At 66.3% G+C, this 55,251-nt stretch carries 61 protein-coding genes, 1 pseudogene and 1 riboswitch (2 of these 63 running past the window's edge); of the genes and pseudogenes, 31 read left to right on the top strand and 31 right to left on the bottom strand.

The annotated features are described in order from the left end of the window. Positions 1-375: the 5' portion of a TetR/AcrR family transcriptional regulator gene (locus Q0316_RS04990; RefSeq protein WP_298670410.1), read on the bottom strand. 258 nt of this gene lie to the left of the window's left edge; 375 of the gene's 633 nt are visible here — the first part of the coding sequence; its start codon is at positions 373-375; the stop codon falls past the left edge of the window. 103 nt (positions 376-478) lie between these two features. Here Q0316_RS04990 and Q0316_RS04995 point away from each other — a divergent pair, with 103 nt between their 5' ends. Beyond that, a complete protein-coding gene (locus Q0316_RS04995; RefSeq protein ID WP_298670412.1) occupies positions 479-1,429 on the top strand; it encodes a Coq4 family protein in 951 nt (316 codons plus the stop codon). A 12-nt stretch (positions 1,430-1,441) separates the two neighbouring features. On the opposite strand, the gene Q0316_RS05000 is transcribed toward Q0316_RS04995, so the two are convergent. Then, positions 1,442-2,785, bottom strand: a complete 1,344-nt coding sequence (locus Q0316_RS05000) for an oxygenase MpaB family protein (protein ID WP_298670414.1) — start codon at positions 2,783-2,785, stop codon at positions 1,442-1,444. A gap of 74 nt (positions 2,786-2,859) precedes the next feature. Between Q0316_RS05000 and Q0316_RS05005 the strand changes: the two genes are divergently transcribed. Then, positions 2,860-3,570 carry a CerR family C-terminal domain-containing protein gene (locus tag Q0316_RS05005; protein ID WP_298670416.1) on the top strand — a complete coding sequence of 237 codons (711 nt, stop codon included), beginning with the start codon at positions 2,860-2,862 and terminating at the stop codon, positions 3,568-3,570. 43 nt (positions 3,571-3,613) lie between these two features. Here Q0316_RS05005 and Q0316_RS05010 read toward each other — a convergent pair whose 3' ends face one another. The 4 genes from Q0316_RS05010 to coxB form a co-directional block, all read right to left on the bottom strand. Further along, positions 3,614-4,594, bottom strand: coding sequence for a phosphoribosylaminoimidazolesuccinocarboxamide synthase (locus Q0316_RS05010; protein WP_298670418.1), 981 nt, complete (start codon positions 4,592-4,594; stop codon positions 3,614-3,616). A gap of 94 nt (positions 4,595-4,688) precedes the next feature. Next, positions 4,689-5,651: an alpha/beta fold hydrolase gene (locus Q0316_RS05015; protein ID WP_298670421.1), complete on the bottom strand. Its 963-nt coding sequence runs from the start codon at positions 5,649-5,651 to the stop codon at positions 4,689-4,691. Positions 5,652-5,781: 130 nt separating this feature from the next. Continuing rightward, positions 5,782-7,461 carry a cytochrome c oxidase subunit I gene (gene ctaD, locus Q0316_RS05020; protein WP_298670423.1) on the bottom strand — a complete coding sequence of 560 codons (1,680 nt, stop codon included), beginning with the start codon at positions 7,459-7,461 and terminating at the stop codon, positions 5,782-5,784. Positions 7,462-7,465: 4 nt separating this feature from the next. Next, complete coding sequence (coxB, locus tag Q0316_RS05025) at positions 7,466-8,566, bottom strand: cytochrome c oxidase subunit II (RefSeq protein ID WP_298670425.1); 1,101 nt, start codon at positions 8,564-8,566, stop codon at positions 7,466-7,468. Positions 8,567-8,753: 187 nt separating this feature from the next. On the opposite strand from coxB, the gene pyrE reads away from it, so the two are divergent. From pyrE to maiA, 6 genes are read left to right on the top strand one after another with little or no spacing between them, the layout of a single operon-like run. Continuing rightward, the gene (gene pyrE, locus Q0316_RS05030) at positions 8,754-9,338 is read left to right on the top strand and encodes an orotate phosphoribosyltransferase (protein ID WP_298670428.1); all 585 of its coding nucleotides are present in this window, start codon (positions 8,754-8,756) and stop codon (positions 9,336-9,338) included. Further along, positions 9,335-10,063, top strand: a complete 729-nt coding sequence (locus Q0316_RS05035; RefSeq protein WP_298670430.1) for a pyridoxine 5'-phosphate synthase — start codon at positions 9,335-9,337, stop codon at positions 10,061-10,063. Before pyrE ends, Q0316_RS05035 begins: the two co-directional genes overlap by 4 nt. After that, complete coding sequence (gene acpS / locus Q0316_RS05040; protein WP_298670432.1) at positions 10,060-10,464, top strand: holo-ACP synthase; 405 nt, start codon at positions 10,060-10,062, stop codon at positions 10,462-10,464. The genes Q0316_RS05035 and acpS overlap by 4 nt, the downstream gene beginning before the upstream one ends. 4 nt (positions 10,465-10,468) lie before the next feature. After that, positions 10,469-11,428: a signal peptidase I gene (gene lepB, locus Q0316_RS05045; protein WP_298670434.1), complete on the top strand. Its 960-nt coding sequence runs from the start codon at positions 10,469-10,471 to the stop codon at positions 11,426-11,428. Continuing rightward, positions 11,425-12,501 carry an AI-2E family transporter gene (locus Q0316_RS05050; RefSeq protein ID WP_298670436.1) on the top strand — a complete coding sequence of 359 codons (1,077 nt, stop codon included), beginning with the start codon at positions 11,425-11,427 and terminating at the stop codon, positions 12,499-12,501. The genes lepB and Q0316_RS05050 overlap by 4 nt, the downstream gene beginning before the upstream one ends. Then, positions 12,498-13,127, top strand: a complete 630-nt coding sequence (maiA, locus tag Q0316_RS05055) for a maleylacetoacetate isomerase (RefSeq protein WP_298670438.1) — start codon at positions 12,498-12,500, stop codon at positions 13,125-13,127. The genes Q0316_RS05050 and maiA overlap by 4 nt, the downstream gene beginning before the upstream one ends. On the opposite strand, the gene Q0316_RS05060 is transcribed toward maiA, so the two are convergent. After that, positions 13,021-14,187, bottom strand: a complete 1,167-nt coding sequence (locus Q0316_RS05060) for a glycosyltransferase (protein ID WP_298670440.1) — start codon at positions 14,185-14,187, stop codon at positions 13,021-13,023. The genes maiA and Q0316_RS05060 overlap by 107 nt on opposite strands. A gap of 111 nt (positions 14,188-14,298) precedes the next feature. On the opposite strand from Q0316_RS05060, the gene Q0316_RS05065 reads away from it, so the two are divergent. From Q0316_RS05065 to Q0316_RS05075, 3 genes are read left to right on the top strand one after another with little or no spacing between them, the layout of a single operon-like run. Next, a complete protein-coding gene (locus Q0316_RS05065; RefSeq protein WP_298670442.1) occupies positions 14,299-15,237 on the top strand; it encodes a hypothetical protein in 939 nt (312 codons plus the stop codon). Further along, positions 15,219-15,746, top strand: coding sequence for a DUF2141 domain-containing protein (locus Q0316_RS05070; protein ID WP_298670444.1), 528 nt, complete (start codon positions 15,219-15,221; stop codon positions 15,744-15,746). Before Q0316_RS05065 ends, Q0316_RS05070 begins: the two co-directional genes overlap by 19 nt. A gap of 1 nt (position 15,747) precedes the next feature. Then, on the top strand, positions 15,748-16,938 hold the full coding sequence (locus Q0316_RS05075) for a glycosyltransferase (protein WP_298670445.1): 1,191 nt from the start codon (positions 15,748-15,750) through the stop codon (positions 16,936-16,938). On the opposite strand, the gene Q0316_RS05080 is transcribed toward Q0316_RS05075, so the two are convergent. From Q0316_RS05080 to crtY, 8 genes are all read right to left on the bottom strand, one after another. Next, positions 16,917-17,651, bottom strand: coding sequence for a polysaccharide deacetylase family protein (locus tag Q0316_RS05080; protein WP_298670447.1), 735 nt, complete (start codon positions 17,649-17,651; stop codon positions 16,917-16,919). The genes Q0316_RS05075 and Q0316_RS05080 overlap by 22 nt on opposite strands. Further along, a complete protein-coding gene (locus tag Q0316_RS05085; protein WP_298670449.1) occupies positions 17,648-19,111 on the bottom strand; it encodes a hypothetical protein in 1,464 nt (487 codons plus the stop codon). Before Q0316_RS05085 ends, Q0316_RS05080 begins: the two co-directional genes overlap by 4 nt. Before the next feature lie 56 nt (positions 19,112-19,167). Then, positions 19,168-19,608 (bottom strand): GNAT family N-acetyltransferase, encoded by a 441-nt coding sequence (locus Q0316_RS05090; protein ID WP_298670451.1) that lies wholly within the window; start codon positions 19,606-19,608, stop codon positions 19,168-19,170. A gap of 45 nt (positions 19,609-19,653) precedes the next feature. Further along, positions 19,654-19,848, bottom strand: coding sequence for a hypothetical protein (locus Q0316_RS05095; RefSeq protein ID WP_298670452.1), 195 nt, complete (start codon positions 19,846-19,848; stop codon positions 19,654-19,656). Positions 19,849-19,908: 60 nt separating this feature from the next. After that, the gene (locus tag Q0316_RS05100) at positions 19,909-20,835 is read right to left on the bottom strand and encodes a phytoene/squalene synthase family protein (protein WP_298670453.1); all 927 of its coding nucleotides are present in this window, start codon (positions 20,833-20,835) and stop codon (positions 19,909-19,911) included. An 82-nt stretch (positions 20,836-20,917) separates the two neighbouring features. Then, positions 20,918-21,499: a TIGR00730 family Rossman fold protein gene (locus tag Q0316_RS05105; protein WP_298670454.1), complete on the bottom strand. Its 582-nt coding sequence runs from the start codon at positions 21,497-21,499 to the stop codon at positions 20,918-20,920. Positions 21,500-21,566: 67 nt separating this feature from the next. Further along, a complete protein-coding gene (locus tag Q0316_RS05110) occupies positions 21,567-23,042 on the bottom strand; it encodes a phytoene desaturase (RefSeq protein ID WP_298670455.1) in 1,476 nt (491 codons plus the stop codon). Continuing rightward, positions 23,039-24,199 carry a lycopene beta-cyclase CrtY gene (gene crtY, locus Q0316_RS05115; protein WP_298670456.1) on the bottom strand — a complete coding sequence of 387 codons (1,161 nt, stop codon included), beginning with the start codon at positions 24,197-24,199 and terminating at the stop codon, positions 23,039-23,041. Before crtY ends, Q0316_RS05110 begins: the two co-directional genes overlap by 4 nt. Positions 24,200-24,321: 122 nt before the next feature. Here crtY and Q0316_RS05120 point away from each other — a divergent pair, with 122 nt between their 5' ends. From Q0316_RS05120 to thiC, 6 genes are all read left to right on the top strand, one after another. Further along, positions 24,322-25,116, top strand: a complete 795-nt coding sequence (locus Q0316_RS05120; protein ID WP_298670457.1) for a sterol desaturase family protein — start codon at positions 24,322-24,324, stop codon at positions 25,114-25,116. Then, entirely contained in the window at positions 25,067-25,471 is a 405-nt protein-coding gene (locus Q0316_RS05125; RefSeq protein WP_298670458.1) for a DUF2141 domain-containing protein, read from the top strand. Before Q0316_RS05120 ends, Q0316_RS05125 begins: the two co-directional genes overlap by 50 nt. A gap of 67 nt (positions 25,472-25,538) precedes the next feature. Beyond that, positions 25,539-26,387: a MipA/OmpV family protein gene (locus Q0316_RS05130; protein ID WP_298670459.1), complete on the top strand. Its 849-nt coding sequence runs from the start codon at positions 25,539-25,541 to the stop codon at positions 26,385-26,387. 140 nt (positions 26,388-26,527) lie between these two features. Further along, a complete protein-coding gene (locus Q0316_RS05135; RefSeq protein ID WP_298670460.1) occupies positions 26,528-27,478 on the top strand; it encodes a ferritin-like domain-containing protein in 951 nt (316 codons plus the stop codon). Positions 27,479-27,525: 47 nt separating this feature from the next. After that, positions 27,526-28,512 carry a ferritin-like domain-containing protein gene (locus tag Q0316_RS05140; protein WP_298670461.1) on the top strand — a complete coding sequence of 329 codons (987 nt, stop codon included), beginning with the start codon at positions 27,526-27,528 and terminating at the stop codon, positions 28,510-28,512. A 49-nt stretch (positions 28,513-28,561) separates the two neighbouring features. Beyond that, a riboswitch (TPP riboswitch) is annotated at positions 28,562-28,673 on the top strand. A 42-nt stretch (positions 28,674-28,715) separates the two neighbouring features. Continuing rightward, positions 28,716-30,572, top strand: a complete 1,857-nt coding sequence (gene thiC / locus Q0316_RS05145; RefSeq protein ID WP_298670462.1) for a phosphomethylpyrimidine synthase ThiC — start codon at positions 28,716-28,718, stop codon at positions 30,570-30,572. Positions 30,573-30,622: 50 nt separating this feature from the next. Here the strand turns inward: thiC and Q0316_RS05150 are convergent, their stop codons facing one another. From Q0316_RS05150 to Q0316_RS05170, 5 genes are all read right to left on the bottom strand, one after another. After that, positions 30,623-30,904: a DUF3892 domain-containing protein gene (locus tag Q0316_RS05150; protein ID WP_298670463.1), complete on the bottom strand. Its 282-nt coding sequence runs from the start codon at positions 30,902-30,904 to the stop codon at positions 30,623-30,625. Positions 30,905-31,324: 420 nt separating this feature from the next. Then, positions 31,325-32,023, bottom strand: coding sequence for a uracil-DNA glycosylase (ung, locus tag Q0316_RS05155; RefSeq protein WP_298670464.1), 699 nt, complete (start codon positions 32,021-32,023; stop codon positions 31,325-31,327). A gap of 18 nt (positions 32,024-32,041) precedes the next feature. Beyond that, on the bottom strand, positions 32,042-32,350 hold the full coding sequence (locus tag Q0316_RS05160; protein WP_298670465.1) for an alkylphosphonate utilization protein: 309 nt from the start codon (positions 32,348-32,350) through the stop codon (positions 32,042-32,044). Continuing rightward, positions 32,347-33,492, bottom strand: coding sequence for an acyltransferase family protein (locus tag Q0316_RS05165; RefSeq protein WP_298670466.1), 1,146 nt, complete (start codon positions 33,490-33,492; stop codon positions 32,347-32,349). The genes Q0316_RS05160 and Q0316_RS05165 overlap by 4 nt, the downstream gene beginning before the upstream one ends. A gap of 179 nt (positions 33,493-33,671) precedes the next feature. Then, complete coding sequence (locus tag Q0316_RS05170; protein WP_298670467.1) at positions 33,672-34,193, bottom strand: DUF1993 family protein; 522 nt, start codon at positions 34,191-34,193, stop codon at positions 33,672-33,674. A gap of 85 nt (positions 34,194-34,278) precedes the next feature. On the opposite strand from Q0316_RS05170, the gene ispG reads away from it, so the two are divergent. Genes ispG through Q0316_RS05200 form a run of 6 tightly spaced genes read left to right on the top strand, consistent with a single transcriptional unit; the run spans position 34,279 to position 38,028 of the window. Further along, positions 34,279-35,394, top strand: coding sequence for a flavodoxin-dependent (E)-4-hydroxy-3-methylbut-2-enyl-diphosphate synthase (gene ispG, locus Q0316_RS05175; protein WP_298670468.1), 1,116 nt, complete (start codon positions 34,279-34,281; stop codon positions 35,392-35,394). Positions 35,395-35,430: 36 nt separating this feature from the next. Continuing rightward, a complete protein-coding gene (locus Q0316_RS05180; protein ID WP_298670469.1) occupies positions 35,431-35,934 on the top strand; it encodes a TIGR02281 family clan AA aspartic protease in 504 nt (167 codons plus the stop codon). A gap of 33 nt (positions 35,935-35,967) precedes the next feature. Then, positions 35,968-36,867: a DMT family transporter gene (locus Q0316_RS05185; protein WP_298670470.1), complete on the top strand. Its 900-nt coding sequence runs from the start codon at positions 35,968-35,970 to the stop codon at positions 36,865-36,867. Next, the gene (locus Q0316_RS05190) at positions 36,864-37,346 is read left to right on the top strand and encodes a GNAT family N-acetyltransferase (RefSeq protein WP_298670471.1); all 483 of its coding nucleotides are present in this window, start codon (positions 36,864-36,866) and stop codon (positions 37,344-37,346) included. The genes Q0316_RS05185 and Q0316_RS05190 overlap by 4 nt, the downstream gene beginning before the upstream one ends. Then, on the top strand, positions 37,346-37,660 hold the full coding sequence (locus tag Q0316_RS05195; protein ID WP_298670472.1) for a multidrug efflux SMR transporter: 315 nt from the start codon (positions 37,346-37,348) through the stop codon (positions 37,658-37,660). Before Q0316_RS05190 ends, Q0316_RS05195 begins: the two co-directional genes overlap by 1 nt. After that, positions 37,657-38,028, top strand: a complete 372-nt coding sequence (locus tag Q0316_RS05200; protein WP_298670473.1) for a TfoX/Sxy family protein — start codon at positions 37,657-37,659, stop codon at positions 38,026-38,028. Before Q0316_RS05195 ends, Q0316_RS05200 begins: the two co-directional genes overlap by 4 nt. Before the next feature lie 26 nt (positions 38,029-38,054). Here the strand turns inward: Q0316_RS05200 and ppa are convergent, their stop codons facing one another. The 3 genes from ppa to Q0316_RS05215 all read right to left on the bottom strand — a co-directional run bounded on the left by ppa (position 38,055) and on the right by Q0316_RS05215 (position 41,343). Further along, positions 38,055-38,594, bottom strand: a complete 540-nt coding sequence (gene ppa / locus Q0316_RS05205; RefSeq protein ID WP_298670515.1) for an inorganic diphosphatase — start codon at positions 38,592-38,594, stop codon at positions 38,055-38,057. A gap of 81 nt (positions 38,595-38,675) precedes the next feature. Further along, complete coding sequence (locus Q0316_RS05210) at positions 38,676-40,616, bottom strand: peptidase M61 (RefSeq protein ID WP_298670474.1); 1,941 nt, start codon at positions 40,614-40,616, stop codon at positions 38,676-38,678. Between the two features lie 67 nt (positions 40,617-40,683). Beyond that, entirely contained in the window at positions 40,684-41,343 is a 660-nt protein-coding gene (locus Q0316_RS05215; RefSeq protein ID WP_298670475.1) for a DUF1345 domain-containing protein, read from the bottom strand. Between the two features lie 73 nt (positions 41,344-41,416). Between Q0316_RS05215 and hisS the strand changes: the two genes are divergently transcribed. The 5 genes and pseudogenes from hisS (at position 41,417) to Q0316_RS19690 (ending at position 45,659) form a co-directional block, all read left to right on the top strand. Continuing rightward, a complete protein-coding gene (gene hisS, locus Q0316_RS05220; protein ID WP_298670476.1) occupies positions 41,417-42,664 on the top strand; it encodes a histidine--tRNA ligase in 1,248 nt (415 codons plus the stop codon). Beyond that, complete coding sequence (prfA, locus tag Q0316_RS05225) at positions 42,661-43,737, top strand: peptide chain release factor 1 (RefSeq protein ID WP_298670477.1); 1,077 nt, start codon at positions 42,661-42,663, stop codon at positions 43,735-43,737. Before hisS ends, prfA begins: the two co-directional genes overlap by 4 nt. A gap of 54 nt (positions 43,738-43,791) precedes the next feature. Continuing rightward, complete coding sequence (gene prmC, locus Q0316_RS05230) at positions 43,792-44,637, top strand: peptide chain release factor N(5)-glutamine methyltransferase (RefSeq protein ID WP_298670478.1); 846 nt, start codon at positions 43,792-43,794, stop codon at positions 44,635-44,637. Between the two features lie 269 nt (positions 44,638-44,906). After that, positions 44,907-45,098, top strand: a pseudogene (locus Q0316_RS19685) (DUF4167 domain-containing protein); the annotation flags it as partial. 141 nt (positions 45,099-45,239) lie between these two features. Then, the gene (locus Q0316_RS19690; RefSeq protein ID WP_367179634.1) at positions 45,240-45,659 is read left to right on the top strand and encodes a hypothetical protein; all 420 of its coding nucleotides are present in this window, start codon (positions 45,240-45,242) and stop codon (positions 45,657-45,659) included. Between the two features lie 111 nt (positions 45,660-45,770). Here Q0316_RS19690 and Q0316_RS05240 read toward each other — a convergent pair whose 3' ends face one another. Beyond that, positions 45,771-46,061 (bottom strand): hypothetical protein, encoded by a 291-nt coding sequence (locus Q0316_RS05240; RefSeq protein WP_298670480.1) that lies wholly within the window; start codon positions 46,059-46,061, stop codon positions 45,771-45,773. Between the two features lie 59 nt (positions 46,062-46,120). Between Q0316_RS05240 and Q0316_RS05245 the strand changes: the two genes are divergently transcribed. Then, on the top strand, positions 46,121-46,549 hold the full coding sequence (locus Q0316_RS05245; RefSeq protein ID WP_298670481.1) for a CBS domain-containing protein: 429 nt from the start codon (positions 46,121-46,123) through the stop codon (positions 46,547-46,549). A gap of 5 nt (positions 46,550-46,554) precedes the next feature. Here Q0316_RS05245 and Q0316_RS05250 read toward each other — a convergent pair whose 3' ends face one another. From Q0316_RS05250 to Q0316_RS05280, 7 genes are read right to left on the bottom strand one after another with little or no spacing between them, the layout of a single operon-like run. Next, a complete protein-coding gene (locus Q0316_RS05250; protein WP_298670482.1) occupies positions 46,555-47,238 on the bottom strand; it encodes a Fe2+-dependent dioxygenase in 684 nt (227 codons plus the stop codon). Further along, complete coding sequence (locus tag Q0316_RS05255; protein ID WP_298670483.1) at positions 47,232-47,966, bottom strand: sel1 repeat family protein; 735 nt, start codon at positions 47,964-47,966, stop codon at positions 47,232-47,234. Before Q0316_RS05255 ends, Q0316_RS05250 begins: the two co-directional genes overlap by 7 nt. 3 nt (positions 47,967-47,969) lie before the next feature. After that, positions 47,970-50,432, bottom strand: a complete 2,463-nt coding sequence (locus Q0316_RS05260; protein ID WP_298670484.1) for a TonB-dependent siderophore receptor — start codon at positions 50,430-50,432, stop codon at positions 47,970-47,972. Between the two features lie 51 nt (positions 50,433-50,483). After that, complete coding sequence (locus Q0316_RS05265) at positions 50,484-50,750, bottom strand: ribbon-helix-helix domain-containing protein (RefSeq protein ID WP_298670485.1); 267 nt, start codon at positions 50,748-50,750, stop codon at positions 50,484-50,486. Then, the gene (gene cobT, locus Q0316_RS05270) at positions 50,747-52,573 is read right to left on the bottom strand and encodes a cobaltochelatase subunit CobT (protein ID WP_298670486.1); all 1,827 of its coding nucleotides are present in this window, start codon (positions 52,571-52,573) and stop codon (positions 50,747-50,749) included. The genes Q0316_RS05265 and cobT overlap by 4 nt, the downstream gene beginning before the upstream one ends. Before the next feature lie 3 nt (positions 52,574-52,576). Beyond that, positions 52,577-53,581, bottom strand: a complete 1,005-nt coding sequence (gene cobS, locus Q0316_RS05275; protein ID WP_298670487.1) for a cobaltochelatase subunit CobS — start codon at positions 53,579-53,581, stop codon at positions 52,577-52,579. Between the two features lie 47 nt (positions 53,582-53,628). Beyond that, entirely contained in the window at positions 53,629-54,312 is a 684-nt protein-coding gene (locus Q0316_RS05280; RefSeq protein ID WP_298670488.1) for a winged helix-turn-helix transcriptional regulator, read from the bottom strand. Positions 54,313-54,395: 83 nt separating this feature from the next. Here Q0316_RS05280 and Q0316_RS05285 point away from each other — a divergent pair, with 83 nt between their 5' ends. Then, positions 54,396-54,821, top strand: a complete 426-nt coding sequence (locus Q0316_RS05285; protein WP_298670489.1) for a lactoylglutathione lyase — start codon at positions 54,396-54,398, stop codon at positions 54,819-54,821. A 32-nt stretch (positions 54,822-54,853) separates the two neighbouring features. Beyond that, positions 54,854-55,251 carry the 5' portion of a glutathione S-transferase family protein gene (locus Q0316_RS05290; protein ID WP_298670490.1) on the top strand. It continues 256 nt past the right edge of the window, so 398 of the gene's 654 nt are visible here — the first part of the coding sequence; it begins with the start codon at positions 54,854-54,856; its stop codon lies off the right edge, out of view.

Below are 55,251 nucleotides of genomic sequence, written 5' to 3' on the forward strand. Positions count from 1 at the left end.
CTCGGGCTCACCCGCCAGCGCGCGCGCCAGATTGATCTGCCCATCGCCGTCACGCTCATAAGCATGGGCGATCCGGGTGACCTGGTTTCGCCAGAAGATCAGCACCGGCACGCCCTGTTCGCGCTGGGTCGCCACCACATTCTCGAACCGCGTCCGCGCACGTTCCGCGATTGCCGCGATCAGATCGCGCTTGGACGCGAAATGGGTGAACAGCGTTGTGATGTGGATATCCGCCGCATCCGCGATCGCCGCCATCGTCGCATCGGCATAGCCGAGCGTCACGAACAGATGCCGCGCGGCATCCTCGATACGTTGCCGCGTGCGCGCTTTCGCCGCTGTCCGGCGCGGGAAGCTGACTTTGCTCGTTTCGCCCATGCGCCGCTTATAGCCGATGGCGCCGCCAGTACTAGCTATGAAACTTGATTATTCTATAAACATAGTGTAACCATCGAGCGAGAGATTTTGAAGGCGAATGGCGATGACTGACCTGTCCATACGGCACGAATTCGAACGCTGGGTGGAGGAGCGCCGCCCCCCGCTTCGCGAGCAGCCCGCGCTCGGCATCGCCGCGCTGATGACGATCGCCGCCTTTGTCGATCCGATCGCGCAGGTGCCGATTTTCGACGCCATCGCCGCCGCGATGGCCGGCAGCAGCGATGACGAGGAGCGCGCGGCGAGCATCGCCACCGCGCTGCCATGGGTGACGCAAGGCAAGGCGCGGGTGGCGCTCCCCCCGGCCTTGTGGGACGCGTTCTGGACGATCGTGGCCAAGCCGCCATCGCGTGACGAAGGCGAGCTTGATCTGACCACCGCCGTCGTCGCGCTGGGGCATCATTATGACACGCGGCTCATCGACGCGTGCGAGGCGGCATTGCTCGAATTCGCCAGCGTCCACGATCTCATCGCCCAGAGCGAGGTGCGGCTGAAGACCACCGATCTGGAAGGCCATGCGCGTGACAGCCTGGCCAGCGATCTGCTGTCGATGCTCACCGAAAACGGCTATGATCTTGAGGTGATAGACGCCGATACGGTGGTGCTGCCCGGCGATTATCCCGCGCAGAACCGCACCAACCGCCGCATTCTCCAGTTGCACGATGTCTGGCATCTCGTCGCCGGATATGGCTTCACCGGGGCGGGCGAGGTTGCGATTTCCGGCTTCCAGCTCGCGCAATTCGGCCAGAATTATTCCGCACGCTTCCTCGCCACAGTCGCCACCAAGGCGGTGGTGCACACGCCGACGCTGGCGGAACTGCTGCTCAACGTGGCCTTCGACGGCTGGCGCCACGGGCGCGCCACGCAGGAGTTGATCGCGGTGCCGTGGCACAAGCGCATCGCCGATCCGATCAGCCGGATCCGCCGCGATCTCGGGATTCAGCCGATCGACAGCGATGCGGTGCGGACGATGGAAGCGTTGATGCAGATGGCGTGACGGCGGGGCGCCTTACTCCGCCGGCACCGGCGTGTTCGCGGGCCGGTAATGCGCCGAATTGGTCGTGAATTCGGCGTGGCCGTAGCTGGCGAGTTGCGCCTTCAGCTTCCCGACCAACCGGCGGTCCGCGATCTCGCGCACGCCGGGGATATGCGCCGCCAGCGCATAAAGCCGCATCCGCGCATAAATGAACACGCCCGCGATCGCCGCCAGCGCCACGTCGCCGGCGGTGAGGTCCACGCCGATCGACGCCGCTTTCGCCTTGTCGCCGCCCATGAAGCTTTTGACGAAGAACAATTTTGCGAAGGCGCGTTCGAACACTTCATGGGTCCGCGCGCGCAGCGAGTCATCCGGTCGCAGGTCCGCCGCCATCGTCGCGCGCAGCAATACGCCGCACGTGTTGTCGTCGTAGCCGCTGCGCAGCGTGCCGCTGCGCGCGTTCATCAGATCGACGATCCCCTGCGGCGTATCCGCCAGCAATTCTTCAGGCAGCCCGAGCAGGAAACAGCGATAACGCGCCAGTTCGACCATCGCGCGCTCCTTGCGCGTGAACTGATCGCGCCCCTGCTCGATCATCTTGTACGATAGCAGGAATACCGAGATCAGCCCGGCGGGCATCTGATCCACCTGAGGGATGGGCACGCCGTAAACGCCGAGATCCCAATCCCCCGGTCGCCGCAGCACGTTCGCGCGCACCATCGAATGCATCAGCCGCACCATTGCCGCCGATTTGAAGCCGGGGCCATAGCGTTCGAGCGCGCCCGGCAGCAGCGAGGTGGTGAAGAAGGTCGCGGTATCCTTGACGCGCCTTGCCGCCGTCTCGCTCGACAGCGTATTGGTGATCGCCATCGGCAGTGCGGCATATTTGTTCATGAAGGTGGCGATGAAGGCGCCGCGGATGATGAACGGGCCGAAATTGGCGGCGGAATTGCGATCGTTCCGCGCACCTTCCTCAACCAGCTCCATATCGAGCCAATCGGGTATCCGCTCCATATCGGCGATGAAGTCGATCAATTCGCGCGGCGCATCCTCCACACTGTGCACGCCATGATCGCAGGCGCGCGTCAGCATGTCGATCAACTTGCGGAAGCCGTATTCGCGCATCAACCCGGCATAGGCATCCGCCACCGCGTCGCCCATCATCGTATAGGCGCGGATGAACTCCACCCGTTCGGCATCGGCCAGCAGCGCCTCGCGTGCCGGCGCGTATTTGCCCGAGAGCGCGGTCACGTCACCCGCCGTCGCAGCGAAACGCTCGGGTAGGGCATGGAAGTCGATCTTGCCATAGATGGCCGGCGCACGATCGCGCTGCGCCTCCACCTTGCGCCAAAGCTCGTCGAGCGCCGCACGCGTCATCGGGATCATCCTCTCTCGACCTGTTGTCCGCGATCATATATATCGCTTGATATATTTTCAAGCTGGACGAACGAATGCCCCGCGCCTCACCCCCCGTCGCCCCGCTCCGCGGCGCCGTCAGCGGCTATCGCAAGGGCGAGGAGACGCGCACGCGCATCCTCGATGTGGCGCTCGGCGCGTTCGGCGGCAGCGGCTTCGCGACGGTGACGACGCGGCAGATCGCGCGCGAAGCCGGGGTGAACCTGCCCGCGCTCACTTATTATTTCGGGAACAAGCGCGGACTTTATCTTGCCTGCGCCCACGAAATCGTCGCCCGTTATCGCGAGGGGATGGGCGCGGTGGCGGAAACGTCTTTCGTGGCGCTGCACGGGCCGCTGGCGCCCGGCGACGCCCGCGCGCTACTCAAGCGCGTGTTCGCCGCGCTGGCGGATTTCCTGCTTTCCGCGCGGAGCACCCGCAATCATTCGCTTTTCGTCCAGCGCGAAATCGCCAGCCCCGGCCCGGCCTTTGAAATCCTCTACGCCGAATTGTGGCGACCGGGCATCGAACTCGCCACCGATCTGATCGTGCGCACCACCGGCGGGCGGCTCTGCGAAACCGAGGCCCAGGTGCGCGCGGTGCTGATGATATCGAGCCTGACGGGGTTTCTCTCCGGCCTGCCGGTTATCGCGCGCACGGCGGGCAAGGGCGATTACGCGGCGCTCGTCCTCGCCGCGTTGGACGAGCAGATCGATTCGCTCGCGATGCCGGGCGACAACGGGCTGAAGCAGGGCGCGACCGGATAGCGATCACGCGCAGGCGCCGCCGATCCGTCGATCGGCCCCAGGCTCACCCCGCCTGAAACATCGGCGCCAATCGCGCGCGGATTCGTTCGAGCACGGTCGCGCCGTCGAGATCGGGCACGAACGTGCGCCCGGTGATCGTCTCGAATGCCTCCACATAGGTCGCCGTAGTGCCGAGGATCAGGTCTTGCGGGATCGCGGGAATCGCATCCTTATATGGATCGCAGCGCGCGGCCACCCAGGAACGGATGAAATCCTTGTCGAAACTGTCGGGGCGCTCGCCCGCCTCGAAGCGCGCCTCATAGCTGGCCTGCCGCCAGTAACGGCTGCTGTCCGGCGTATGGATTTCATCCGCGAGCACGATCCTGCCGTCGCGATCGACGCCGAATTCATATTTGGTATCGGCAAGGATCAGGCCGCGCTCCTCGGCGAGCTTCTGGCCGCGCGCGAACAGCGCGAGCGCGGTTGCGCTCAGTTCGTCCCATTGCGCCGCGGTGAGCAGGCCGCGTTCGAGAATCTCCGCCGGGGTGAGCGGCTCGTCATGCCCGCCGTCGAATTCCTTGCTCGTCGGCGTGAGGACCGGCGCGGCCAGCCGCTGATGGTCACGCATACCGTCCGGCAGCGTCATGCCATACATCGTGCGCTGCCCGGCCTTGTAGCGTTTCAGGATCGAGGTGTCCGTCGTCCCCGCCAGATAGGCGCGGACCACGATCTCGACCGGCAGGATATCCAGCCGCCGGCACACCAGAACATTGGGATCGGGATAATCCAGCACATGATTGGCGCAGATATCCGCCGTTTCCTCAAACCAGAAGCGCGCCGTCTGTGTCAGGAGTTGCCCCTTGAACGGCACGACGCACAGAATCCGATCGAACGCGCTCAGCCGGTCGGAGGCGATGATGATGCGCCGGCCATCGGGCAGATCGTAATTGTCGCGGACCTTGCCGCGATAATGGCTGGGCAGTTCCGGAATGGTCGCATCGTCCAGCGTCCGTGAGGCGAAGGCGGAATAGTCACGAACGGGCATGTGCACTTCCTCAGATCGGGCGATTGAGCGCCTCGTAGCGCGCGCGCCGCCGCCTGTCAGGGGCGAATTCCGGCTTTGCCCGCCCAGCGCGCCACTAAAGACGCGCCAGCCAGTCGAGCAGCAGGTGATTGACCTCCTCGGGTCGCTCCTGCTGGGTCCAGTGCCCGCAGCCCGCCAGCACATGCCCTTCGAGCCGGGGGACGAGCGGGCGCATCAGCGCGACCGGATCGGCCACCGCGCCGAACAGCGTCGTCGCTGGATCCTTGCCGCCGCCGATGAACAGCGCGGGCTGCTCGATCCGCCGGTCCCGGTAACGCTGCAGCCACGCGAAATCGCGCTCGTGATTGCGATAGCGGTTGATCGGCCCGCGAAACCCCGACGCCTCGAACGCGGCGACATAATAATCGAGATCATCGGGCGTCAGCCAGGCCGGGAAGCGATCGGGATCGACCATCCCCTCAAGCAGGGTCGCCCCGGCGGCCTTCTCCGGCCAGGTGCCGGGCGGCGCATCACCGGAGATGGCGTAATAGAATTTGCGCAGGAAATCGCGCACGTCGCGCTCCGCCTCGGCCTCCGGCGGCCCCTCCGCCTGAAACCATTCCTGATAGAAGAAGCGCCCTTTCGCGGTGAAGGCGGCGCGGAACACATCGGTGAACGGGCGGGTCGGCACGCCGGCATAGGGCACCGACAGCGCCGTGACCGCGCGGAAGCGATCGGGATGCGCGAGCGCGCTGTTCCACACCATCGGCGCGCCCCAGTCATGCCCGACGAGGATCGCCGGCGCGTCCGGCTGCAGCGCGCGCGCCACCGCGACGATATCCGCCACCATATGCTCCATCGCATAGGCCTCGACCGCATCCGGCCTGTCCGAGCCGCCATAGCCGCGCACGTCAATCGCCGCCGCCGTGAACCCCGCGCGCGCCACCGGCCCGATCTGATGCCGCCACGAATACCAGCTTTCCGGGAAGCCATGGACCATCAGCACCAATGGCCCCTGCCCCTCCACGGCCACGCGCAACCGCAACTCGCCCGTGTCGATCATGCGAAAATCGGTCATGGCGCGCTCCCTTCAGTCGGCAAGGCGCCGATCTTGCCACAACGCAGCGCGCTGCCAAGCCCCACGCCTCCAACAGCAAAACGCCCCGCGGTTTCCCGCGAGGCGCTTTCCTTGCCCATCGGGCGCGCGATCAATGATGCTGATCGTCGTCGATGATCGGCAGCGTCTCGAACTGGTGATACGGCGGCGGGGAAGACAGCGTCCACTCCAGCGTCGTCGCGCCTTCGCCCCACGGATTGTCGCCCGCCTTCCGGCCCGCGATCAGCGAGATGATGACGTTGACGAAGAAGATCGCCATGCCCGCGGCCATAATCATATAGCCGACCGTGGCGATCGTGTTCCAGTGCGCGAAGCCATCCGGGTAATCGGGATAGCGGCGCGGCATACCCTGAAGCCCGAGGAAGTGCATCGGGAAGAACATGATGTTCACGCCCGCGAAGAACACCCAGAAATGCAGGTGGCCGAGGAACTCGTTGAGCATCTTCCCCGACATCTTCGGGAACCAGTAATAGAAGCCGGCGAACAGCGAGAACACCGCGCCAAGGCTCAGCACGTAGTGGAAGTGCGCCACCACGTAATAAGTGTCCTGCATGTAATCGTCGACGCCGCCGTTGGCGAGCACCACGCCGGTCACGCCGCCGACGGTGAACATGAAGATGAAGCCGATCGCCCACACCATCGGGGTGCGGAAAGTGAGGCTGCCGCCCCACATCGTGGCGATCCACGAGAAGATCTTGATGCCGGTCGGCACCGCGATCACCATCGTGGCGGCGGTGAAATACATCTTGGTGTTCACGGAAAGGCCGGTGGTGAACATGTGGTGCGCCCACACGACGAACCCGACCACGCCGATCGCGACCATGGCATAGGCCATGCCGAGATAGCCGAACACCGGCTTGCGGCTGAAGGTGGAGATGATCTGGCTGACGATGCCGAAGCCCGGCAGGATCATGATATACACTTCGGGGTGTCCGAAGAACCAGAACAGATGCTGGTACAGGATCGGATCGCCGCCACCGGCCGGATCGAAGAAGGTGGTGCCGAAGTTACGATCGGTCAGCAGCATCGTGATCGCGGCGGCGAGCACCGGGAGCGCGAGCAGCAGCAGGAACGCGGTGACCAGCACCGACCATACGAACAGCGGCATCTTGTGCAGGGTCATGCCCGGCGCGCGCATGTTGAAGATGGTGGTGATGAAGTTGATCGCGCCCAGGATCGACGACGCGCCCGCGAGATGGAGCGAGAGGATCGCCATGTCGGTCGACGGCCCCGGTTCCCCATAAGTGGAAAGCGGCGCGTAGAGCGTCCAGCCATTGCCCGCGCCGCCGAAGAACGGGGAGGCGAGCAGCAGCGTGAACGCCGGGATCAGCAGCCAGAACGAGATGTTGTTCATGCGCGGGAACGCCATGTCCGGCGCGCCGATCATCAGCGGCACGAACCAGTTGCCGAACGCGCCGACCATGGCCGGCATCACCATGAAGAACACCATGATAAGGCCGTGCGCGGTGACCATCACGTTCCACAGGTGGAGCGATTCGTCGAGGCTCGCCTCGCCGCCATGCAGCAAGCTCGCCCAGCCCTGAAGATACTGGATGCCCGGATGCATCAGTTCCGCGCGCATCAGGCCGGAGATCGCGCCGCCGATGATGCCGGCGCAGATCGCGAAGATCAGATAGAGAGTGCCGATGTCCTTGTGGTTCGTCGACATGAACCAGCGGGCGAAAAAGCCCGGCTTGTGATCGGCATCATGATGGTGATCGTGCGCGTGATGCGCCTCGAACGCCGAAGGTTGAATCGCGGTATCGGTCATGTTTTCAGCGTCCCGTCGCGCCGGCGGCGGTCGCGTTCGCGGTCGCTGCCTCGGCGGTGGTGGTGGGGGCAGCGGCGTTCGCGGCTGGCGCGACGGCGGCATCGGCCGGCGCGGCGGCGGGTGCCGCTGCCTCGGCCGGCTTCGCGGCGCCCGGCATCGAGCCGCCCTTGGCCTTCACCCATGCGGCGAACTCGGCGGGCGACACCGCCTCGACCGCGATCGGCATGAAGGCGTGGCGCGCGCCGCACAATTCCGAACATTGCCCGAAATAGAGCCCCGGCTTGTCGATCGTGAAGCTCGTCTCGTTCAAACGACCCGGCACCGCATCGAGCTTGATCCAGAAAGCGGGCACCGCCCAGCTATGGATCACGTCGTTCGCGGTGGTGATGAGGCGGATCGGCACGCCGACCGGCAGCACGATGCGATTATCGGTGGCGAGCAGGCGCGGGCCGTCCGCATCGGTGCGATAACGCTCGCCCGCGCCGACCTGATCCTTTTCCTTCAGCATGTTGGCGGTGATCTCGATCCCGCCATTGTCCGGATATTGATAGGTCCAATACCATTGGTTGCCGATCGCCTTCAGCGTGATCGCATTGGCGGGCGCCGGCTTGTACTGCGCGGAAAGCAGCCCGATCGACGGCACGGCGACCGCCACCAGGATCAGCACCGGCAGCAGCGTCCAGATGATTTCGATCGTGGTGTTGTGGCTGGTCTTCGACGGCACCGGGTTCTTCGCGCGGCGATAGCGGATGCCGACCCAGATCAGCAGCGCGAGCACCAGCAGGCAGATCGCGGAGATCAGCGGCATCAGGATGTAATTGTGAAAATCATGCGCGCGCTGGCCAACCTTCGTCACCTGCGGCTGAAGGTGCATCAGCCCGTCGGTCGGCTGGCCGATCAACGGCTTGACCGTCATCGCCGGCGCGCCATCCATCGCCAGTTCCGGCGAGGCCGGCGTCGTCGCGACGGCTGGTGTTGCGGTGGTCGGCGCCGCCGCGGTGGCGGCTGGTGCCTCGTTTTGCGCGGGTGCCTGCGCGACGGCGGGCGCTAGCCCCGCCAGCGCGAGGCTGGCCGCGAGAGCCAATCCTTTGAACGCGATTCTCATCGTCTTGTTGTCACCCCTGCCTGTCCCGGCCCCCCGCCTGCGCGGCGCAGATTCCGTCCATTCGGCCTGCGCTATACGCAAGCCCCCCCCATGCCTCAAGCGCCTAAGGGCATTTTTGGGCAACGGCGTTGCGCGCGCCCTTCGCCGACCGTATCTGCAAGGCGCAGCGAAACGCGAAAGGATATCCATGAACGACGACGAAGTGCTGGCCGAGTTTCGCGCGGCGCACGCGCTGCTCGAAGGGCATTTCATCCTTTCATCGGGGCTGCGCAGTTCACGTTATCTGCAATGCGCGCGCGTGCTGATGGATCCGCGGCGCGGCGCGCGGCTGGCGGAGGCGCTCGCCGCGCGCATCCCCGCGGAGTTCCGCGCGCGGATCAGCGCGGTCGTCTCGCCGGCGATGGGCGGGGTGATCGCGGGCCATGAAATGGCGCGCGCGCTCGGCGTGGAGGCGATGTTCGTCGAGCGCCCGGAAGGCACGTTCGAGTTGCGGCGCGGCTTCCGCCTGTCACCGGGGCAAGAGGTGCTGATGATGGAGGATGTCGTCACCACCGGGCTTTCCAGCCGCGAGGCGATAAAGGCGATCGAGGCGGCGGGCGGCAGGGTGATCGCGGGCGCGGCGCTGGTCGATCGTTCGAACGGCGTGGCCGATCTCGGCGTCCCCTTCTTTCCGCTGATCCGGCTCGACGTGCCGACCTATGCGGCGGACGCCTTGCCGCCCGAACTGGCCGCGATTCCCGCGATCAAGCCGGGCAGCAGGGCGGCGGCGTGAGCGACGCGCTGCGCCTGGGCGTAAACATCGACCATGTCGCGACCGTGCGCAACGCGCGCGGCGGCGCGACGCCCGATCCGGTGCGCGCCGCGCTGATGGCGGCGGCGGCGGGCGCGAACGGCATCACCGCGCATCTGCGCGAGGATCGCCGCCACATCACCGACGCGGATATCGCGCGGCTCTCCGCCGAACTGTCCATCCCGCTCAACCTCGAAATGGCGGCGACCGACGAGATGCTGGCGATCGCGCTCCGCCATCGCCCCCACGCCGCCTGCATCGTCCCCGAAAAGCGCGAAGAGCGGACGACCGAGGGCGGACTCGACGCAGCGAGGCACCATAATCACCTCGCGCCGATGGTCAGCGCGCTCGGCGCCGCGAACATCCGCGTCTCCCTGTTCATCGAGCCGGACCCGCGCCAGATCGAGGCGGCGCTGCGGCTCGGCGCGCCGGTGGTGGAGCTGCACACCGGGCGCTACGCCGAGCTGACCGGCGAGGCGCGCGCGATCGAACTGCGCCGGCTCGCCGACGCGGCGGCGCTCGCGGCGAAGAACGGCATCGAGGTCCATGCCGGGCACGGCCTCACCTATGATAATGTCGTGCCCGTGGCCGCGATCCCGCAGGTCCGCGAACTCAACATCGGCCATTTCCTGATCGGCGAGGCGATCTTCGTCGGTCTGGAAGCGTCGGTGCAGCGAATGCGCGAGTTGATGGACGCGGCGCGATGATCGTCGGCCTCGGCTCCGATCTGTGCAATATCGAGCGCATCCAGGCATCGCTCGATCGCTTCGGCGAGCGATTCGAGCAACGCGTGTTCACCGAGATCGAGCGCGCCAAGGCCGCGAAGCGCCCGTTCACCCGCGCGGGCACCTACGCCAAGCGATTCGCCGCGAAGGAGGCTTTCTCCAAGGCGGTGGGAACCGGATTCAGGCGCGGCGTGTTCATGCGCGACATCGGGGTCGTCAATGCAGCCTCGGGCGCGCCGACGCTGGCCCTTGAAGGCGGGGCGAAGGCAAGGCTTGACGCAATGATTCCCGAAGGCCACGTCGCGCGCATCCATCTGACGCTTACCGACGATCACCCCTGGGCACAGGCGTTCGTGATTATCGAAGCAATCGTGCAAGAGTAAGAATATGGCCGAGGAGCTGGCATTGACGAGCGAACCGCCGGCCGCGCAGGAAGGCACCCCACGTCGCGGCGTCGACTGGCGGGGCGAGTTGCGCGGCATGTTCTGGCTGATTCTCGCGGTGCTGGGCTTTCACAGCTTCATCGCCAAGCCATTTTACATCCCCAGCGAATCGATGCTGCCGGGGCTGGAAGTGGGCGATCGGCTGGTCGTTTCCAAATATGCCTATGGCTGGTCGTTCGTCTCGCCGACCATCCCCAATCCGATCGCGATCTTCGAGGGCGTGGTATTGCGCAAGCCCGAGGATAGCTGGTCGGTCCAGCTTCCCTTCATCAAGGGGCGGCTGTGGGGCAAGATGCCCGAACGCGGCGATGTGGTGATCGTCACGCCGCCGGGCCAGTCGAGCGACTATATCAAGCGCGTGATCGGGCTTCCCGGCGACACGCTGGAGGTGCGCGGCGGCGTGGTGATCCTGAACGGAAAGCCCGTCGCGCGCGGGCCGATGCACTATCGCGACCTGCCGGTGGACGCCAACGCGACCTGCGATCCGGCGCAATATCCGGGCGCCCGCGTGACGCTGCCCAGCGGCGCCACCGTCTGTCGCCTGCCGATCGTGACCGAGACGCTGCCCAATGGCCGCCGTTACGACACGGTCGATCTGGAGCCGGACAGCCCCGGCGATTTCTATCACGTCGGCAATCCGATCCGGATTCCCGCCGGCCATATCTTTCTGATGGGCGACAATCGCGATCGTTCGGCCGACAGCCGCTTCCCGCTGGGCGGGCTGGATCGCGGGCTGGGCGGCCCGGTGCCGTGGGAAAATCTGGGCGGGCGCGCGGAGTTCATCACCTTCTCGGTCGATGGCAATGCGACACTCAATCCGCTGACCTGGTGGAGTTCGCTGCGCCCCGGTCGTGCGGGCACGTCGCTCCACCCCGCGCAGGTCGCGCCGGAGCAGGCACGGTGAGCGGCGAGCGGGTGGAGGTCGTCACCGGCGCCAGCCCGCACGAGATTCGCAATCCCGAAACGCGGCGCGAGATCCGCCGCGCCGCCGTATGGCTCGGCATGGCCTCCGCGATCGCGATGGTCGTGCTGCTAATCCAGCCGCTGCTCATCATCTTCGCCGGGCTGGTCTTCGCCGCGCTGCTCGATGGCGGCGTCCGGCTGCTTGGCCGCGCGCTGCCGATCGGGCGCGGCTGGCGGCTGCTGATCGTCTGCCTGCTGACGGTCGCGTTCCTCGCCGCCACTTTTTACATCGCCGGGGTGCAGATCACCGAGCAGGTCAATCAGCTACGCTCCACCGTGGAGGTGCAGGGCGCGCGGATCGCCGGCTGGCTCGTCCAGCAAGGGCTGATCCCCGGCGCGAACGATCTCACCAGCCTTGCGCGCGAGGCGCTGTCGTCCGTGGGCCGGCTCACCTCTTGGGTCGGCACCGCGTTCGGCGCGCTGACCACGATGTTCATGATAATGGTGATCGGCCTGTTCGTGGCCATCGACCCCAATGTCTATGATCGCGGGCTGCAATGGATGGTGCCCGAGGATAATCGCCGCGAATTCGCGCTCACCATCCGCGCCATGGGCAAGACGCTGCGCCGGCTGCTCGCCGGGCGGCTGGTCGGCATGGCGGCGGAGGGGGTGCTGGTCGGTGTGGCGCTGGCGCTGGCCGGCGTGCCGATGGCGCTGATCCTCGGCATCCTCACCGGGCTGCTCGCCTTCATCCCCAATGTGGGCGCGTTCATCGCCGGCGCGCTGACCATCGCGGTGGGCTTTTCCGCCGGGGTTCACACCGGATTCGCGGCGATCGGCATCTATGTCGCGGTGCAATTGTTCGATGGCTATGTCGTGATCCCGATGGTCGCCAAGCGCGCGGTGGATCTGCCGCCCGCGCTGACGCTCGGCACGCAGATTCTCGCCAGCGCCCTGTTCGGCATCCTCGGGCTGGCGCTGGCCGATCCGATGACCGCGCTAATCAAGACCGCGATGGAGCGCCGCTCCGAACAGGTCGATGACGAGGACGCCGCTGCGACGGAGGCATTATGAAGATCGTTCTCCATGATTACTGGCGCTCCTCGGCGGCATATCGCGTGCGCATCGCGCTCAACCTGAAGGGCGTCGTTTACGAAACCGTGGCCGTCAACCTGCTGGAAGGCGCGCAGGGCACCGCCGCGAATCGCGCGATCAACCCGCAGGGGCTGGTGCCGACATTGGTGGTGGATGGCCGCCCGATCGCGCAGAGCCTTGCAATCATCGACTGGCTCGATGCGCAATTCCCCGATCCCGCGTTGATATCGCCCGATCCGTTCACCCGCGCCGCGCAACTCGCCCGCGCGCTGGCGATCGTCGCGGATATCCACCCGATCGACAATCTGCGCGTGCTGAAGCGGCTAGAATCGCAATTCGGCGCGGATCAGGCGGCGAAGGATGCTTGGTACAGGCACTGGATCGTCGAGGGGCTGAACGCGCTGGAGCTGATGGCCGGAGAAGGGCCGTTCCTGGGCGGCGAGGCCCCTGACGTTTCCGATATCTGCCTCGTGCCCCAACTTGCGAATGCGCGGCGTTTCAAGGTGCCGCTGGACCCGTGGCCGCGGCTTCTGGCTGCGGAAGCGGCATGCCAGGCGCTGCCCGCATTCCAGGCCGCGGTGCCGGAGCGGGTGCGCCCGGCATGAGCGCGTCGAACAGATCGAGATAGCGCAGCGCCGAATCCGCCCCCGGCGGCGCCACCGGCGCGGGGCGGCGCGCGTCTGCCCTCAGCCAGCGATCGAGCGCGTGGACCAGCCCGTCGGCATCGTGCGTCGGCACGATCGTGCCCAGTTCCGGTGAGGTCACGATCTCCGCCACCGCCGGTGACGAATCGGTGGTGACGACCGGCGTGCCGACCGACAGCGCCTCGCGCAGCACGCCAGGCACGCCCTCATAATCCGAGGTAAGCGCCAGCACCTTGGCGGCGCGCATCGCCAGCAGCGGATCGGGGGCATGTCCAAGCAGGCGCAGGTCGATGCCGAGCGCCTGCGCCCGCGCCGCGATCGCCGCGCGTTCCTCGCCTTCGCCGAGGATGACGAGCGGCAATCGTTCGGCGAGCCGGGGCATCGCATCGAGTAGCCGATCCCATCTTTTTTGTCGGACGAGCCGCCCCACTCCCAGGATGTACCGAGGCGGCAATCCCGCGATTATCGAGCCGGGCAGCGGCAAGGCCGGCGGATTCGCGATGATCGCAACGCGCGACGCATCGATTCGCGTCGTCTCCAGCACGTCCCACATACTCGAGTCGGTCATCGCGACGATGCGATCGAGGAACCATGGATGGGTGCGAAGCCAGGCCGAATGGCCGGCGGCGATCAGCGGCGGATGATCGTCGCGCCGCATCGCATTCGATACCTTGCTGACGATCGGCGGGCACGAACCGGCGAGCCTCAGCCGCGTCCACAGCGCCATGCTGGTATAATAAGAACCCGGACAGAAAATGATATCCGGCTTTAATTTCCGCACGATACGGGGAACGGCGAACAGCGAGCGATAAGTCGGGCCGCCCAGGCGGATCACCTCCAGCCCCGGCGGTATCTCGGCGGCGAGCGGCCCTTCGGGGCAGCCGATCGCAAGCGTCACGCGGCGCCCGGCCTCGATCCAGCCGCGCGCCAGGCGCAGTTGCGCCCGCTCCACCCCGCCGCCTTCCAGCGACTCGGCATAAGTGAAGATGTGTTTCGCGCGATCCATCTTGAACACTGCCATGCAACAGCCCAGATTCGCCCACAAGAATCCACAATTAGCCGCGAATGGGTTAACGGCCCACAATCGGGCGACCCGAGAAAGATCGTTTTGCCCGCCGGAGCCCCACCCGAAATGCCCGCCACCACGCTCGCGCCAGACCCGGTTGTGGAACTCGCTGGCCTTGAGCCGGTGGAGACGATCAAACGGCGCTGGCCGATGATCCTCGGCGGGCTGGTGACGGTGGCGATGATCGTCGGCCTGGGCAACGAACTGCTTAGCGCCGGGCTGGCCGGGCTGCACCGCACCGTGCCGGCCAACCCGTTGTTCTACGTCTGCTTCGCGCTGCTTTATATCACCTATCCGATCGGCGATCTGCTGATCTTCCGCTATCTGTGGCGGATTCCGTGGCTTGGCGGGTTCGTCGCGCTCAATCAGAAGCGGATCGCGAACGATGTGGTGCTCGGCTATTCGGGCGAGGCATATTTCTATGCCTGGGCGCGCGCGCGATCGCATATGGTCGCGGCTCCGTTCGGCGCGGTGAAGGATGTCAGCATCCTGTCGGGCATCGCGGGCAACGGCGCGACGATCCTGCTGTGCATGATCGCGCTGCCGCTCGGCTATCAGCTGATTCCACCGCACATCCTGAAAACGGTGATCTGGTCGGCCGCGCTCACGCTCGCCATTTCAGGCGGGATCATGGCGTTTTCGAAGCGCGTCTTCTCGCTGCCGCGCCGGCAATTGTGGGTGATCTTCGATATCCATGTCGCGCGGATCGCGCTCACATCGGTGCTGCTCGCCTTGTGCTGGCATTTCGCGATGCCGGGCGTTTCGGTTGGCATGTGGCTGTTTCTTTCCGCCGGGCGGCTGCTCGTCTCACGGCTGCCGTTCCTGCCCAACAAGGATCTGTTGTTCGCCAATTTCGCGATCCTGATCGTCGGGCAGGATCGCGCGCTTTCCGAGATGATCGCGTTTACCGCCGCCCTCACCCTTCTCGTCCATGTCGTCCTGATCGCTGTCATCAGCGCCGGGAGCGCCATTGCAAAGGCCCGCGAATGGCAAGCCGCCGCCTGATTTCCCTCGCCACATTGGCGATGCTCCCCTCCGCCCTCACCCCGATTGCCGCCGCCGCGCAGCCGGTCGGTGAGACGGAGGCCTGCGTCAACGGCCCCGGCATCCGCGCCGAAATCGTCGGCATGAAGGATCGTTCGGGCTCGCTGAAGCTGGAACTGTTTCCCGCCAACCAGCACGATTTCCTGCGCGACGATCGCGATCTTCTGGCGGAGGGCAAGGTATTCCACCGCGTCTGGGTGCCCACCCCGAAAAGCGGCCCGGTGGTGATCTGTATGCGCGTGCCGCGTCCGGGCACCTATGCGATCCTGTTCACCCATGATCGCGACGGGAAGAACAAGTTCAACTTCTGGAGCGACGGCGCGGGCGTGCCGGGCAATCAGAAGCTCGGCCGGTCGCAGCCCAAGCTCGCCAATGCGCTGATCGCGGTCGGCAACGGCGTCACCAGCGTCGAGATCCGGACGCAATATCTCCACGGCTTCCCCCCCGCCTTCGGCCCGGTGGGGCGCTGAGATGCGCATCGTCGACGTCAACGAGCTGTATTCGCCCACCGGCGGCGGGGTGCGCACCTATATTGATCGCAAGATCGGCATCATGGCCGATCTGGGGCACGAACTGATCGTGCTGGCGTGCGGCAAGGAGGAGCGGATCGAGGATCGCCCCGGCGGCGGGCGGGTCCATTATGTGAAGTCGCCGGGCCTGCCGTTCGACAAGAATTACGGGCTGTTCTGGGATCGTGACGCGATCACCCGGCTGCTCGATCATTACGATCCCGACGTGGTGGAGAATTGCAGCCCGTGGAAGCCGGCGTGGTTCGTCGGCGATTGGCACGGCCGCGCGCTCAAGTCGTATTTCATGCACAATGACAATATGGCCGCTTACGCCCAGCGCTGGTTCGAGGGGGTGGCGAGCGCGGAGCGGGTGGAACGCGCCTTCGCCTGGTACACGCGCTATATGGCGCGCTTCCTTGAAAAATATGATTGCGTCGTCACCAACGGGCCGGCGCTGCAGAAGCGGCTGACCGCGCGCGGCTTGCGCATCGACGCCGCCTTCCCGCTCGGCATCGAGCGCCAGCATTTCTCGCCGGCGTTCCGCGACGAGAAGCTACGTCGCGCGCTGCTCGCGCAATGCGAATTGCCGGAAGACGGCCTGCTGCTGTTCGGCATCGGGCGCCATCACCGCGAAAAGCGCTGGGACATGATTATCGACGCGGTGGAGCGCGCCGGCGCGCATCTCCCGGTCGGGCTGATCCTGATCGGCCACGGCAACCAGACCCCGGCGCTGGAGCGCCGCGCCGGCGCCAGCCCGCACATCCGGTTGTTCAAGCCGGTCTATGATCGTGAGCGGCTCGCCAGCATCATGGCGAGTGCCGATGCGTGCATCCACGGTTGCGAGATCGAGACGTTCGGGCTGGTCGTATCGGAGGCGCTCGCCTCGGGCGCGCCGCTGATCGTGCCGGATGAGGGCGGCGCGGGCGAAGTCGCGCGGCCTGAATTCGCCGAAACCTATACCGCGGGAGACGCGAAATCCTGCGCCGCCGCGATCCGCCGCCTCGCCGCGCGGGACCGGCGATTGCTGCGCCGCGCCGCGGGCGTCGCCGCCGGGCATGTGGTCGACGATCGCCAGCACGCGCAGGCGCTGGTCGATTATTATGCCGCGCAGATCGAGCGCCGCGACGGCGTTCAGCGCGCGATATCAGCGTAACGTGAAGGCGTGCGCCCGCGCGTGAAGGCGCGGAACGTGCGGTCGATGCTGTCGAGCAGGCGCGGCACATGCGCGTCGCCGGGATGCACCGCGACACGCACCACCTTCGCTGGCTGGAGCAGATGCCGCAGCACCGCGGACGCCGCGAGCGAGCTTAGCTGACGCCCGTTCGTCCGGCTCGCCCAGGTGATTACCGGGCCGCGCGCCAGAACCTTGTCGCCCGCGTTGGGCGCCCACACCCGCCCGTGGTTTTCCGCCAGCGCGAAGCCCGCCTCGCCCAGCGCGCGCATCGCGCCATCGGAATAGAGCCATGCCGGCGCGACGAACCCCGCCGCCGGGCGCCCGATGATCCCTTCCACCAGCGCCTTGCCGCGCGTCATGCGATCGAGCGCGGTGGCGTGATCGAGCCCCAGGAACTCGCCCTCGCTCGCGGTCATATGCTTCGCCTTCAGCGCGGCCAGCCCGTGATGCGCGGTGGTATCACGGTGAAACCAGCCGTGGACGAACATCTCGACGCCCGCGTCCGCCCAGCCGCGCAGCCGCGTCGCGAACGGCGTTCCGTTCTTCAGCGGCGCCTCGCCCCAATGATCGGGCACCACCAGCATCGCGAGGCGCGGGCCGCCGAGATGGCCCGAAAGCCGCTCCAGCAGCATATCCACCTCGCGCTCGAAACGCGGGCCGACATCGTGGATCGAGGCGAGAAGGCGCTTCATCGCTTCAGTTCATAGATCGAAATCGTCTCGGTGCCCATCGGCAGCGCATGGGCGAGGCGATAATCGCGCGCCATCTCGGCGGACACGATCGCGCGGATTTCGGGGCGCTCACCACCAAATGGCGGGCGCATCACCACCACCGCCGGACGCGCCGCAAGGATACGGCGCACCTCGCTCGCCTGATCCACGCCGGTCGCGCCATTCTCCCGCGCGCGATTGAGGTGCGCGGGCACCACGTAACGCGACAGCCGGCAGCGCCCCGTCTCCGCGTAGAGCATCGTCGTGCCCGAATAGACGTAAAGGCAGCCCGGCCCGTGCCCCACCGCCCGGTTCAGCGCGGCGAACTGCGCCGCATCGCCGCGATTGTGCCGGTTCACCAGCACGGTAATCAGCCCGCCGAGCGCCACGATCGCCAGAATCACCGGCGCCGCCCGCGCGCGGAAGCGGGGCGCACCGAAGAAGCCCGCCGCACAGGCGCAGCCGGGAACAAGCACAGGCAGGCCGTAATGGTCGAACCATGTGCCGAACACAGCCAGCCCCGCCAGCGCGGCGCCGAACCAGCAGAACAGGAACCGCCGCGCGGCAGCATCGCCGCCCACCGCCTGCCCGCGCGCGCCGAACGCCATCGCCACCAGCGGGGAAAGGATCAGCACGAGCGTCCCGATATTGCCGAGCATCTCGGGCAGGGGATTGTCATTGCGATGCTGGATGGAAAGAAAGTTGGCGAACAGAAAGGCATCGGACTGGCCGATCGCGGCGTAATAGCCCCAGGCAAGCGCGGTGGGCACGAGCGCGAGCGCGGCCAGCACCGCGCCATAGATCAATGTGCCGGGCACGGCGCCATGCCGCCGCCATTCGCGCCACATTAGCCACAGCCCGAAGAATACGCCCTCGAACACCGCCGAATATTTGATCTGCAGCGCGATGCCCACCAGCGCCATCGCCGCGCAGCCCAACGCGCGCGGGGAGCGGCTGCCCTCGCCCGCCACGATCAGCGCGCCCGCCGCCGCCATCGGGAGATTGTAGAAGATCGGCGATTGCCCGCCGACGCCGTTGAGCAGATCGGGCCACCACACATAAGCGAGCGCGGCGAACAGCGCCCCCGCGCCCCATCCGGCGCGCCGCGCGAGCCGCGCGACGATCAGCGCGGTGAGGATCAGCGCTGCGGTCGCCAGCACCTGATAGGCGAACGTCCCCCATGGCAACGGCAGCCATGCAGCGGGCAGGAACAGCAGGAACAGCCCGATCGGTTTCCTGTCCCAGATGTCGACGAAAGGCAGCGCGCCACGCCACATCTCATGCGCGGTGACGTAATAGAATTCCTCATCGACATGCACCACCGGATCGCCGAACACCGCGATGCGGGCGAGGATCGCGGCGATCATCACGATCACCCAGCCGGGCAGCGCCGCGATCCGGGCAATGGGTGACGGATGCGCGGCGCGGGGGGAGGAGGCCATCCGCCGCGCTTTATCCCGCGCCGCGCGGCCTGTCACGCGCGCTGCACCCCCGCGCTTCACACCGACAGATGAAGGATCGGCCGCTCCCACGGCGCCTTTGCGGTGGGCGGCAAGGTGCCGGCGCGCTTCGCCCCCATCCGCTCATAGAAACCAAGCGCGGGCGGGTGAGAGACGATCCTGACGGTCCCGACGCCCATCCGCCGGGCCACGGCCTTCATATGATCGAACAGCAACGCCCCAAGCCCGCTTCCCTGCGCGCCGTCCGCAACGAACATCAGATCGAGTTCGGGTTCGCCGCCCAGCGTCAGGCTGAAGAAGCCGGCGATGCCAGCATCGGATTCGACCAGGAAGATTTCATCGCGCGCCACCTGATCGGGGGTGAGCGCATAGCCATCGAGGATGCTGGCGTAGTGGCCCGAATAGGCCGCCGATGCGTGCATCAGCGCGGTCAGCGCGGCGGCATCGTCGGGATTGGCGCGTCGGATCAGGATCGGCATCGCGTGATGGTATCGAAACGAAGCGCGCTGACCAGCCCGTCCGCTTTATTCCCCGCGCTCGATCGGCAGCGACCAGCGGATCTGATCGCGCAGCATCGCCTCCAGATCCGCCGCGCCATGGCCGTGGGCGGTGGCGCGTTTGCGGAGCAATGCGCTCAACACGGTCGCGCGGGTCGCCGGCTGTTGCACGGCGCGGCCCTTTTCGAGCGCGCGGGCGAGGGTGAGCGAAAGCTTCGACATGTACGTGATTTACGCATCACCGGCTTGCGCGATGGATAACGCCATTGGTTAGCAACGGATTTATCCGGGTCGCGTCCAGAGCGCTGGCGCGCGCGGCGCATCGGCGCGCGCGCCCAATGCGTCGATCCCGGCGCGCGCCACCCGCGCCAGCTTCGCCGCCATGCCGATCGAGACGCGCCCATTCCACGCATGGCCGCCGCGCTGCGCCACCTTGCGCGCGATGTCGCCGTAAATCCCCGCCGCCGCGAGCACCGCCCAGCGCGATCGCGGCGGCAATCGCGCCGCGCCGACCCGCGCGCTCGCCTCGTGCAGCGCGGCGCGATCGGTCAACCGGCGGACCAGCACCGTCAGCCGCGCGCGAAACGGCGGCTTCATATGCTCACCCGGCGGGATATCCATTTCCGCCAGCCATTCGAGCGGGAGATAGCACCGCCCCACCCGATCATCCTCCGCCACATCGCGCGCGATATTGGCGAGTTGAAACGCCATGCCGAGATCGCACGCGCGATCGAGCGTATCCCGATCCTCGGGCGCAACCCCCATCACCACCGCCATCATGCAGCCGACCGCGCCGGCGACATGATAGCAATAACGATAGAGATCATCCTCGCTGCGCGGCCGCCAGTCCTCCGCGTCGAGCCGGAACCCGGCGACGAGATCGTGCGCGAAACGCGGCGGCAGCGCGGTTTCGGCGGCGACGATTCGCAATGCCTCGAACGCCGCCTCCCCGCCCGCTTCGCCCGCCAGCGCCGCCGCCGTCAGCCGCTCCACCATCGCCACCCGCGCCAGCGGATCAGCGACCGCGCGCATGTCGTGCCCGTGATCCTGCCCGTCGATCAGATCGTCGCAGCGCCGGCACCACGAATAGAGCAGCCACGCGCGCTCCCGCGTGACGGAATCGAACAGGCGGCTGGCGAGCGCGAAGCTCCTCGATCCGCGCGCGATGGAATGCCGCGCCGTCGCGACGATCGCGGCACGGCCCGCCATCAGGAAATTTGCGCCCGAGCGGCGCCGGCGCGCGGGCCGGTGCCGCGTAAAGGCGCTCTCAGCGCGTTTTTCGGGCAGCCGCTCAGAGATCCTCCGCCTTCATCCGCACGATCGGCTGGGTCGGCACATGCGCCACCATGCGATCGAGCAGCACATCGAGCGTATCCGCGACGATCAGCAGGTCGCGATGCTGCGGGCGCAGGAAGCCGACGCTCGCCATCTTGCCCCAGAAGGCGATGAGATCGTCATAATAGCCCGCCGAATTGAGTAGCCCGACCGGATCGCTGTGATAGCCGATCTGCGCCCATGACAGCGCCTCCCACAATTCGTCCATCGTGCCGGTGCCGCCGGGGATGGTGACGAAACCGTCGGCGATATCGGTGAACGCCTTCTTGCGCTCATGCATTCCGGGGACGACATGGAGTTCGGTCAGCCCGCGATGCGCGACTTCGGCATCGACCAGCGCCTGCGGGATCACCCCGATCACCTCGCCGCCCGCCGCGAGCGCGGCATCGGCCACCGCGCCCATCAGCCCGAGCCGACCGCCGCCATAGACGACGCCGATCCCGCGCTCGGCCAGCCCGCGCCCGACCGCACGCGCGATTTCGAGATAGATCGGATCGGCCGGGGTGGCCGAGCCGCAATAAACGGCGAGACGCTTCATATCATCAACCTGCTGGAGTGGCGCGCCGCGCTATCGAAAGGCGCCGTTCCGGGCAAGCCGCGCGCTTTCACCCGCGCCCGAGCATCAGCGCGGCGGTCGCCTTCGCGCTGCCGATCACGCCGGGGATGCCCGCGCCCGGATGCGTGCCCGCGCCGACGAAATAGAGGTTCGATATCGCATCGTCACGGTTGTGGACGCGGAACCAGGCGCTCTGCGTCAGCGTCGGCTCCAGGCTGAACGCGCTGCCGAGATGCGCATTCAGATCGTGCGCGAAATCCGCTGGGGTGTAGCTGAATTTCGTCACGATGCGATCGTGGATATCGGGGATCAGCCGCCGCCCGATCTCATCGAGGATGCGCTTTTCCATGATCGGGGCGATGCGGCTCCAGTCCTCCGGGAACTTGCCGAGATGCGGCACGGGCGCGAGCGCATAGAAGGTCGAGCATCCTTCCGGCGCGAGCGACGGATCGGTGACAGTGGGGTGATGCAGATAAAGCGAGAAATCGGGCGACAATATCCCATGATCGTAGATGTCGGCGAGCAATTCGCGATAGCGCGGGCCGAACAGGATCATGTGGTGCGAGATGCCCGGCCAGGTTCCCCTGATCCCGAAATGGACGAGGAACAGCGACGGCGAATAGCGTTTGCGCTCCAGCCGGTCCGCGCTGCGCCGCGCGGCGGCGGAATCGGCGAGCAACGCGCGATAGGTGTGGACGATATCGCTGTTCGCGGCCACCATCGCGCAATCGCTGCGCCAGCCGCTTTCGGTTTCCACCGCCGTCACGCGATCGCCCATCGTCGCGATCCGCGTCACCGAGTCGCCCAGCCGGATCGTGCCGCCTAGCCGCTCGAACAAGGCGACCATCCCCGCCACCAGCCGGTTGGTACCGCCTTGCGCGAACCACACGCCGCCATCGCGCTCCAGCTTGTGGATCAGCGCATAGATCGCGCTGGTCGTCATCGGATTGCCGCCGACGAGCAAGGTGTGAAACGACAGCGCCTGGCGCAATTTCTCGTTGCGGACGAAGCGCGAGACGGTGGAATAGACCGATCGCCACGCCTGATATTTCGCGAGCGCCGGTGCCGCCTTCACCATCGATGCGAAATCGAGAAAGGCCGTATGCCCCAGATTCTCATAGCCCTCGCGATAGACGCCCGCTGAATATTCGAGGAATTTCTGATATCCCGCGATATCCGCCGGATCGAGCTTGCCGATCTCCGCGCGCAGCAATGTATCGTCGTTGGTATAGTCGAAATTCGTCCCGTCCGGCCAGTTGAGCCGATAGAAGGGATTGACCGGCTGAAGCGTCACGTCCGCCGCCATGTCCTGCCCGGAAAGCGCCCATAGCTCCTTCAGGCAGGCCGGATCGGTGATGACCGTGGGGCCGGCATCGAAGGTATAACCGTCCTTCCGCCAGAAATAGGCGCGGCCGCCGGGTTTGTCGCGCGCCTCTACGATGGTGGTCGCCACGCCCGCCGATTGCAGCCGGATGGCGAGCGCCAAGCCGCCGAATCCGGCCCCGATCACCACCGCCGTCGTCACGCCATCCGTCTCGCCACCTTCACCGCGCGCCAGAACGGCACGGGTGGCCTGCCACTAAGCACCCGCGCCTTATCCGAAAAGGTGGAACGTGCGGCATAGAAGCGCGAAATAAGCCCGGCGGGCAGGCGATAGAAGCGTTCGAGCACGCGATAGCGCGCATCCGGATCGGCGGCGCGAAACAGCATCGCGGCGAGCAGCCGGTAAAAGCGCCGCTCGTCCCACAAGGCACGGGCGTGATCGTGCGTCAGCGTGTGGAGCGCCTCGCCCGACAGATCCGCCGCGTCCGCGATCAACACCGCGAGTCGCACCGCGTCGGGCAGCGAATAGCCGGTCATCGGATGGAACAGCCCGGCGCGCATCCCCGCCTTCGCCACCCTGAGCCCGCCTGCGCGCCAATAGCCTTCGAAATCGCCGCCGATCACCACGGGCAGCGCGCCGCGCTCCTCATGCCCGATCTCGCTGACCTGCCAGCCGCGATTTTCGGCATAAACCTCGATCCGCCGGTTGAGCGCCCCGGCGTTCAGCGTCGCGGTGTCGCTGTAATAGGTATCCTCAACGAACAGCCGCGTGGCCGAGAAGGGCAGGCAATAGACGAAGCGATAGCCGTCATGCTGCGTGACGGTCGCGTCCATCACGATCGGGCGTTCCAGCCCGTGCCCGCCCGCGATCTCCAGCTCGCGCCCGACGAATTTCTGCCAGCCAAGCTCCAGCGCGGAAAGATCGCCCGCGCCGCGCGCGTCGATCACGCCCTTCGCCTCGAACCGCCCGCCATCGGCGAGCGACACGCCCGTCGCGGTGCAGCCGAGCACCTTGCACCCGGTCATCACCGCAGCGGTGGGCAGGCGCGCGCGCACCACCTGATCGAGCCGCGCGGATCGAATGGAATAATATGGGTGAAGCAAGGTGCGGCCGTGCGCCGGAAAGGCCACGTCATAGCCCGGCCACGCATGGCAGACGAGCGGGGCGAGCAGCCAGCGATCCTCCCGCGCCACATCGCCATCGAAGAACGACCAGAGATGATTGCCGCCGATCGTTTCGCCCGCCTCGATCAGCAGCACGGAAAGTTCGGGCCGCTTCTCCGCGAGCGCCAGTGCGATCAGCGATCCTGCGAGACCACCGCCGACGATCGCCAGGTCGCAGCTGTGGATTTCAGCCATCCGCGCGGCGTAGCGGATCGGCCCGCCCCGCGATAGAGCGGGAAAACCGCCCACAGCCCCGGATCGGGACAGGGCGCGGCGCGGTTCTTCTCCCCCGCAATCCGCGTTACAAGCGCCCCACGATGCCGCTCGCCATCACCCTGTCCGCGCTCGCCATGGCCGCGATCGTCGGCGTGCGCTACCTGTTGTCGAGCGGCGCCTTCGCGCTGGCGACGCGGCTGCGGCATCCCGGCCTGTATCGCGGACTCGATCGGCAGATGCGGCGCGAGATCGCGTGGAGCCTTGCCTCCGCCGCCATTTACGGCGCGCCCGCCGGCGTGGTCGCGTGGGGCTGGCAGAATCGCGGCTGGACGCGGATCTACACCGGCCTCCACGCCTTTCCGTTGTGGTATCTGCCGCTGTCGGTGCTGCTCTATCTCGCCGCGCATGACACATGGTTTTACTGGACGCATCGCTGGATGCACCGCCCCGGCCCGTTCCGGGTGGCGCACGCCGTCCACCACGCCAGCCGCCCGCCCACCGCCTGGGCGGCGATGGCATTCCACCCGATCGAGGCGATCATCGGCGCTGTGGCAATTCCGCTACTGGTGTTCGTCATTCCGATCCATGTCGCCGGGCTCGGGCTGGTGCTCGCGATCATGACGGTTATGGGGGTGACCAACCATATGGGGTGGGAGATTTTCCCGCGTTTCATGTGGCGCGGGAAACTCGGCGGCTGGCTGATAACGGCAAGCCACCACCAGCGCCACCACGCGCGTTACGGGTGCAATTATGGCCTCTATTTCCGATTCTGGGACCGGCTCTGCGGCACCGACGGCGGGATCGGAGACTTCGCCCGCGGGCAGCCTCGCGCCGCGACTGGCGCTGATGCTGGCGGGGATGATGCTGATCGGCGCCGCCCCGGTCGCGCCGCTTGACCTGAGCTTCACCAATCTGCGTTCGGACAAGGGGCTGGTGCGCATCTGCATCACCACCGCGCCGAAGAATTTCCCGGCCTGCCGCGATGCGGGGCAGGCCGTCACGCGCTCAATCCCCGCCGCCACGCGCCATCTGCGGATCGAGGGTCTGCCGATCGGCGATTACGCCGTCGCGGTGATTCACGACGAGAACGGCAACAGCAGGCTCGATACGTTCGCCGGCATCCCGCGCGAGGGGTTCGGCTTCTCGCGCAATCCCGCTATCGGCTTCGGGCCGCCCGGTTTCGCCGCCGCGCGTTTCACGCTCGATGCCACGGGCGCGGCGCAGGAGATCAGGTTGCGCTACCTGTTGTGACGCTCGCGCCACGGACCCGAACGCGCGCCAACGGGTCGAATCCAGAGATAATAGACGGGGATTTCAGTTGCGTATCTTTCATCTGATCGCTTTCGCCGGCGTTGCCGCCGCCACGCCCGCGGTGGCGCAACGGGCCGCCGCGCCATCCCCGGAAGACCTTTCGCGAGACACGGTGACGGTGGGCATCGGCGCCAGCTATCTGAGCGATTACGAGGGATCGGATCATTATTCCATTTTCCCGCTGCCCGGCGCGATCGGTTCGATTGACGGATACAGCTTCACCATCCTCGGCAATCGCGCGAGCGTTGATCTGATCCGCGATCGACCGGGCCAGCGCTGGGATTTCGAGGCGGGGCCGATCGGCGTGATCGACTTCAACCGCAACACCCATGGCTCGATCAGCGATCCGCGCGTGCGCGCGCTGCCGGCGCGCGGGCTGGCGGTGGAGCTTGGCGGCTATGTCGGGATCGGCAAGACCGGGGTTATCACCAGCGACTATGACAAACTGTCGCTGTCGCTCAGCTATCGCCACGATATCACCGGGGTGAACGGCAGCGCGATCGTATCGCCGACGATCAATTATATCACCCCGCTCAGCCGCAAGGCCGCGTTCGCGCTGTTCGCCACCGCCGAACATGTCAGCAAGCCATATCTCACCGCCTATTTCGACGTGACGCCGGCGGACAGCCTTGCGAGCGGCCTTCCCGCGTTCAGCGGGCGTGGCGGATGGAAAAGCTGGTCGGTGGGCGCGATCGGCACGGTTTCGGTTTCGGGCGATCTGCTCCACGGGTGGAAGATGATCGGCGGCGTCACCTATCTCAGGTTGACCGGGGATGCCGCCGCCAGCCCGCTCGTCACCATGGCCGGTTCCCCGAACCAGTGGCTAGGCGCGCTTGGCGTCGCTTATACCTTTTGACTAGGGTGCGCACTCACTTCGCGCTTATGGCCGCGCGGACGCGATTTCTGTCGATTCGTTCAGCTTGGCGACAGCGAAACGATATAGGCGACGTTTTTTGCCCGGCAGCATAGCCGGCGGGTTCAGGAAGGAAGGCAATGATGACGCAGGACGAGCGACTTGCCGGCGCGCCGGAGGCGCCCGAGAAACGGCGCGATGACCGGCGCGCGTTCTTCGCCGCTGCGGCAGGCGCGGTGGCGATCGGCGCGGGCGCGTTCGTCTTCTCCGATCCCGTCGCGGCGCAGACGATCACCGAAGCGGATGTGCTGAACCTCGCGCTCAACCTCGAATATCTCCAGGCGAATTATTACGCCTATGCTTCCGCCGGCGCGGGCCTCGGCACCGCCGACACGCAGAGCGGCGCCGCCACGCCCACGCCGGGCGGCGCGATCATCGCCGGGCATCAGGCGACCTTCACCGATCCGCTGGTCGCGGCTTATGCCAAGGAAATGGCCGCAGACCAGCTCGCGCAGGTCCGCTTCCTGCGCACCCAGCTCGGCGTAGCAGCGGTGGCACAGCCGGTGATCGACCTCGGCTTTGCCGCGACCAGCGCGTTCAGCGTGATGGCACAGAATGCGGGCCTGGTCGGCGCGGGCGCGGTGTTCGATCCTTATGCGTCGGATGCGAACTTCCTGCTTGGCGCCTTCTTCCTCCAGGATGTCGCGGTCAGCGCCTATCAGGGCGTGATCCAGTTGATCTCGTCCAAAAACTATCAGGAAGCCGCCGGCGGCCTGATGGCGACCGAGGCCTATCACGCGGCACTGGTGCGCACGACACTGTACCAGAAGAACCTCATCACGCAGGCGCAGGCGATCTCCGACTATCGCGACAGCATCGACGGCGGGTCGGACGACGATCAGGGCATCACCCCGGTCGCCTCCGGCGCCGGCCCGGTGGCGAATATCGCGCCGGTTGACGGCAACGCCAACACCTTCCCGCGCGCAAGCGGCCCGGTGCTCAACATCCTGTTCCTGAACCGCGCGTCGGTGAAGACGGGCGGGTTCTTCCCCGGCGGCGTCAACGGCAACATCACGACGAGCGCCGCGAGCTGAGGCGTGCGCGCCCGCTCCCGCCCCACAGGATTCACAGGAATATCGTCATGATCGACCAGGAAAAGATCGCCACCGTCCTCGATGCCGCCGCGCTGCGAAGCGCCGAGCGCCGCCGCTTTCTCAGCCTTGCCGGGCGCACCGGCGCCGCGGCGGGCGGGCTCGCGCTGCTGTCCGCGTGCGGCGGCAGCAGTTCGTCAAACCCGACGCCGACGCCGACGCCAAGCCCGACTTCCACGGCGAGCGTAGAGGCGGCGGACATCTCGATCCTCAATCTTGCGCTCAACATCGAATATCTCTCGGCGCAATATTTCTCCTATGCCGCGTTCGGCACCGGGCTGCCGGCGAGCGACCTGACCGGCCCCACCGCGCCCGGCACGGTCACCGGCGGCGCGCAGGTGCCCTTCGCGGACCCGATCGTCGCGGCCTGCGCGCGCGAGATCGCCCGCGACGAGCGCGCGCATGTCGAATTCCTCCGCTCGCAGATCGGCGCGACTGCCGTTGCGATGCCCGCGATCAACATCGACGGCGGCACGACCGGCGCCTTCACCACGTTCGCGCAGCTTGCCGGCGTGGTCGGCGCGGGCGTGCCCTTCAACCCTTATGCCTCCGACGAGAATTTCCTCTACGGGGCCTTCATCCTGAAGGACGTGATCGTCACGCTCTACAAGGGGCTGACCCCGCTGATCGGCACGCCCGGCTATGTCACCGCCGCATCGGGGATTTTGGGGGCGGAATCCTATCATGCGGGCCTGATCCGCACGTTGCTTTATTCGAAGGGCTTCACCGCCAATCCCGGCCTGTTCAGCGCGGCGCGCGACAGCCTCGATGGCGCGAGCACGCTCGATCGCGGCCTCGCCGGGGCGGATGCGACGATCTCGAACATCGCGCCGGCGGACGGCAACGGCATCGTCTTCAGCCGCACGACCGGGCAGGCGCTCAACATCTTCTTCCAGAGCAAGGCGGCGGTAACCAAGGGGGGCTTCTTCCCCGCCGGCGTCAACGGCACGATCAACTCCAGCGCGGCGAGCGGCTGAGAAAGCGGCGCGGCGCTGGACGCCGCCCGCCAACCAGCCTAAGCCCGCATATATATCCCCGGGGGACCGCTATTCGTCGCGGTTGAGAGGAGGGCCGCAGCCCTCGACCCGCTGAACCTGATCCGGCTCACACCGGCGTAGGGAGGGAGCGGCGCACCACCCCGTCCGTCTCCTTCCCCGCGACAACGCGAGGAACGAGTAACATGGCAGACGCACCCGCCCGTACCGAGATCGGCGTTACCACCGGCCCGATTCGCGGCAGCCGCAAAATCCACGTCGGCCCGCTCAAGGTCGCGATGCGCGCGATCGACCTGGAGCCCTCGTCCGGCGAGCCGCCGCTCAACGTCTATGACACCTCCGGCCCCTATACCGATCCCGATGCCCGGATCGACATCCTGGCCGGGCTCCCGGCGCTGCGTCGCGAGTGGATCGTCGCGCGCGGCGATGTGGAAAGCTATGACGCGCGCGACGTGAAGCCCGAGGATAACGGGCTAAAAGGGCCGGATCGCTCCGCCGGGGTCGCGCAATTCCCCAATGTCGTCCGCCGTCCGCTGCGCGCGAAACCCGGCATGAACGTCAGCCAGATGCATTACGCCCGGCGCGGCATCATCACGCCGGAAATGGAATATGTCGCCGTCCGCGAGAATCTCGGGCGCGAGATGCTCAGCGAATATATCCGCGACGGCCAGAGCTTCGGCGCGGCGATCCCCGACTATGTGACGCCCGAATTCGTCCGAGACGAAGTAGCGCGCGGTCGTGCGATCATCCCCAGCAACATCAACCACCCCGAATCCGAGCCGATGGCGATCGGCCGCAACTTCCTCGTCAAGATCAACGCCAATATCGGCAATTCCGCCGTCGCGTCGGACGTGGCGAGTGAAGTGGACAAGATGGTGTGGTCGATCCGCTGGGGCGCGGATACGGTGATGGACCTGTCCACCGGGCGCAACATCCACGACACACGCGAATGGATCATCCGCAACTCGCCGGTGCCGATCGGCACCGTCCCGATCTATCAGGCGCTGGAGAAGGTCGGCGGCGTCGCCGAAGACCTGACGTGGGAGATTTTCCGCGACACGCTGATCGAGCAGGCCGAACAGGGCGTCGATTATTTCACGATCCACGCCGGGGTGCGCCTGCCCTATGTGCCGCTCACCGCCAAGCGCGTGACAGGCATCGTCTCACGCGGCGGCTCGATCATGGCGAAATGGTGCCTCGCGCATCACAAGGAGAGTTTCCTCTACGAGCGGTTCGACGAGATCACCGAGATCATGAAGGCGTATGACATCGCCTATAGCCTCGGCGACGGCCTGCGCCCCGGATCGATCGCGGACGCCAATGACGAGGCGCAATTCGCCGAACTCTATACGCTCGGCGAACTCACCAAGCGCGCCTGGGCGCAGGACGTGCAGGTGATGATCGAAGGCCCCGGCCATGTGCCGATGCACAAGATCAAGGAGAATATGGACAAGCAGCTTGAGGCGTGCGGCGAGGCGCCGTTCTACACGCTCGGGCCGCTCACCACCGATATCGCGCCGGGCTATGACCATATCACCAGCGGCATCGGCGCGGCGATGATCGGCTGGTATGGCACGGCGATGCTCTGCTACGTCACGCCCAAGGAGCATCTGGGGCTGCCCGATCGCGATGACGTGAAGGTCGGCGTCGTCACCTACAAGCTCGCCGCCCACGCCGCCGATCTGGCGAAGGGCCACCCTGCCGCGAAGCTGCGCGACGACGCGCTGAGCCGCGCAAGGTTCGAGTTCCGCTGGCGCGATCAGTTCAACCTGTCGCTCGATCCCGATACGGCGGAGTCGTACCACGACCAGACCCTCCCGGCGGAAGGCGCCAAGACCGCGCATTTCTGCTCGATGTGCGGCCCCAAATTCTGCTCGATGAAGATCACGCAAGAAGTGCGGGAGTTCGCCCGGCTACAGAACCAGCCCGCCGACGCCTTCGTCGCGGCGGATGCCGAAGCGGGGATGAAGGAGATGAGCGAGGTTTATAACGACACCGGGCGCGAGCTTTACATGGGCGCTGGCAGCAGGGAGCATGATTGAGGGAAAAAAGCGGGGCGACAGATCACGATCGACCGCCCCGCAAGCCTCTCTCAAGGACATTCAGGCAGGCTGAGCAGATTATTTGGTTGGTCGCCATCGTTCTGGGTCTTGAGATATTTATTTCCTGACGCCGAAACCGAAACGATCACCCAAACACTCCACCCGCCAACGGAAACGAAAAACTGCGCCGCGCCCGATTCAATCGCTTGGATCGCCTGTGGCTGCGTGAGTTTCCACCGCTCCGGACGAGCGCCGCCGACATGCGATATTCGCTCATGCGCGCTGAATCGGCTGGTTTTATTAATGCATTGAATTTGCAATACCTGCGACATAGCTCGCTCCAAAAGTCTTGGCGCCGCGGGCACGCGCGCCAGTTGACCGAAATACGGAGGACCACTAAAATCTCGCACGCTTACACAAGCACGAGGTGTGGTGTGCCCGCCTCCGATTAGGGCCGTCGCGGCCAGGCGGCGGCCCTAATTCGAATTTACGCGGCATCAGGATTGCCGCCTGATTTCGGGAAATACGCCCCCACTCATGCGGGCGGGGGCGCATCTTCGAGAAACATACGTTTCCCCGCCTCAGCCTACGTTTCGATCCGCCAGCCCAGTTTAACATCTGAGCAGGACTGGTGAGAAAGTGGGCACAAATTCATTTCACGTCAACTACAATTCTGAGTCGTGAAACTACGTTCCACGACTCATCCTACGAATATTAAAAATGCCCTTGAGCATCATACGATCAAGAATCCCTTAGACCATTGCTGGCAACGCCCAGTCGATCGTCCCCCGCCCCCGGCCCTCAAGAAACGCATTCGCCTTGCTGAAATGCCCGCTGCCGAACCAGCCGGTATGCGCCGACAGCGGTGATGGATGCGGCGCTTTCAGCACGAGATGGTGGCCGCCTTGTTCGATGCTGCGCACGAACGCCACCTTCTTCTGCGCATAGCTACCCCATAGCATGAACACGATCGGCTCGGGCCGTGCGGCGAGCAGGCGGATGATCGCGTCGGTGAACTTCTCCCATCCGCGATCGCGGTGCGCGGCGGCCTGCCCGCTCACCACGGTCAGCACGCTGTTGAGCAGCAGCACGCCCTGCCGCGCCCAGCTTTCCAGGAAGCCGTGCGCGGGCCGCGCGATGCCGCAATCGCTTTCGAGTTCCTTGTAGATGTTGACCAGGCTCGGCGGGGGGCGGATGCCGGGGCGGACGGAGAAGCACAGGCCGTGGGCCTGCCCCGGCCCGTGATAGGGATCCTGCCCGAGGATCACGACGCGCACATCCGGCAGCGCGGTCAGTTCCAGCGCGCGAAACCAATCCGCCGAATGCGGGAAGACCTGCTTTCCCGCCGCCTTTTCCGCGACGAGGAACCGGCGCAGCGCGGCCATATAGTCGCGCGCGAATTCATCGCGCAGCGGCTCCAGCCAGGTGGGGTCCATCTTCGGATCGGTCATGCCCGCGCTCACCGAGGCTCAGCGTTTGCGGACGAATTCGGCGCGCAGCACGAGGCCCTTGATGCCGTCGAACTTGCAGTCGATCTCCTGCGCATCGCCGGTCAGCCGGATCGACTTTATCAGCGTGCCGCGCTTCAGCGTCTGCCCCGCGCCCTTCACGTCCAGATCCTTGATGAGCGTCACCTGATCGCCGTCCGCGAGCAGATTGCCGACCGAATCGCGCACCTCGACCGCGTCGGTGGCGGCGCGCTTCGCCGCCAGTTCGGCGGCGGGGAGCCATTCGCCGCTTTCCTCGTCGAATACATATTCATCGTCCGTAGCACTCATCGCATCTGTCCTTTCATTTCGCTGCGGGGCCGCAGCCCGATCAGCGGGCGGGCGAACGGCATTGCGCGACCGCCGAGATAGAAGGCCCAGCACCCCGCCACCGTCGCCACGACGAGGATCGCGAATTGCGCCGGGCCGGAAAGGCCGCGCGGCAGGAGCCAGAACATCACCAGCACAATGATCGTCTGGTGGATGATATAGAAGGGAAACACCGCCTCGGTCAGCATCGTGCGCGCGGGTCCGTCGCGATTGAGCCAGCGATCCGCCACCCCGAGCAGCGCCGCGATTGCGCCCCATTGCTGCAACGCATGGGCCGCGCCGTATGGCCGCAGCACCCAGCGCGGCGTCGGCACGTCGGGCGGCCAGCTATATTCGATCAGCAGCACCGTGGCGAACCCCGCCAGCGCGATCGCCGCGGCCACGGGCCACAGCCGCCGCAGCGCTGCCATCGCCGGGGCCGAGCGCGCCAGCCCGAAGCCGAACAGGAAATAGGGCACGTACATGAAGTGCGCCATCGTATCGTCGATCAGCATATGGGTTTCGCCAGCCATCGGAAACCACCAGGCATGAACCGCGAGCGCCCATGCCATCGGGATGACAATCACCCCCCAGCCGCCGAACGCGCGATCGAACCAGCGCTGCAACCATTCGCCCCGCACGATCGCGACAAGCAACGCCAGCCCGAGCGTATATACCCACAGATAGCCGATGAACCACAGATGGTTCCACGTCGGCAGCACGATCCCGCCGAGCTTGCCGAAGCGGAAATAGTCATATGCCCAGAAATACAGGAAATCGTGCGCATAGCCGCGCTTGGTCACCAGTTCGACCCACGGCTGCGGCGGCACGATCACCGCGATGCCGAACGCCAGCGGCACGAGCAGCCGCCAGCTACGGTTGGCGAGGAACGCCCCCAGCCCGTCCGAGCGGCGGATCAGCGCGCGCGTGGCATAGCCCGATACGACGAACAGCAGCGGCAGCCGCCACGCGTTCGTCGCCATCATCGGCAGCCGCGTCCAATCCTCGCCATTGGGAGATTTCACATGGAAGTTCCACGGCACGAACACCATGCCGATGTGATAGAGGATCAGCAGCGCGAACGCCGCGATGCGCAGCCAATCCATCCCGTAATGCCGTGTCATCGCGGCGGCTGTAGGGCGCAACGCCCGGCAGAACAATCGCGGGCGGCTCGTTTATGAGGCGTATGACAGGCGCCGGCCCGCCCCGCTCCTGTCGCCATCGTGCCCCAAAGGCGGCGTAGGAGAGAAGCGGCCCGGCGCCGTTCGCAATGCGCTGAAAGACGCTTTTCGCGAACGAATACTCAGCGCTTGATGCGCGGCATCCCCATGAAATCGCGCTTGCCGATCTGCACGCCCTTGGCGCGCAGGATCGCATAAGCGGTCGACGCGTGGAAATAGAAGTTCGGCTGCGAGAAGCTGAGCAGGAAATCGGCGCCTTCGAACGGCATCGCGGTTTCGCCGAAGCGGAATTCGGTATCGCGATCGGCCAGCGCGTTGACTTCGGCCGGATCGAGCGCCTTCAGCGCCTCGATCCCTTCGCGCACCTTCGCGCGCAGCCCGGCGAAATCGCTCGGCCACGGATCGAGATTCGGCGAATAGCTGCCCGAGCGCGCACCATTGATCGCGCCCACGGCATGTTCGACCGTCGCCTTCACCTGATAGCCGAACGGCAGCATATCGGGCGCGAGCCGCGCCTCGATCAGATCGGCGGGGGCGATGCCCTGCTCCGCGCAATAGGCCTCCGCCTTGCCGATCAGCCCGTCCACCGCGCCGAGTATCTGAATGTTCGAGGGAATCGTCGCGTCATAGAGGGAAAGCGTCATCAGTTCCTGCTCCTGTTGGCACGCGGCGTTCCGTTCCGCGTCATGAACCGCTATATCGTCGGCGATCCCAATAGGAAGCCTGTCCATGTCCGTCCGTCCCTGGCGCGATATTCAGCGTCGCAAGAGCCGCCAGATCATGGTGGGCAACGTCCCCGTCGGCGGCGATGCCCCGGTCACCGTGCAGACGATGACCAACACCCCTACTTCCGATGCGCGCGCCACGATCGACCAGATTCGCCGCTGCGAGGAAGCCGGCGTCGATATCATCCGCGTGAGCTGCCCCGATGTGGAGAGCACGGCGGCGTTCCGGCAGATCGTCCGCGCCGCGCGCGTGCCGATCGTGGCCGATATCCATTTCCACTATAAGCGCGCGCTGGAGGCGGCGGACGCGGGGGCGGCGTGCCTCAGGATCAACCCCGGCAACATCGGCTCGGCCGAACGCGTCAACGAAGTAGTCAACGCCGCCAAGGCCAATGGCTGCGCGATCCGCATCGGCGTGAACGCCGGCAGCCTGGAGCGCGACCTGCTCGAAAAATATGGCGAGCCTTGCCCGGAGGCGCTGGTCGAAAGCGCGCTCGATCATATCAAGCTGCTCCAGGATCGCGATTTCCACGATTTCAAGGTCGCGGTGAAGGCATCCGATGTATTCCTCGCGGTCGCCGCCTATCAGCAGCTTGCCGAGGCGGTGGATTGCCCGCTGCATCTGGGCATCACCGAAGCGGGCGGGTTCGTCGGCGGCACGGTGAAATCCGCGATCGGGATCGGATCGCTTTTATGGTACGGGATCGGCGACACGATCCGCGTCTCGCTCTCCGCCGAGCCTGAGGATGAGGTGCGCGTCGGCTTCGAGATCCTGAAAAGCCTCGGCATCCGCAATCGTGGCGTGCGCGTGGTGAGTTGCCCAAGCTGCGCGCGGCAGGGCTTCGACGTGATCCGCACCGTGCAGGCGCTGGAGGAACGGCTCCAGCATATCCGCACGCCGATGTCGCTTTCGGTGCTCGGCTGCGTCGTCAACGGCCCCGGCGAGGCGCGCGAGACGGATATCGGCATCACCGGCGGCGGCAACGGCAAGCATATGGTCTATCTGTCGGGCGTCACCGACCACCATGTGCAGGACGCCGACATGATCGAGCATATCGTCCGGCTGGTCGAGGCCAAGGCGGCGGAGATCGAGGCGGCGAGCGAGAAAGCGGCGGCGTAGCGGGGCGTTAACCGCGCGCTGCTAATGGATGGCGCGATGCGGATCGCGCTGCTCCTGATGATCGCCGGCGGCCTGGTGATCGGCCTCGCGCTGCCGGGCGCGCGCCACCAGCCAACGCACCGCGCCACCACGTCCGCCGCCGCGATTGCCGCGCCGATCGCCACCACCAGCGCTTCGTCCGGCGAAACGGTAATCCGGCGCGACGCCAGCGGCCATTTCCTTGCCACCGCCAGCGTCAACAGCGAGCCGATCCGCTTCGTCGTCGACACCGGCGCGACCGAGGTGGCGCTGACCGAGGACGATGCGCGCCGCGCGCATATAGATTTCGATCCGGCCCGCTTCGCACCAGTGGCGCGCGGTGCGGGCGGCAATGTCGGTGGCCAGATCGTGACGATCGACCGGATCGAACTGGACGGCAGGCGCGTCGGGCCGTTGCGCGCGCTGGTGCTGGCGGATTTGCCCGTCTCGCTGCTCGGCCAATCGTGGCTGCGGCAGATCGGCAGCGTTTCGATCAGCAATGATGAGATGCGGCTGAGGTAGCGCGCGGTTACGTGGCGGGTTAAGCGAGGGGGCATGAACCGCGCGCTCTCCCCCGTGCTGGCCTTCGCCGTCGCGGCGGCAGGGATCGGGCTGTTTTCGATCATGGACGCGTTCATGAAATCGCTGACGCTTGCGCTTGGCGTTTACAACGCATTGATCTGGCGCACCGGCGTTTCGACGATCTTCAGCTTCGGCGCGTGGATCGCGGGCGGGCGGCAGCGGCCAAGCCGGCGCGGCATGTGGCTGCACACGATCCGCGGCGCGATCACCGCGGCGATGGCGCTTTTGTTCTTCTGGGGCCTCGCGCGTGTGCCGATGGCGCAGGCGATCACGCTGTCATATATCGCGCCCCTGCTGGCGCTGCTGCTCGGCGCGATCTTCCTGCATGAGCGCGTCGGGCGGCGCGTGGCGGGCGCCTCCTTCGCGGCGTTCGCCGGAGTGCTGGTGGTGATCGCGGGCCAATCGAAGAACGCCACGCTCGGGCCGCAGGCGCTGGAAGGCGCGATCGCTGTGCTGGCGTCGGCGCTGCTCTATGCGGTCAATCTCGTCGTCGCGCGGATGCAGAGCCAGGCCGCGACGCCCGGTGAGATCGCCTTCTTCCAGTCGATGATCGTCACCGCGCTGCTCGCGCTCGCCGCGCCGTGGCTGCTCGCGACGCCCGAGGCGGCGCAATGGTGGAAGATCGTGGTCGGCGGGCTGCTCGCCAGCGTCTCGCTGTTCCTGCTCGGCTGGGCTTATGCGCATGGCGAAGCGGGTTATCTCGCGACGACCGAATATACCTCGTTCGTCTATGCCGCGACGCTCGGCTATTTCATCTTCGACGAGCGGCTTTCGCCCTACACGCTGGCCGGCGCGGTGATCATCGTCTCCGCCTGCCTTTATGCCGCGCGGCGTCGCGATATCGCGCAGGCCGCGCTACAGAGCGCCGCATGACCGTTACGATACGCCCCGCCACGCCGCAGGATTGCGGCACGATCCTTCGTTTCATCCGCGAGCTTGCCGAATATGAACGCGAGCCGGACGCGGTGGAGGCGACCGAACAGACGCTGGCGGCATCCCTGTTCGGCCAGTCGCCGGCGGCCGAGGCGCTGATCGCCGAACGTGATGGAGAGGCGATCGGCTTCGCCCTGTTCTTCCACAATTTCTCCACCTGGAAGGGCAAGCGCGGGCTGTATCTGGAGGATCTCTATATCACCCCCGCCGCGCGCGGATCGGGCGCGGGCAAGGCGCTCCTCGTCCATCTCGCCGGGCTTGCGCTCGATCGCGATTGCGCGCGGTTCGAATGGGCGGTGCTCGACTGGAACGCACCGGCGATCGCCTTCTACCGCGCGATGGGCGCGACGGGGATGGACGAATGGACCGTGCAGCGCATCTCCGGCGACGCGCTCGCCCGCCTCGCGGGGCGCGGCTGATGGCCTGGGCGTGGCTGATCCTCGGCGGATTGTTCGAGGTGGGCTTCACCACCTGCCTGCGCAACGCCGATGGCTTTCGCAACCTGCCGTGGACGCTTGCCTTTCTCGTCTCGGTCACGCTGTCGATGGGGTTGCTTGAGCTTGCCGCCCGCTCGATCCCGATGGGCACGGCCTATGCGGTATGGACCGGGATCGGCGCTCTCGGCACCGTGCTCGTTGGCGTGATGCTCTATGGCGAGCCGCTGACCGCGATCCGCGGGCTGCTGATCCTCGGCGTCGTCGCGTGCATCGCCGGGCTGAAGGCCACCGCGTGACGATCGACACCGGCCTCGCCGATTGGGTGGCGGAGGCCATGGCGCCGATCGGCACGGTCACGCGCAAGCGCCTGTTCGGCGGCGCGGCGCTCTATTGTGACGGGCTGACCTTCGCGATCATCGCGTTCGACGCATTGTGGTTCAAGGCGGATGCCGAGAGCGCCGACGCGTGGGACGCGATCGGCGCGGCGCTGTTCACCGTCACGCGGGACAATGGCCGCGTGCAATCGCTGCCTTATCGCCGCGCGCCGGATGAGGTGTACGACGACGCGGACGCGCTGCGCGAATGGGCGATGCTGGCGCTGGGGGCGGCCCGGCGCGCACCGCCCAGGCCCGTGCGGCGGCGCAAACGGACGGAGCGCGGGTAACCCCCCGCGCCTCCGCCCCGTACGCGTCAGGCCTTCTTGGCCTGCTCGGCGCGCTCGATCGCCTCGATCACGATCTGGCGCGCTTCGGCCGCATCGCCCCAATTGCCGACGCGCACCCACTTTTCGGATTCGAGATCCTTATAGTGTTTGAAGAAATGCTCGATCTGCTGGAGCACGATCGAGGGCAGATCCTGCCGCTCGCCGACATCCGAATAATAAGGGAAGGTCGTATCGACCGGCACGCAGATCAGCTTCTCGTCGCCGCCATGCTCGTCTTCCAGGTTGAGCACGCCGATCGGGCGCACCCGCACCACGCAGCCGGGAATGAACGGCGAGCGCGCGATGACCAGCGCGTCGAGCGGATCGCCATCGGGCGAGAGCGTATGCGGCACGAAGCCGTAATTCGCCGGATAGCGCATCGGCGTATGCAGGATGCGATCGACGAACAGCGCGCCGGATTCCTTGTCGAACTCGTATTTCACGGGTTCGCCGCCGGTCGGCACCTCGATGATGACGTTGAGTTCCTCGGGCGGATTCTTGCCCACGGGGATGAGGTCGATGCGCATCTTTTCCTTCACTTCGCTCAAGGAGACGGCGCCCGCCCGCCTCCCTCGCGGGAAGCGCGCAAACGTCGCCGGCGGCGCGGTTCAGCGCGGCGCCAACAGCCTGTCGAGGCCACCCTCTCCGGTGCCGATCTTTTCGAGGCGCGGGTAGCGCAGCCCGCCGTGCCAGTCGAGCGTCACCGTGCGATATTCCTCACCATTGCGCACCAGCAGCGTAACCGGCGGCTTCTCGCCCGCCGCCTCCGCGATCGCCGCCTTCAGCCGCTCGGGCGAATAATTCTCGCCGTTGACCGCCGCGATCGCGGTGCCGACGGTGAGCCCGGCGGTGAAGCCCGCGCTGTCCCATGTCACGCCCGTCACCACGCCGCGATTGGCGCCGTCATCGCCAACGATCAGCCCGCCGGAATAGGTGAGGTCGACCACCTTGCGCACCCGCTCGCCATTGCGGAACGAGGGCGGCGCCTGATCGGTGTAGATCAGGCGATAGCCGTTGCGCGCAAACCCCTCGATCGGCGCGCCGGCGGCATGTTCGGTCAGCCGCTTCACCAGATAGGCCTTCCACTCCCACGGCTGGATCGCGTTGAGCGCGGCGGCAACATCGTCGATCGTATAGGTCAGCTCGCCCCAGTCGCCATCACGCATCCCGAAGAAGGCGCGGGCGAAATCGTCGATCGACTTCGCACCGCCCGATTTCTCGCGCAGCAGCGAATCGACATCCATCCAGATGAGCAGACCCTCGTTGTAATAATCCTCGCTGCGCTCCCAGCTCAGCCAGCCCTTGGGCTTGCGATTCGCGATGACCGGATCGTTGGTGGTGTCGAGAAGATCGCGCCAGTGGCGCGCCGGCTGCGAATCGTAACTCGCCATGATCGCGGCATATTGATCGAGCGTATCCTGCTTCGACACCAGCCCCGAGCGCGCCTGCAACACATAGCCCCAGAATTGCGTCTGCCCCTCGTAAACCCACAGCAGCGAGCCGCGCATCGGCGTGCGGAAATCGGGGGTCCACAGGTCAGCGCCACGGCGGAATTTGCCGTTCCAGCTATGGGTGAATTCGTGCGGTAGCAGGTTGCGGCGGCCCGGCCCGTCGTTCCAGCGCGAAAAATAGCCCGGCGTCACGCCGTTTTCTGAGCTGCGGTGATGCTCCAGCCCGATCCCGCCGAGCCGGTCGGTGATCGACAGCAGGAAATCATAATGATCGTAATGCTGCGCGCCGAAGGTTTTCACCGCCTGCTCGACCAGCTTCTTGTGCGCGTCGATCTGCGCAGGCGTCGCGACCAGTTCGGTCGGATCGTCGGCGAAGACGTTGAGCGCGACGCGATCGCTGAGCGGGATCACCCGACCATAGCGCCCCGCGAGCATCGGCGAATCGACGAGGATTTCATAATTGGTCTGCTCATAGGCCCAGGTGTTGCCCACGCCGGTCGGCTTGCCGCGCAATGCGCCCGCCGCCGTCCAGCCGGCGGGCCAGGTGACGTTCATCCGCACCGGGATGCGCCGCGTGAACCAGCCCGCCGGATAGAGGCTGACCTGGTTCGGCTGGAGGCTTATCATCGTCGGCGTCACGACGATCCGCCCCTGATCGGCCTTGGTGGCGGAGAGGAACTGGAATTCCACATCGAGCTGCTTCGCCCCCGCCGGCACGTCGATATGAAATGCGAAGACATCCACCGGATCGCGCGTCCACGGCACCGCCTTGCCATTGGCGCGGATGACGAGCCCCGCGACCTTCTCGATCTCGCCGCGCGGCGAGTGCGCGCCCGGCAGCCATTTCGGAAACAGCAGCGCCATCGACCCGGCCCTGGTCACCGGGATGGTCTGTTTCACGCGCAGGATGCCGCGCACGGTATCGGTCGCGTCGACGTTCACCACCATCGCGCCCGCGGGATAGGCTTCGTCGCGCGGCTGCGGGATCGTATCCACGAAGGGAACCGGCTGGGGCGCGGAATTGCCCGCGGGAACCTGCGCGGTGGCGGCGATCGGGGCGGTGGAGAGAAGCAACAGGGCGGCAATGGCACGGATCATCAGGTAAACTCTGCAAGACGCATGAAACGCCCACGCTAGCCGCGCGCGATGCCCCGCGTCCAGCCGCTCAATGCCCGCCCGCGCTGCCCAGCACGTTGATGGTGAACGCGAGCACGCCGATGTTGAACACGAATGCGGCAAGGCACTGGCCGATCACCACGCGCCTGATCCGCCGTGACGTGACGTTCACATCCGATGTCTGGAACGTCATCCCCAGCGTGAAGCTGAAATAGATGAAGTCCCAGTAATGCGGCTCATCCTCGCCGGGAAAGTCGATCCCGCGCGCATCTTTCCCGCCCAGTTCGCTGTAGAACAGATGCGCGTAATGCAGCGCATAGACGATATTGGAAAACAGCCACGCCAGCATCAATGTGACGACGACCAGCGCGATCGAATGGCCGGAAGGGCGGGTCATCAGTTCGTTCGCCACCACCACCAGAATAACGATCGTCACCAGCGCGGTGATCGCCAGCAGCCCGGCGCGATTGGTGTCGTTCGCCTTGGCCCGCGCGCGCACGTCGCCCGCGTCGTCACCAAGCAGCGGCCATAGCGAGAGGAGGAAGAACAATGCGCCGGCATCGAACCCGATCATCATCGCCCGGCCCCAGACGAAGCCCTTCGCCAGCCCGACCGCGATCCACACCGCCGCCATGATCGCCATGAACGCCAGGAAACGCGGCGGCGCGATACGCTGGCCGATCTGCCATCCGTGATTCCGCCGCGTCATCAAGCACCTGCCCCGATCGGTCGGCAAACCCTAGCGTCAGCGCGCGTCCTCGCATAGATAGCCGCGCTTCATCATGGCTCGTATTCAAACCCCAAATCGCGTCCGCGGCACGCAGGACATCTTCGGCGCCGAACAGCGCCGCTTCGCGCATGTGCTCGACACGTTCGATCGCGTCCGCCGGCTCTATTGCTTCGGGCGGGTCGATATCCCCGTGTTCGAGGATACGCAGGTGTTCGCGCGCTCGATCGGCGAAACCACCGATGTCGTCTCGAAGGAGATGTACACTTTCCCGGACAAGGGCGGGGATTCGCTGACGCTGCGCCCGGAATTCACCGCCGGCATCGCGCGCGCCTATATCACCGAAGGGTGGCAGCAATTCGCGCCATTGAAGCTCGCCACATCGGGCGCGGTGTTCCGTTATGAGCGCCCGCAAAAGGGCCGCTATCGCCAGTTCCACCAGATCGACGCCGAGATTCTCGGCGCGCCGGAGCCTTCGGCCGATGTGGAACTGCTGTGTCTCGCCGATCAGTTGCTCCACGAACTCGGCATCGCCGACGGGGTGACGCTGCAACTCAACACGCTGGGAGACGCCGCGACGCGCGATGCGTGGCGCGATGCGCTGGTGGCGCATTTCGAGCGGCATCGCGGCGAGCTTTCCGAAGACAGCGTGACGCGGCTCGACAAGAACCCGCTGCGCATCCTCGACAGCAAGGACGCGCGGGATCGCCCGATCGCGGAGGCAGCACCCGGCATCGACGATTTCATGACCGCCGAAGCCGGCGCGTTCTTTGAAAGCGTGACGAGGGGTCTCGACGCGGCGGGCGTGGCGTGGACGCGCAATTCGCGGCTCGTGCGCGGGCTGGATTACTATCGCCACACCGCGTTCGAGTTCGTGACGGACCGTTTGGGCGCGCAGGGCACCGTGCTCGCGGGGGGGCGCTATGACGGCCTCGTCGAAAGCCTCGGCGGCCCCGCGACAGCGGGCGTCGGCTGGGCGGCGGGCGTCGAACGGCTGGCGATGCTGATCGAGGAGCCGGCGGCGGAACGGCCAGACGTGGCGGTGGTCGCCGAGAACCGCGATCGCGAATCCGATGCGATGGCGCTCACCGGCGCGCTGCGGCAGGGCGGCCTTTCGGCGGAGCTGTTCGTCACCGGCAGCCCGCGCAAGCGTTTCAGCAAGGCGATGGAGCGCAAGCCGGCGGCAATCGTCTCGCTCGACGTGCGCGATGGCGCGCAGTCGCACAGCTTCAGGCTGCTCGACGAGGCGTTCGCGGGCGCCGCCAAAGCCCGCGCGATCTTCGAGCAACGCTTCGGCCAATGATCGCCATCTCGCTCGACCGTATCCGCCAGATCGAGGCGCGGCGGGATGAACTCGCCGCGCTGATGGCGACCGGCGATCTGTCGGGCGAACGCTTCGTGGCGGTGTCGAAGGAATATGCGGAGCTTGAGCCGGTCGCGGTCGCGGCGGCGCAGGTGCGGCGGCTACGGCAAGAGGCGGAAAGCCTCGCGCATATGACCGAGGATGCCGACGCGGAATTGCGCGCGATGGCCGAGGAGGAATTGCGCGAGAACAAGGCCGCGCTGGAAGCCGCCGATCGCAGGCTCGCGCTGGCGCTGCTCCCGCGCGACGCCGCGGACGAGCGTTCCGCGATGCTGGAGGTGCGCGCCGGCACCGGCGGCGATGAGGCGGCGCTGTTCGCGGGTGATCTGTTCCGAATGTATCAACGCTATGCCGAAACCCAGGGCTGGCGGGTGGAACTGATCTCGGCTTCCGAAAGCGAGGTCGGCGGGTTCAAGGAAGTGGTCGCCTCCGTTACCGGGCAGGGCGTGTTCGCCAGGCTCAAGTTCGAAAGCGGGGTCCACCGCGTCCAGCGCGTACCCGTCACCGAAAGCGGCGGGCGCATCCACACCTCCGCCGCGACCGTCGCGGTGCTGCCCGAGGCGGAGGAAGTGGACGTGCAGATCGACGACAAGGATTTGCGGATCGACATCTATCGCTCGTCCGGCCCCGGCGGCCAATCGGTCAACACCACCGATTCGGCGGTGCGCATCGTCCATATCCCGACCGGGCTCACCGTGATCCAGCAGGACGAGAAATCACAGCACAAAAACAAGGCCAAGGCGCTGAAGGTGCTGCGCACGCGGCTTTACGAACTGGAACGCGAGCGGCTCCATGCCGAGCGTGCCGGCGCGCGCAAGTCCATGGTGGGATCGGGCGACCGATCGGAACGCATCCGCACCTATAATTTCCCGCAAGGCCGCGTCACCGATCACCGCATCAACCTGACGCTCCACCGGCTCCCGGAAATCCTGGCAGGCGAGATGGACGAACTGATCGGGGCGCTGATCGCCGAGGACGAGGCGGAGCGGCTGGCGGCGTTGAATGCCGCGTAGGCCGGCTTGTCGCGCGTCGCGACAAGACTCGGCCAAGCCCGGCCGGCGGGGTCTATGATCCCGTCCGACGACGCGGCTTCGCCGCGGCGCGCCGCCCGCGCCGCCCTTTCCGAAGCGGCGGCGCGCTTCGCCTTCTCCGCCACGCCGCGGCTCGACGCGGAGCTGCTGCTCGCCCATGCGCTTGGCATCACGCGCGAACGGCTGCTGCTGACGCTCGGCGATCACCGCGCCCCGCCCACCTTCGCCATGCTGGTGGATCGCCGCGCCGCGCATGAGCCGATCGCCTATATCACCGGCACCCGCGCCTTCTGGACGATAGACCTTGCGGTCGCGCCCGGCGTGCTGATCCCGCGCGCCGATAGCGAGACGTTGATCGAGGCGGCGGTCGATCATTTCGCGGGCACCGCCGGGCCGAAGCGCGTGCTCGATCTCGGCACCGGATCGGGCGCGTTGCTGCTCGCCGCGCTCGATCAATGGCCGGAGGCGACCGGCATCGGGCTGGATGCCTCCCCGGATGCGCTCGCCGTTGCACGCGGCAATGCCGCGCGCCTCGCCCCTGGCCGCGCCACGATCGCGGAAGGCGGCTGGGAAGGCACCGGCGAAGCGTTCGATCTGATCCTGTGCAACCCGCCCTATATCGCGAACGGCGCGACGCTGCCGCCCGAGGTGGCGGAATATGAGCCGGCCTCCGCCCTGTTCGCCGGCATCGACGGGCTGGACGATTATCGGCGCCTCGCCCCGCTGCTTCGCCGCCAGCTCGCGCCGGGGGGCATCGCCTGTATCGAGATCGGCTTCGATCAGGGTGACAGCGCCGCCGCCTTGTTCCGGGCATCGGGATTCGCGGTAACGCTGCGCCGCGATCTGGCCGGGCATCAGCGTTGCCTTGTTATCACGCCTTGAAACCCGCGCGCGAAAGACCAACATTTCGCTTTGAGAACGCCGGCTCAGCGGCTAAGAAGCCGGTAGGGGCACGCCAGATCAGCTTAAGCGGTTGAAATCAGGCAAGTTGCCTACCTTTCGTCATAAGCCGCTGTAGTCCGGTGGCCGTGGCAGGCCCAAGCCCGCGAGTGATTCGCGCAGCGGTGGGCCGGGGGAAGCTGCACCGTGAAGTCCAGGATGGATGCGTTCGGGGATAGGGCCGATTTGGGTTCGAGGACGAGGACAGTAATTTGATCAACAATCGTCAAAGTGGCCGTCGTCGCGGTCGCGGTGGTGGGCAGCGTTCGCCTGGTGGCGGCGGTGGACAGGGGCAGCGCGACAGCGGCAATCGGATCGACAGCCGCGCGCGTGGCAATGCCGCCCAGTTGCTTGAAAAATACCGGAACATGGCGCGCGACGCGCAGCTTTCGGGCGATCGGGTCAACACCGAATATTATCTGCAATTCGCGGATCATTATTTCCGCGTCCTCGCCGATCAGCGCGGTCGCTTCGAGGAACAGGGCCGCGATCGCCGCCCCCGCGACGATTTCGACAATGACGAGGATTTCGGTGACGAGGGCGAGATGGCCCGCGCCGAGGATCAGCGGCAACAGCAGCCTCGCCGTGATGATGGCCGTCGCGAGGAACGCGGCGAGCGCAACCCGCGTGAGCGCAATTTCAACCGTCGCGACGAAGCGCCGCGCTACGCCGAAGCCGATCGCTCGGACGATGGCGCGCCCGCCCCGGTAGCGGCGGCTGAAATGGCCGGCGAGCCCACCACCGAGACGATCGCCGACGAAGCGCCGCGCCCGCGGCGTGGACGCCCGCGTCGCGTCGCGGCTGAAACCGAGGCGATCGAGGTAATGGACGCGGAGCGTCTGCCCCCGTCGCTCGGCATCGTGCCGATCGAGGGCGTGATCGCGAGTGAGGGCGAGCCGGTCGAGGCGCCCAAGCCGCGCACCCGCCGCCGCCGCACCACCGATGTGGAAGCGAGCGCGGGCTGATCCGGCGCATTGCCGCGGCCAAATGAAAAAGGGGCCGGCTTCCGATGGGAGGCCGGCCCCTTTTTCATGCGCGGCTATGCGACGATGCGATCGGACGCGTCCGACGCGCGGCTATTTCGGATCGCCGCCCAGATCGTCCACGCTCTCGTCATAGCCGGTGCCCGAACTGAGAAACGCCAGCCCCATCAGCGCGCCGGCCATCAGCACCGTTGCGATCACCCCGCCGATCGTCGCCAGCGTGGCGACCCAGCCGAGCGGCCCGTAAATGCGGCCCAGCGCCCATACCGAGACGATTGCCGCGATCACCCCGATCAATCCCACCCATGCCAGAATGCGACGAAAGCGGCTCCACGCGAAGCGCGCATAATCGGGATCGTCCAGAGCGGATCGTTGATCGTTCATCCTTTGCCATTAGCGCGGAAAAGTGAGACGCTACTACCCCACATGGCAGGAGACGGACCATGACGATCGCGGCGATCCTCGGCAACAAGGGGCGGGACGTGATCTGCGTCAGCCCGACGCAGACGGTTGCGGAGGCGATCGCATTGCTCGCCCGGCACCGGATCGGCGCTGTCCCGGTGATCGACGGCGGGGCGGTGATCGGCGTGTTTTCCGAACGCGACGTGATCCTGGGGCTGGCGGGCGGCGACACCGCGATGCTCCAGCGCCCGGTATCCGAAACCATGACCGCGCCGGCGATGACGGTTACGCTGGCCGAGCCCGTGCTCGCCGCGCTCTCGCTGATGACGCGGCGGCGCGTCCGCCATCTGCCGGTGGTCGAGGCGGGCCGTGTCATCGGCATCGTTTCGATCGGCGATCTGGTGAAATACCGGATAGAGATGATCGAGGCCGATGCGGCGGCGATGCGGGAATATATCCAGCAGGCGTGAGCCCGCTACGCGTCCGCCCAGCGCCGCAACAGATTGTGATAAACGCCGGTCAGCCGGATGACGGCGGCATCGTCCTGCCCGCGATCCTGCCCCATCGCCTGCACCGACTGATCCAGATCGAACAGGATGCGCCGCGCGCCTTCATCACGCACCATCGACTGGATCCAGAAGAAAGACGCGATCCGCGCGCCGCGCGTCACCGGCGTCACGCGATGCAGGCTGGATGCCGGATAGAGCACCATATGGCCGGCGGGAAGCTTCACGTCCTGCGTGCCGAACTCGCCTTCGATCACCAATTCCCCGCCGTCATAACTGTCCGGATCGGCCAGGAACAGGGTGGCGGACAGGTCGCTGCGGATACGGAAATCGCTGCCGCGCCTGATGCGCACCGCGTTATCGACATGAAGCCCGAACGCCTCGCCGCCCTGATAGCGGTTGAACAAAGGCGGAAACACCTTGAGCGGCAACGCGGCCGCAACGAACAGCGCCGATCGGCCCAGCGCGTCGAGCACCATATTGCCCGCCTCGCGCGCGGCGGCGCTATCCTCCGGCAATTGCTGGTTGCGCTTGGCGAGCGCGGATTGCGGACCGGATGTCGCATTGCCGTCGATCCACTCCGCCGCGTCGATCAGCGCGCGCAGCCGCGCCACCTCGCCCGCATCGAGCACGTCCGGAATCGCGATCAGCATCCTGCACCTTCCTTCAGCGCCATTGCGCCACGATCGGCGAAACCCGGCACGTCACTCGCATCGAGCCACGCCAGCGCCTGCGCCACGAACCGCGCATTGCCAAGCTCGCCCGCGCGGCGCAGCCATGGCAAGGCCTCATCCACCGCGCCAGCAGCGCCCAGCATCCGCGCATGGTTGAAGCAGCCGCGAAAATCGCCGCCCGCCGCAGCACGGGCATAGCAATCCGCCGCCTTCGCCATGTCGCGCGGCCCGGCCCAGCCATCCTCGGCGAAGCTGCCGACATGATTGATCGCCTTGGCATAACCGCTCGCCGCGGCCTGCTCGAACAGCGCGAGCGCCGCCGCCTTGTCCTCCGCCACGCCTTCGCCCAGCGCCAGCGCCGTGGCATAATTATATTGCGCCTCGGGCAGCCCGCGCGCGGCGGCGACACGGAAGCACGCCGCCGCGCGCGCCTTGTCGATGCCGACGCCCCAGCCGAGATCGTAACAGCGCCCGACCATGTTGAGCGCCATCACATGATGCTGCCGCGCCGCCTGCTCGAACCGTTGAAACGCCGCGCGCGCATCCCGCGCCACGCCGTTGCCGTCGAGCAGCAATTGCCCGAGCAGCGCCTGCGCCTCCGCCACGCCGGCATCGGCCAGTTCACGCAGAAACGCCGCGCGCTCCTTCGGCGAACCGGAAAGGCGCGCGGCGATTTCGTCACGCGACAGATCGGTCGCGTCACCCATCGCTCAGTAACGCACCGACAGCGTGGCAAAGGCCGCGCGGCCCGGCGCGATCGTCGCATAATGCGAGGCATAGGCCTGGGTGAAATAGGTCTTGTCGGTCAGATTCTGCACGTTGACGCTGAGATTGACCTTCTCGGTAACGTCGAAGCCGATCCGCGCGTCGAAGCGGGTATAGCCCGGCACGGAGCGCGAGATCACCGTGGTGGCGGGGATCAGCGTGATTACCCCGTTCGCGTCCTGCACTGCCTTGCGGTTGTCGCTATAGCCGCCGAACACGCGGCTGACGTAGAAGGCGCCGCCGCCAATCTGCAATCGCCTGAACAGCGTGAGGTTGGTCCACAAAGACACGCTGTCGCGCGCCGTCTGCGGCGCCTGCCGCCCGTTGTTGACCGACGGCACCAGCAACGTCGTCGCCTTTGCCGCGCCATTCGCCGCGACGGCGAGCGCCGTGAAGCCGCCATCGACGATCTTCGGATCGAGATGCGTATAGCCGCCAAAGATCGTCCAGCCGGGCAGGATCGTGCCGGTCGCGCTCAGTTCGACACCGCGAATGCGGCGCTTGCCGATGAACTGGACATTATTGTCCTCGCCGGTGACGCGGGCATTGTCCGTGTCGGTCTGGAACGCGGCGACTGCGAGGCTGAGCCGCCCGCCGAGCACATCGGCCTTCGCGCCGATCTCATAGGATCTGGTCTTCTCGGGCTTCAGCGCGTTCAAGATATTTGCCGTCGCCCCCGTCGTCGGCAGCGCATTGCCCTCCGATCCTTCGCCCAACAGGCTGTTCGGCGGGGTCGCGGCGGTGGCGTAGCTCGCATAGATGCTGGTGTTCCGGGTGGGCTTGAGCACGAGGCCTGCCTGCCAGTTGAACAATTCATCGGTGCGTTCGAACTCGATCACCCGCGTCGCGGTGATCGGCTGGCCGGGGCGGACCCGCGAATGGAAGCGATCGTAACGCAGCCCGACGTTCAGGATCAGCGGCTCCGCAAGCTGGATCGAATCGAAGCCGTAGATGCCGATCGTGTTGGCATCATTCTGCGTTTCCGCGATCGGCAAGTTGCGAACGATCGCCGCCGGCGTGGTCGAAGTGTCGGAAGCGTAATTGACCCATGGATCGTTCGGATTGGGGCTGAACAGGCTGGTGCAATTATAGCGCGACACCGCCGCCGGGGTGCAACGCGGCGAGACCGTCGAACCCGTCGAGAGAATCTCGTTCCCTGCCGCATTGACCAGCCCACGCGTCACGAACGCCCCGCGCCGCGCCTTTTCCCACGCCAGTTCGGCGCCCACCGCGAAACTGTGCTTGATCCCGCCGGTCTCGAACTTGCCGAACAGATCGGTCTGATTGACGACCGAGTCGGCATAGCCATAGCGCGTGTTGGCGCGCCGCCACACCTGCCCGCTATTGTAGACATTGCCCTGCGAATCATCCGGCTGGGAGAGGATATACGCCTGATAATTGTGCGTGAAGCGCGAGGTGTTGCGTAGCGTGACGCCACCGAAATCATGCTCGGCGCGGATCGTCGCCTGGTCGATCGCGGTATCGCGGAAATCGCGATCCTTCAGCCCGTAGAAGGTCGCGCGATCGACATTGCCGGCCTGGCCGTTGGCGGTGATGATGCGCCCGATCGCAGGGTCCGACAGGACATAGCCGGGCTTGGGCGAATTGTTGATCGTGTAGAGATAGGGAATGCCCGCATCCGGCAGTTCGTGGCTTTCCATATGATAATAGCCGATGGTCAGCCGCGTCGGCGCATCCACGCCGATCGTGATCGACGGCGCGACACCCCAGCGGCGCTGCCAGATCGCGTCGCGCCCCGCCACATCCTGATCGTGATACATGCCCTCGACGCGCACCGCGATCTGATCGGAAAGGCGCTGGTTCACGTCCGCCGTAACGCGCTTGTAATCGGCGGTGCCATAGCTCCCGGTCGCGCGGACGAAACTGTCCTTCTGCGGCGTCTTGGAGATGATGTTGATCGTGCCGCCGGCATTGCCGCGCCCGCCGAGCGTGGTGTCCGAACCACGGATGATCTGGATCGATTCGACCGCGAACACTTCGCGGCTCTGCGCCGCGAAATCGCGCACGCCATCGACATAGGTTGAGCCCTGGCTGTCGAAGCCGCGGATGAACGGGCGATCGCCGACCGGGTTGCCGCCCTCAGCCGCGCCGAAGGTGATGCCAGGCACAGTGCGCAGCGCGTCCGCGAGCGTCGCGGAGCCGGTCTGCTCGATCGTTTCGGCGGGAAGCACCACGATCGAGCGCGGGGTGTTGACGGGCGGGGCGATGAATTTGGGATTGGCGTCGCGGCGATCGCGCTCACCGCTGACGATCACGTCGGAATGCTGAATGACATCGCCATCCGCATCCGGAGCCTCAACATTCGCGGGAGTGTTCGCACCGGCGGGAGCGCTGGCAATGAACCCGACGCACGACAGCGCCAGAAACGATACGGACTTGTTCGACACGAGATTCCCCTTCGGGAGCCTCGCTATTGCGAGTCGTTCTCACAGTCAATGCTATTGAGAAAGATTCTCATCGGCGCCGCAGCACGTGTCGAACAGCCAGCTACGCAACGCGCTCGCCAGATTGGGCGGGGCGGGCGCCGCGATGCGCAATGCGTCGATCTCCGCCACCAGCGCGCTCAATGGCAATTGGCGCGCCGCCGCCGCCGCCTCCAGCGCGCGCCAGAACAGCGGCTCAAGGCTGACGGAGGTTTGATGCCCCGCGATCGTGATGGAGCGTTTGACCGGCCCGGCAAACCCGTCGGCGGGCGCCGCGATCACGGCGTATCGAACAATGCGGCGAGTTGCTCGATGATCGTGCCGCCAAGCTGATCGACATCCATGATCGTCACCGCGCGGCTGTAATAACGCGTCACGTCATGCCCGATGCCGATCGCGGCCAGTTCGACCGGCGAACGCCGCTCGATCCAGTCGATCACCTGCCGCAGATGCCGTTCCAGATACGAGCCGGAATTGACGCTGAGCGTGGAATCGTCGACCGGCGCGCCATCCGAGATCACCATCAGGATGCGCCGCTCCTCCGGCCGCGCGACAAGCCGCGCGTGCGCCCACATCAGCGCCTCGCCGTCGATATTCTCCTTGAGCAGCCCTTCGCGCATCATCAGCCCGAGCGAGGCGCGCGCGCGCCGCCACGGCTCATCGGCCTTCTTGTAAATGATATGGCGGATGTCGTTGAGCCGCCCCGGCTGCGGCGGGCGACCGGCGGCAAGCCACGCCTCACGGCTCTGCCCGCCCTTCCACGCGCGGGTGGTGAAGCCCAGAATCTCGGTCTTCACGCCGCACCGCTCCAGCGTGCGCGCGAGGATATCGGCGGAAATCGCCGCGATCGAGATCGGGCGCCCGCGCATCGAGCCGGAATTGTCGATCAGCAGCGTGACGACGGTATCGCGGAATTCGGTGTCGCGCTCGATCTTGTATGACAGCGACATATCCGGGCTGACCACCACGCGCGCCAGCCGCGCCGCATCGAGCAACCCTTCCTCCTGATCGAAATCCCATGAGCGGCTCTGCTGCGCCATCAGCCGCCGCTGGAGCCGGTTGGCGAGCTTCGACACCACCGATTGCAGATGGACGAGCTGCTGATCGAGATAGGCGCGCAGCCGCACCAGTTCGTCCGCGTCGCACAGGTCGGTCGCGGCGATCACTTCGTCGAACTCGTTCGTCCACACGCGATAATCGAATTGCGGGGAGAGATCGGCGAACGGGCGATTGGGGCGCACCGGCTGCATCCCCTCCTCGCCATCGTCACCCGGCTCGCCGTCCATATCCTGGACGTCGTCGCCCATTTCCTGGCCTTCGCCGTCTTCGTTCTCGGCGTCGCGCTGTTCGCCGCGCGCCTCGATCTGCGCCTCGCCCTGCCCGCCTTCGCTGTCGTCCTGCTCGCCGTCGTCGCTCTGCTCGTCGTCGGCGCTCTGATCGTCGCTGTCACCGTCGTCGGTATCCTCGGGCAGTTCCTCGCCCTGCACCAGTTCGAGATCCTCGAGCAATTTCCGTGCAAGGCTCTGGAACGCGCGCTGGTCATCGAGCGCGAGCGCAAGCGAATCGAGATCGTCGCCGGCTTTCTCGTCGATCCAGTCGCGCACCAGCGCGAGGCCGGGCGCGGCCAGCGCCGGCGATTCGCGCCCGGTCAGCCGCTCGCGCACGATCAGCCCGAGCGCGGTGGACAGCGGCACTTCCTCACGGGTGCGGGCGCGGGTGATCGGATCGGCGCGCAATTTCACATCGAGCGCGGTCGCCAGATTGTCCGCGATTCCGGTATAGCCGCGGCTGCCCAGCGCCTCGATCCGCGCGGTTTCCACCGCGTCGAACACCGCGCGCGCCACCGCCTCATGCGGCGCACCGCGCAGGTGGAGCGCGGGATCGTGATGCTTCAGCCGCAGCGCGAAACCGTCCGCGAACCCCCGCGCCTCCGCCACCTGATCCGCCGGCAGCGCGCGGGCGGGCATCGGCACCTTCAGATGCTTGCCCGACTGGCTCGGCGCATCGGCGGTGAAGGCGAGTTCGACCTCCGGCTCGTCGGCGAGCGCACGCGCCGTGCCGCCAAGCACATCCTTGAACCGATCGAGCGGGGTGCGTTCAGCCACCGCTTATGCCCGGCTCACCACGCTTTCGGGCAAGTCCTTGCCGAACACGCGCTGGTAATATTCCGCCACCAGCGGCCGTTCCGCCTCGTCGCATTTGTTGAGGAACGACAGGCGGAAAGCGAAGCCGACATCGCCGAAGATAAGCGCGTTCTGTGCCCAGGTAATCACGGTACGCGGGCTCATCACCGTGGAAATATCGCCGTTGATGAAGCCCTTGCGCGTCAGGTCCGCCACGCGGACCATGTCGTCGACCAGCTTCTTGCCCTCGGGCTTGTCATATTCGCCCGATTTGGCGAGCACGATCTGCGCCTCGGTCGCCGCCGGCAGATAATTCAATGTGACGACGATGTTCCAGCGGTCCATCTGGCCCTGGTTGATCTGCTGGGTGCCGTGATAGAGGCCGCTGGTGTCGCCGAGGCCAACCGTGTTGGCGGTGGAGAACAGGCGGAACCACGGGTTCGGGCGGATCACGCGATTCTGGTCGAGCAGCGTCAGCTTGCCCTCCGTCTCCAGCACGCGCTGGATCACGAACATCACGTCCGGGCGGCCCGCATCATATTCGTCGAACACCAGAGCGGTGGGCGTCTGGAGCGCCCATGGCAACAGGCCCTCGCGGAATTCGGTGACCTGCTGGCCGTCGCGCAGCACGATCGCGTCGCGGCCGACAAGGTCGATGCGGCTGATATGCGCATCAAGGTTGATGCGGATGCACGGCCATTTCAGGCGCGCGGCCACCTGCTCGATATGGCTCGACTTGCCGGTGCCGTGATAGCCCTGCACCATCACGCGGCGGTTATGCGCGAACCCCGCGACGATCGCCAGCGTGGTATCGGGATCGAACACATAGGCGGGATCGAGATCGGGCACGCGCTCGTCCGCCTCGCTGAACGCCGGGCATTTCATGTCGCTGTCGATACCGAACAGGTCGCGGACGCTGACCATCTTGTCCGGCGCGTCGAGAATCGTCGTCTCGCGGCTGTCGGGCTGGGTGTTTGGAATATCAGTCATGCGCGCCTCGCGAAGTAACACCACTGCCTTAAGCGCGGGGAGGCCGGTTATTCAACCTTCGCCTTGGGCGGAAGCGCGAAGAGATTGATGAACGCACGCGCGGCGGCGCGGTTTCCGGTGAACACCAGCGCGCCTGCCGCCTCCGCCTGTTCGATCGGCTGCTTGCCATAGACGATGTTCGCCATCGTCCGGGCGTCGGTCGAGAAATGCACCTCGGCATCCCCCTCGCTGCGCCGGATCACCAGATCGCCATCCGCGAGTCGCGCGGTGAACGCCTCGGCGCCGAACGCGAAGCCCAGCGTCATCGGCGGCAGCGCGCGCGCGCGCGCCGCATCCATCATCGTCCGCAACGAGAGCATCATCGACGCCGATGAAAGCGGCAAGGTCGGATCATGGTCAGGCGAGCGCGCCGCCCAGGCGCCAAGGATCTTGATCGGCTCCTCCGCGGCATAGCCCCAGGCGGTCAGTTCATAGACCTGCGCGCTGGCGGGCGGGGGCAGCCTGCGGCGTTTCAGAATATGCGCGCGCTCCAGCCCTTCAAGCCGCTGGGTGAGCACATTGGCGCTGATCCCCTTGAGCGAGGCCCTGAGTTCACCGAACCGGCGCGGGCCGAACATCAACTCGCGCACGATCAACAGCGCCCAGCGTTCACCGACCAATTCCATCGCCAGCGCGGTGCCGCAGGCATCGTCATACCACCGTTTCGTCGTCGCCCGATCTCGTTTGGTCACTTTTTCTAACTTCATGGTTGTTTTTTGTAACTTCGACGCGCACAAACCGCAAGCAACGATTCGCGACCATAAAGAGGCAAAAGATGACGAAAATGATCTTTGTGAATCTGCCCGTTACCAACGTCGCCAGGGCCACCGCCTTCTACGAAGCGATCGGCATGAAGAAGAACCCGATGTTCTCGAACGAGCAGGCATCGGCGATGGAATGGTCGGACACGATCATGTTCATGCTGCTCGATCACGCATTCTACGCCACTTTCACCACCAAGAAGATCATCGACGCCAAGACGGTGAGCGGCGCGCTGCTCGCGCTGTCGCGCGACAGCCGGGCGGAGGTGGATTCGATCACCGAAGCCGCGATCGCCGCTGGTGGCCGGGAAGCGCGCGACAAGCAGGACCTGGGCTTCATGTATTCCCGCGCGTTCGAGGATCTGGACGGCCATGTGTTCGAGCCGCTGTGGATGGACATGGCGGCAGCCGAACAGGCGCTCGCGCCGGCACAGGCCTGAAAACAACGACAATCATAACAAGGACGAGAGCGATGCCTGACATCCCACAGATCATCACCTTCGGCTGGGTGCCGGAGTTCGCGCGCGGCTTCGTCCGCGATATCCGCCCGCGCTGGGCGTGCGAGGAGGTCGGCCAGCCCTATGAAGCCGTGCTGATCGCGGACGCCAAAACGCCCGAGCATCGCCGGCTCCAGCCGTTCGGCCAGGTGCCCGTCTATCGCGATGGCGCGCTTGAGATGTTCGAATCCGGCGCGATGGTGCTCCATATCTGCGAAAAGGCGGGGAAGCTCGTGCCCGCCGATCCGGTGAAGCGCGCCCATGCGATCCAGTGGCTCGCCGCCGCGCTCAACTCGGTCGAGCCGTTCGTGATGGCGCTCGCGGTCAACGATGTTTTCGAGGCCGACCGGCCATGGTCCGCGATGCGGCATGA

Source organism: uncultured Sphingomonas sp. (assembly GCF_937871615.1).
Lineage (GTDB): Bacteria > Pseudomonadota > Alphaproteobacteria > Sphingomonadales > Sphingomonadaceae > Sphingomonas.

Coding starts and splice junctions, on each gene's coding strand:
- hisS (WP_298670476.1), top strand. CDS start 41,417: ATGGCTCGTATTCAAACCCCAAATCGCGTCCGCGGCACGCAGGACATC.
- Q0316_RS05150 (WP_298670463.1), bottom strand. CDS start 30,904: ATGTCGCAGGTATTGCAAATTCAATGCATTAATAAAACCAGCCGATTC.
- Q0316_RS05135 (WP_298670460.1), top strand. CDS start 26,528: ATGACGCAGGACGAGCGACTTGCCGGCGCGCCGGAGGCGCCCGAGAAA.
- Q0316_RS05125 (WP_298670458.1), top strand. CDS start 25,067: ATGCTGGCGGGGATGATGCTGATCGGCGCCGCCCCGGTCGCGCCGCTT.
- Q0316_RS05195 (WP_298670472.1), top strand. CDS start 37,346: ATGGCCTGGGCGTGGCTGATCCTCGGCGGATTGTTCGAGGTGGGCTTC.
- cobS (WP_298670487.1), bottom strand. CDS start 53,581: ATGACTGATATTCCAAACACCCAGCCCGACAGCCGCGAGACGACGATT.
- Q0316_RS05180 (WP_298670469.1), top strand. CDS start 35,431: ATGCGGATCGCGCTGCTCCTGATGATCGCCGGCGGCCTGGTGATCGGC.
- Q0316_RS05210 (WP_298670474.1), bottom strand. CDS start 40,616: ATGATCCGTGCCATTGCCGCCCTGTTGCTTCTCTCCACCGCCCCGATC.
- Q0316_RS05100 (WP_298670453.1), bottom strand. CDS start 20,835: ATGGCGGGCCGTGCCGCGATCGTCGCGACGGCGCGGCATTCCATCGCG.
- Q0316_RS05080 (WP_298670447.1), bottom strand. CDS start 17,651: ATGAAGCGCCTTCTCGCCTCGATCCACGATGTCGGCCCGCGTTTCGAG.
- Q0316_RS05160 (WP_298670465.1), bottom strand. CDS start 32,350: ATGAGTGCTACGGACGATGAATATGTATTCGACGAGGAAAGCGGCGAA.
- pyrE (WP_298670428.1), top strand. CDS start 8,754: ATGAACGACGACGAAGTGCTGGCCGAGTTTCGCGCGGCGCACGCGCTG.
- Q0316_RS05000 (WP_298670414.1), bottom strand. CDS start 2,785: ATGACGCGTGCGGCGCTCGACGAGCTTTGGCGCAAGGTGGAGGCGCAG.
- ppa (WP_298670515.1), bottom strand. CDS start 38,594: ATGCGCATCGACCTCATCCCCGTGGGCAAGAATCCGCCCGAGGAACTC.
- Q0316_RS05285 (WP_298670489.1), top strand. CDS start 54,396: ATGACGAAAATGATCTTTGTGAATCTGCCCGTTACCAACGTCGCCAGG.
- prfA (WP_298670477.1), top strand. CDS start 42,661: ATGATCGCCATCTCGCTCGACCGTATCCGCCAGATCGAGGCGCGGCGG.
- lepB (WP_298670434.1), top strand. CDS start 10,469: ATGGCCGAGGAGCTGGCATTGACGAGCGAACCGCCGGCCGCGCAGGAA.
- Q0316_RS05015 (WP_298670421.1), bottom strand. CDS start 5,651: ATGACCGATTTTCGCATGATCGACACGGGCGAGTTGCGGTTGCGCGTG.
- thiC (WP_298670462.1), top strand. CDS start 28,716: ATGGCAGACGCACCCGCCCGTACCGAGATCGGCGTTACCACCGGCCCG.
- ctaD (WP_298670423.1), bottom strand. CDS start 7,461: ATGACCGATACCGCGATTCAACCTTCGGCGTTCGAGGCGCATCACGCG.
- Q0316_RS05085 (WP_298670449.1), bottom strand. CDS start 19,111: ATGGCCTCCTCCCCCCGCGCCGCGCATCCGTCACCCATTGCCCGGATC.
- Q0316_RS04995 (WP_298670412.1), top strand. CDS start 479: ATGACTGACCTGTCCATACGGCACGAATTCGAACGCTGGGTGGAGGAG.
- Q0316_RS05240 (WP_298670480.1), bottom strand. CDS start 46,061: ATGAACGATCAACGATCCGCTCTGGACGATCCCGATTATGCGCGCTTC.
- coxB (WP_298670425.1), bottom strand. CDS start 8,566: ATGAGAATCGCGTTCAAAGGATTGGCTCTCGCGGCCAGCCTCGCGCTG.
- Q0316_RS05005 (WP_298670416.1), top strand. CDS start 2,860: ATGCCCCGCGCCTCACCCCCCGTCGCCCCGCTCCGCGGCGCCGTCAGC.
- Q0316_RS05090 (WP_298670451.1), bottom strand. CDS start 19,608: ATGCCGATCCTGATCCGACGCGCCAATCCCGACGATGCCGCCGCGCTG.
- prmC (WP_298670478.1), top strand. CDS start 43,792: ATGATCCCGTCCGACGACGCGGCTTCGCCGCGGCGCGCCGCCCGCGCC.
- Q0316_RS05140 (WP_298670461.1), top strand. CDS start 27,526: ATGATCGACCAGGAAAAGATCGCCACCGTCCTCGATGCCGCCGCGCTG.
- Q0316_RS05245 (WP_298670481.1), top strand. CDS start 46,121: ATGACGATCGCGGCGATCCTCGGCAACAAGGGGCGGGACGTGATCTGC.
- Q0316_RS05120 (WP_298670457.1), top strand. CDS start 24,322: ATGCCGCTCGCCATCACCCTGTCCGCGCTCGCCATGGCCGCGATCGTC.
- Q0316_RS05105 (WP_298670454.1), bottom strand. CDS start 21,499: ATGAAGCGTCTCGCCGTTTATTGCGGCTCGGCCACCCCGGCCGATCCG.
- Q0316_RS05190 (WP_298670471.1), top strand. CDS start 36,864: ATGACCGTTACGATACGCCCCGCCACGCCGCAGGATTGCGGCACGATC.
- ispG (WP_298670468.1), top strand. CDS start 34,279: ATGTCCGTCCGTCCCTGGCGCGATATTCAGCGTCGCAAGAGCCGCCAG.
- Q0316_RS05215 (WP_298670475.1), bottom strand. CDS start 41,343: ATGACGCGGCGGAATCACGGATGGCAGATCGGCCAGCGTATCGCGCCG.
- Q0316_RS05170 (WP_298670467.1), bottom strand. CDS start 34,193: ATGACGCTTTCCCTCTATGACGCGACGATTCCCTCGAACATTCAGATA.
- Q0316_RS19690 (WP_367179634.1), top strand. CDS start 45,240: ATGGCCCGCGCCGAGGATCAGCGGCAACAGCAGCCTCGCCGTGATGAT.
- Q0316_RS05185 (WP_298670470.1), top strand. CDS start 35,968: ATGAACCGCGCGCTCTCCCCCGTGCTGGCCTTCGCCGTCGCGGCGGCA.
- Q0316_RS05095 (WP_298670452.1), bottom strand. CDS start 19,848: ATGTCGAAGCTTTCGCTCACCCTCGCCCGCGCGCTCGAAAAGGGCCGC.
- maiA (WP_298670438.1), top strand. CDS start 12,498: ATGAAGATCGTTCTCCATGATTACTGGCGCTCCTCGGCGGCATATCGC.
- acpS (WP_298670432.1), top strand. CDS start 10,060: ATGATCGTCGGCCTCGGCTCCGATCTGTGCAATATCGAGCGCATCCAG.
- Q0316_RS05010 (WP_298670418.1), bottom strand. CDS start 4,594: ATGCCCGTTCGTGACTATTCCGCCTTCGCCTCACGGACGCTGGACGAT.
- Q0316_RS05250 (WP_298670482.1), bottom strand. CDS start 47,238: ATGCTGATCGCGATTCCGGACGTGCTCGATGCGGGCGAGGTGGCGCGG.
- Q0316_RS05075 (WP_298670445.1), top strand. CDS start 15,748: ATGCGCATCGTCGACGTCAACGAGCTGTATTCGCCCACCGGCGGCGGG.
- Q0316_RS05070 (WP_298670444.1), top strand. CDS start 15,219: ATGGCAAGCCGCCGCCTGATTTCCCTCGCCACATTGGCGATGCTCCCC.
- ung (WP_298670464.1), bottom strand. CDS start 32,023: ATGACCGATCCGAAGATGGACCCCACCTGGCTGGAGCCGCTGCGCGAT.
- Q0316_RS05255 (WP_298670483.1), bottom strand. CDS start 47,966: ATGGGTGACGCGACCGATCTGTCGCGTGACGAAATCGCCGCGCGCCTT.
- Q0316_RS05065 (WP_298670442.1), top strand. CDS start 14,299: ATGCCCGCCACCACGCTCGCGCCAGACCCGGTTGTGGAACTCGCTGGC.
- Q0316_RS05165 (WP_298670466.1), bottom strand. CDS start 33,492: ATGACACGGCATTACGGGATGGATTGGCTGCGCATCGCGGCGTTCGCG.
- Q0316_RS05060 (WP_298670440.1), bottom strand. CDS start 14,187: ATGGCAGTGTTCAAGATGGATCGCGCGAAACACATCTTCACTTATGCC.
- crtY (WP_298670456.1), bottom strand. CDS start 24,199: ATGGCTGAAATCCACAGCTGCGACCTGGCGATCGTCGGCGGTGGTCTC.